Origin of the sequence: Acetobacter pasteurianus subsp. pasteurianus LMG 1262 = NBRC 106471, assembly GCF_000285275.1 — a bacterium.
Taxonomy (GTDB): domain Bacteria; phylum Pseudomonadota; class Alphaproteobacteria; order Acetobacterales; family Acetobacteraceae; genus Acetobacter; species Acetobacter pasteurianus.
Window position 1 is genome coordinate 1 of the sequence record NZ_CADO01000014.1, and the last position, 53,116, is coordinate 53,116.

General features: G+C 55.0%; 53 protein-coding genes and 1 pseudogene. 17 read left to right on the forward strand and 37 right to left on the reverse strand.

The genetic code is table 11. The features are described from left to right. The first annotated feature begins 114 nt into the window (after positions 1–114). The 8 genes and pseudogenes from APA10_RS04220 to murA all read left to right on the forward strand — a co-directional run bounded on the left by APA10_RS04220 (position 115) and on the right by murA (position 8,818). Positions 115–768 (forward strand): ABC transporter substrate-binding protein, encoded by a 654-nt coding sequence (locus tag APA10_RS04220; protein ID WP_003624952.1) that lies wholly within the window; start codon positions 115–117, stop codon positions 766–768. A gap of 80 nt (positions 769–848) precedes the next feature. Next, on the forward strand, positions 849–2,018 hold the full coding sequence (hpnI, locus tag APA10_RS04225) for a bacteriohopanetetrol glucosamine biosynthesis glycosyltransferase HpnI (protein WP_003630035.1): 1,170 nt from the start codon (positions 849–851) through the stop codon (positions 2,016–2,018). A 132-nt stretch (positions 2,019–2,150) separates the two neighbouring features. After that, positions 2,151–3,581 carry a hopanoid biosynthesis associated radical SAM protein HpnJ gene (gene hpnJ / locus APA10_RS04230; protein ID WP_012812448.1) on the forward strand — a complete coding sequence of 477 codons (1,431 nt, stop codon included), beginning with the start codon at positions 2,151–2,153 and terminating at the stop codon, positions 3,579–3,581. Positions 3,582–3,680: 99 nt separating this feature from the next. Next, on the forward strand, positions 3,681–4,568 hold the full coding sequence (gene hpnK, locus APA10_RS04235) for a hopanoid biosynthesis-associated protein HpnK (protein WP_003630033.1): 888 nt from the start codon (positions 3,681–3,683) through the stop codon (positions 4,566–4,568). Between the two features lie 288 nt (positions 4,569–4,856). After that, a pseudogene (locus APA10_RS04240) lies at positions 4,857–6,665 on the forward strand (carbohydrate porin). A gap of 106 nt (positions 6,666–6,771) precedes the next feature. Further along, positions 6,772–7,002 (forward strand): hypothetical protein, encoded by a 231-nt coding sequence (locus APA10_RS04245; RefSeq protein WP_003624963.1) that lies wholly within the window; start codon positions 6,772–6,774, stop codon positions 7,000–7,002. Further along, a complete protein-coding gene (gene dcd, locus APA10_RS04250) occupies positions 6,993–7,547 on the forward strand; it encodes a dCTP deaminase (RefSeq protein WP_012812446.1) in 555 nt (184 codons plus the stop codon). The genes APA10_RS04245 and dcd overlap by 10 nt, the downstream gene beginning before the upstream one ends. A gap of 8 nt (positions 7,548–7,555) precedes the next feature. Then, a complete protein-coding gene (murA, locus tag APA10_RS04255; RefSeq protein WP_003630030.1) occupies positions 7,556–8,818 on the forward strand; it encodes a UDP-N-acetylglucosamine 1-carboxyvinyltransferase in 1,263 nt (420 codons plus the stop codon). Between the two features lie 65 nt (positions 8,819–8,883). Here murA and APA10_RS04260 read toward each other — a convergent pair whose 3' ends face one another. The 7 genes from APA10_RS04260 to budA form a co-directional block, all read right to left on the reverse strand. Beyond that, entirely contained in the window at positions 8,884–9,888 is a 1,005-nt protein-coding gene (locus APA10_RS04260; protein ID WP_003624969.1) for a DMT family transporter, read from the reverse strand. Positions 9,889–10,078: 190 nt separating this feature from the next. Further along, a complete protein-coding gene (locus APA10_RS04265) occupies positions 10,079–10,669 on the reverse strand; it encodes a LutC/YkgG family protein (protein WP_003624971.1) in 591 nt (196 codons plus the stop codon). Continuing rightward, on the reverse strand, positions 10,666–12,069 hold the full coding sequence (locus APA10_RS04270; RefSeq protein ID WP_003624973.1) for a lactate utilization protein B: 1,404 nt from the start codon (positions 12,067–12,069) through the stop codon (positions 10,666–10,668). Before APA10_RS04270 ends, APA10_RS04265 begins: the two co-directional genes overlap by 4 nt. Next, positions 12,066–12,809, reverse strand: a complete 744-nt coding sequence (locus APA10_RS04275; protein WP_035365903.1) for a (Fe-S)-binding protein — start codon at positions 12,807–12,809, stop codon at positions 12,066–12,068. The genes APA10_RS04270 and APA10_RS04275 overlap by 4 nt, the downstream gene beginning before the upstream one ends. A gap of 31 nt (positions 12,810–12,840) precedes the next feature. Further along, positions 12,841–14,535, reverse strand: a complete 1,695-nt coding sequence (locus tag APA10_RS04280; protein ID WP_003624976.1) for a thiamine pyrophosphate-dependent enzyme — start codon at positions 14,533–14,535, stop codon at positions 12,841–12,843. Positions 14,536–14,865: 330 nt separating this feature from the next. Further along, positions 14,866–16,554: an acetolactate synthase AlsS gene (gene alsS / locus APA10_RS04290; RefSeq protein WP_035362371.1), complete on the reverse strand. Its 1,689-nt coding sequence runs from the start codon at positions 16,552–16,554 to the stop codon at positions 14,866–14,868. A gap of 81 nt (positions 16,555–16,635) precedes the next feature. Further along, a complete protein-coding gene (budA, locus tag APA10_RS04295; protein ID WP_003624984.1) occupies positions 16,636–17,442 on the reverse strand; it encodes an acetolactate decarboxylase in 807 nt (268 codons plus the stop codon). Between the two features lie 96 nt (positions 17,443–17,538). On the opposite strand from budA, the gene APA10_RS04300 reads away from it, so the two are divergent. Beyond that, positions 17,539–18,480 carry a LysR family transcriptional regulator gene (locus APA10_RS04300; RefSeq protein WP_035365910.1) on the forward strand — a complete coding sequence of 314 codons (942 nt, stop codon included), beginning with the start codon at positions 17,539–17,541 and terminating at the stop codon, positions 18,478–18,480. 5 nt (positions 18,481–18,485) lie between these two features. Here APA10_RS04300 and APA10_RS04305 read toward each other — a convergent pair whose 3' ends face one another. The 8 genes from APA10_RS04305 to APA10_RS04340 all read right to left on the reverse strand — a co-directional run bounded on the left by APA10_RS04305 (position 18,486) and on the right by APA10_RS04340 (position 25,071). Further along, a complete protein-coding gene (locus tag APA10_RS04305) occupies positions 18,486–19,364 on the reverse strand; it encodes a sulfurtransferase (RefSeq protein WP_003630021.1) in 879 nt (292 codons plus the stop codon). 111 nt (positions 19,365–19,475) lie between these two features. Then, entirely contained in the window at positions 19,476–19,931 is a 456-nt protein-coding gene (locus tag APA10_RS04310; RefSeq protein ID WP_003630020.1) for a 23S rRNA (pseudouridine(1915)-N(3))-methyltransferase RlmH, read from the reverse strand. A gap of 55 nt (positions 19,932–19,986) precedes the next feature. After that, on the reverse strand, positions 19,987–20,448 hold the full coding sequence (gene rsfS, locus APA10_RS04315) for a ribosome silencing factor (RefSeq protein WP_003624991.1): 462 nt from the start codon (positions 20,446–20,448) through the stop codon (positions 19,987–19,989). Between the two features lie 95 nt (positions 20,449–20,543). After that, complete coding sequence (locus APA10_RS04320; protein ID WP_003630018.1) at positions 20,544–21,236, reverse strand: nicotinate-nucleotide adenylyltransferase; 693 nt, start codon at positions 21,234–21,236, stop codon at positions 20,544–20,546. A 38-nt stretch (positions 21,237–21,274) separates the two neighbouring features. After that, on the reverse strand, positions 21,275–22,600 hold the full coding sequence (locus tag APA10_RS04325; RefSeq protein ID WP_003630016.1) for a glutamate-5-semialdehyde dehydrogenase: 1,326 nt from the start codon (positions 22,598–22,600) through the stop codon (positions 21,275–21,277). Between the two features lie 84 nt (positions 22,601–22,684). Beyond that, the gene (gene ychF, locus APA10_RS04330; RefSeq protein WP_003625000.1) at positions 22,685–23,779 is read right to left on the reverse strand and encodes a redox-regulated ATPase YchF; all 1,095 of its coding nucleotides are present in this window, start codon (positions 23,777–23,779) and stop codon (positions 22,685–22,687) included. Then, the gene (pth, locus tag APA10_RS04335) at positions 23,779–24,360 is read right to left on the reverse strand and encodes an aminoacyl-tRNA hydrolase (protein WP_003625001.1); all 582 of its coding nucleotides are present in this window, start codon (positions 24,358–24,360) and stop codon (positions 23,779–23,781) included. The genes ychF and pth overlap by 1 nt, the downstream gene beginning before the upstream one ends. A 96-nt stretch (positions 24,361–24,456) precedes the next feature. Continuing rightward, the gene (locus tag APA10_RS04340; protein ID WP_003625004.1) at positions 24,457–25,071 is read right to left on the reverse strand and encodes a 50S ribosomal protein L25/general stress protein Ctc; all 615 of its coding nucleotides are present in this window, start codon (positions 25,069–25,071) and stop codon (positions 24,457–24,459) included. A gap of 161 nt (positions 25,072–25,232) precedes the next feature. Here APA10_RS04340 and APA10_RS04345 point away from each other — a divergent pair, with 161 nt between their 5' ends. From APA10_RS04345 to APA10_RS04355, 3 genes are all read left to right on the forward strand, one after another. Further along, positions 25,233–26,300, forward strand: coding sequence for a threonine aldolase family protein (locus tag APA10_RS04345; protein WP_003630014.1), 1,068 nt, complete (start codon positions 25,233–25,235; stop codon positions 26,298–26,300). A 122-nt stretch (positions 26,301–26,422) separates the two neighbouring features. Next, entirely contained in the window at positions 26,423–28,210 is a 1,788-nt protein-coding gene (gene aspS, locus APA10_RS04350) for an aspartate--tRNA ligase (RefSeq protein WP_003630013.1), read from the forward strand. Positions 28,211–28,306: 96 nt separating this feature from the next. After that, positions 28,307–29,320 (forward strand): cell envelope integrity EipB family protein, encoded by a 1,014-nt coding sequence (locus APA10_RS04355; RefSeq protein WP_035365908.1) that lies wholly within the window; start codon positions 28,307–28,309, stop codon positions 29,318–29,320. 67 nt (positions 29,321–29,387) lie between these two features. Here APA10_RS04355 and APA10_RS04360 read toward each other — a convergent pair whose 3' ends face one another. The 9 genes from APA10_RS04360 to APA10_RS04400 all read right to left on the reverse strand — a co-directional run bounded on the left by APA10_RS04360 (position 29,388) and on the right by APA10_RS04400 (position 40,452). Further along, positions 29,388–29,936: a hypothetical protein gene (locus tag APA10_RS04360; protein ID WP_003630008.1), complete on the reverse strand. Its 549-nt coding sequence runs from the start codon at positions 29,934–29,936 to the stop codon at positions 29,388–29,390. Further along, on the reverse strand, positions 29,933–31,225 hold the full coding sequence (locus tag APA10_RS04365) for an aminopeptidase (protein WP_035365899.1): 1,293 nt from the start codon (positions 31,223–31,225) through the stop codon (positions 29,933–29,935). The genes APA10_RS04360 and APA10_RS04365 overlap by 4 nt, the downstream gene beginning before the upstream one ends. 150 nt (positions 31,226–31,375) lie before the next feature. Continuing rightward, entirely contained in the window at positions 31,376–31,942 is a 567-nt protein-coding gene (locus APA10_RS04370) for a DUF1643 domain-containing protein (RefSeq protein ID WP_003630005.1), read from the reverse strand. Positions 31,943–32,038: 96 nt separating this feature from the next. Next, on the reverse strand, positions 32,039–33,157 hold the full coding sequence (locus APA10_RS04375; RefSeq protein ID WP_035365906.1) for a hypothetical protein: 1,119 nt from the start codon (positions 33,155–33,157) through the stop codon (positions 32,039–32,041). Between the two features lie 72 nt (positions 33,158–33,229). Beyond that, positions 33,230–34,492 carry an MFS transporter gene (locus APA10_RS04380; RefSeq protein WP_003625024.1) on the reverse strand — a complete coding sequence of 421 codons (1,263 nt, stop codon included), beginning with the start codon at positions 34,490–34,492 and terminating at the stop codon, positions 33,230–33,232. Positions 34,493–34,717: 225 nt separating this feature from the next. Further along, entirely contained in the window at positions 34,718–36,706 is a 1,989-nt protein-coding gene (gene acs, locus APA10_RS04385) for an acetate--CoA ligase (protein WP_003630001.1), read from the reverse strand. Positions 36,707–36,761: 55 nt separating this feature from the next. Further along, positions 36,762–37,694, reverse strand: coding sequence for a methylisocitrate lyase (gene prpB, locus APA10_RS04390; RefSeq protein WP_003630000.1), 933 nt, complete (start codon positions 37,692–37,694; stop codon positions 36,762–36,764). Further along, positions 37,691–38,857 carry a bifunctional 2-methylcitrate synthase/citrate synthase gene (gene prpC / locus APA10_RS04395; RefSeq protein WP_003629998.1) on the reverse strand — a complete coding sequence of 389 codons (1,167 nt, stop codon included), beginning with the start codon at positions 38,855–38,857 and terminating at the stop codon, positions 37,691–37,693. Before prpC ends, prpB begins: the two co-directional genes overlap by 4 nt. Before the next feature lie 32 nt (positions 38,858–38,889). Then, a complete protein-coding gene (locus APA10_RS04400; protein ID WP_003629997.1) occupies positions 38,890–40,452 on the reverse strand; it encodes an MmgE/PrpD family protein in 1,563 nt (520 codons plus the stop codon). A gap of 131 nt (positions 40,453–40,583) precedes the next feature. On the opposite strand from APA10_RS04400, the gene APA10_RS04405 reads away from it, so the two are divergent. Next, positions 40,584–41,999, forward strand: coding sequence for a helix-turn-helix domain-containing protein (locus APA10_RS04405; RefSeq protein ID WP_003629996.1), 1,416 nt, complete (start codon positions 40,584–40,586; stop codon positions 41,997–41,999). Positions 42,000–42,287: 288 nt separating this feature from the next. Here APA10_RS04405 and APA10_RS04410 read toward each other — a convergent pair whose 3' ends face one another. Next, positions 42,288–42,968 (reverse strand): YfdX family protein, encoded by a 681-nt coding sequence (locus APA10_RS04410; RefSeq protein ID WP_003629995.1) that lies wholly within the window; start codon positions 42,966–42,968, stop codon positions 42,288–42,290. A gap of 149 nt (positions 42,969–43,117) precedes the next feature. Between APA10_RS04410 and APA10_RS04415 the strand changes: the two genes are divergently transcribed. Then, on the forward strand, positions 43,118–43,465 hold the full coding sequence (locus tag APA10_RS04415) for a DUF3147 family protein (RefSeq protein ID WP_003625037.1): 348 nt from the start codon (positions 43,118–43,120) through the stop codon (positions 43,463–43,465). Between the two features lie 115 nt (positions 43,466–43,580). Here APA10_RS04415 and APA10_RS04420 read toward each other — a convergent pair whose 3' ends face one another. Further along, positions 43,581–44,366 carry a DNA/RNA non-specific endonuclease gene (locus APA10_RS04420; RefSeq protein WP_003629994.1) on the reverse strand — a complete coding sequence of 262 codons (786 nt, stop codon included), beginning with the start codon at positions 44,364–44,366 and terminating at the stop codon, positions 43,581–43,583. 144 nt (positions 44,367–44,510) lie between these two features. Here APA10_RS04420 and APA10_RS04425 point away from each other — a divergent pair, with 144 nt between their 5' ends. Together APA10_RS04425 and APA10_RS04430 are read left to right on the forward strand one after the other, a co-directional pair. Further along, on the forward strand, positions 44,511–44,903 hold the full coding sequence (locus APA10_RS04425; protein ID WP_003629993.1) for a hypothetical protein: 393 nt from the start codon (positions 44,511–44,513) through the stop codon (positions 44,901–44,903). A gap of 291 nt (positions 44,904–45,194) precedes the next feature. Continuing rightward, positions 45,195–46,295, forward strand: a complete 1,101-nt coding sequence (locus APA10_RS04430; protein ID WP_003629991.1) for an acyltransferase family protein — start codon at positions 45,195–45,197, stop codon at positions 46,293–46,295. Positions 46,296–46,356: 61 nt separating this feature from the next. Here APA10_RS04430 and APA10_RS04435 read toward each other — a convergent pair whose 3' ends face one another. The 3 genes from APA10_RS04435 to APA10_RS15350 form a co-directional block, all read right to left on the reverse strand. After that, the gene (locus tag APA10_RS04435; protein WP_003623723.1) at positions 46,357–46,569 is read right to left on the reverse strand and encodes a hypothetical protein; all 213 of its coding nucleotides are present in this window, start codon (positions 46,567–46,569) and stop codon (positions 46,357–46,359) included. Positions 46,570–46,710: 141 nt separating this feature from the next. Next, positions 46,711–46,920, reverse strand: coding sequence for a hypothetical protein (locus tag APA10_RS15345; RefSeq protein ID WP_231111100.1), 210 nt, complete (start codon positions 46,918–46,920; stop codon positions 46,711–46,713). A 68-nt stretch (positions 46,921–46,988) separates the two neighbouring features. Continuing rightward, a complete protein-coding gene (locus APA10_RS15350; RefSeq protein ID WP_231111101.1) occupies positions 46,989–47,435 on the reverse strand; it encodes a glycosyltransferase family 32 protein in 447 nt (148 codons plus the stop codon). A gap of 126 nt (positions 47,436–47,561) precedes the next feature. Between APA10_RS15350 and APA10_RS04445 the strand changes: the two genes are divergently transcribed. Then, the gene (locus APA10_RS04445) at positions 47,562–48,287 is read left to right on the forward strand and encodes a DUF1796 family putative cysteine peptidase (protein ID WP_003629986.1); all 726 of its coding nucleotides are present in this window, start codon (positions 47,562–47,564) and stop codon (positions 48,285–48,287) included. Between the two features lie 207 nt (positions 48,288–48,494). On the opposite strand, the gene APA10_RS04450 is transcribed toward APA10_RS04445, so the two are convergent. The 8 genes from APA10_RS04450 to APA10_RS15355 all read right to left on the reverse strand — a co-directional run bounded on the left by APA10_RS04450 (position 48,495) and on the right by APA10_RS15355 (position 52,793). Beyond that, positions 48,495–48,695 carry a hypothetical protein gene (locus APA10_RS04450; RefSeq protein WP_003629984.1) on the reverse strand — a complete coding sequence of 67 codons (201 nt, stop codon included), beginning with the start codon at positions 48,693–48,695 and terminating at the stop codon, positions 48,495–48,497. 1 nt (position 48,696) lies between these two features. Beyond that, the gene (locus tag APA10_RS04455; protein WP_003629983.1) at positions 48,697–49,077 is read right to left on the reverse strand and encodes a putative periplasmic lipoprotein; all 381 of its coding nucleotides are present in this window, start codon (positions 49,075–49,077) and stop codon (positions 48,697–48,699) included. Next, positions 49,074–49,442 carry a hypothetical protein gene (locus APA10_RS04460; RefSeq protein WP_003629982.1) on the reverse strand — a complete coding sequence of 123 codons (369 nt, stop codon included), beginning with the start codon at positions 49,440–49,442 and terminating at the stop codon, positions 49,074–49,076. The genes APA10_RS04455 and APA10_RS04460 overlap by 4 nt, the downstream gene beginning before the upstream one ends. Positions 49,443–49,566: 124 nt before the next feature. Continuing rightward, positions 49,567–49,998 (reverse strand): cell wall hydrolase, encoded by a 432-nt coding sequence (locus tag APA10_RS04465; protein ID WP_003629980.1) that lies wholly within the window; start codon positions 49,996–49,998, stop codon positions 49,567–49,569. After that, positions 49,995–50,501: a hypothetical protein gene (locus APA10_RS04470; protein ID WP_035365896.1), complete on the reverse strand. Its 507-nt coding sequence runs from the start codon at positions 50,499–50,501 to the stop codon at positions 49,995–49,997. Before APA10_RS04470 ends, APA10_RS04465 begins: the two co-directional genes overlap by 4 nt. 48 nt (positions 50,502–50,549) lie before the next feature. Beyond that, the gene (locus APA10_RS04475; protein WP_250698523.1) at positions 50,550–51,938 is read right to left on the reverse strand and encodes a CotH kinase family protein; all 1,389 of its coding nucleotides are present in this window, start codon (positions 51,936–51,938) and stop codon (positions 50,550–50,552) included. After that, positions 51,931–52,341 (reverse strand): hypothetical protein, encoded by a 411-nt coding sequence (locus APA10_RS04480; protein WP_035367339.1) that lies wholly within the window; start codon positions 52,339–52,341, stop codon positions 51,931–51,933. Before APA10_RS04480 ends, APA10_RS04475 begins: the two co-directional genes overlap by 8 nt. Beyond that, on the reverse strand, positions 52,341–52,793 hold the full coding sequence (locus APA10_RS15355; protein WP_250698524.1) for a tail fiber domain-containing protein: 453 nt from the start codon (positions 52,791–52,793) through the stop codon (positions 52,341–52,343). Before APA10_RS15355 ends, APA10_RS04480 begins: the two co-directional genes overlap by 1 nt. Between the last annotated feature and the right edge of the window lie 323 nt (positions 52,794–53,116).

Here is a 53,116-nt window from a genome sequence, read left to right on the forward strand (position 1 = left end):
GAGGCCGGTCTCTCCGCTCCGCACATCGTCGGAACCGCTCTAAGCGCGTTGGGCATCGGTGACATGCTCGAAGCGACCTTGCCAAACCGCGCAACCGGGACAAAATCTTAAGCCATGAAACGCTTTTCTATTCGTGCAGGCCTTGTGTTTGGTATGACCATGGCCCTCCTTCCGGTTGCTGGCGCTGGCATTTCCGCTCCGGCAGCTTTTGCCCAGTCTGCTCCGGCAAGCGCCGTAAGCGCGCCTATCCAGACGCTGTATAAAGCGCTGGATCAGGTTCAGAACGCGCACAGCAGCTTTGCTGATCGCAGCCAGATGGTTGCGGGTGCAGTGGATCAGGCTTACGACCTTGAAGCCGTGCTGAAAGCCTCTGTTGGCCTGCGCTATGATAGCCTGAGCCCGAGCGACAAGCAGAACCTGCTGGCAGCGTTCCGCAACTTTACCATTGCGCGCTATGTCTCCAGCTTTAAGCCCGGTTCTGGCGCACGCTTCACCGTTTCTCCGTCTGTTACGGACGCGCCTGCTGGCGGCGGCAAGATTGTAGAAACCCATATCGGGTCTGATGACAGCATGCCTGGCACGGCTGTAAGCTACATCATGCACAACGAAGGTGGTGCATGGAAAATTACCGATGTGCTGCTCAGCGATTCCCGCATCAGTCAGGCGGCTGCCCAGCGGTCTGACTTCAGCTCCACGCTGAATTCTGGCGGCGTGCAGGGCCTGATTAACGTGCTGAACCGCAAGGTTCAGAGCTACTCCAAAGATTAAGCAGAAGCGAGAAGCAGTATCGTGCGCCGCAGCGGAAAGAAAACAGCGCCCCGACGGGGCCATAAAACGGTTGAGGTGTAATGTCCGCCTTTCCGTTTCTAGCTGCGGCCAGCGCGGTGCTGGCTGTTACCGGCTGCGTGCAATCTGCTTTGGGGGCGGGCCTTCTGGCCCGTTTCCGCCGCAAGGAGCACAAGCCGGTTGTTCTTGAAAACCACCCACCCATTACGGTTTTAAAGCCGCTTTATGGCTCTGAGCCCCTGCTGGAAGAAGCTCTGGAAAGCTTTTGCACGCAGGATTACCCAGAAGTGCAGATACTGTTTGGCGTGCGCGATGCAGATGATCCGGCCATAGCCATTGTGCGCCGCCTGCAAGAACGCCACCCCGAACTGGATATGGATCTGGTAGTTAACCCCGTGCTGCACGGGCTAAACCGCAAGATCAGCAACCTTATGAATATCCTGCCGCAGGCCAAGCACGATATTCTGGTTATTTCCGATTCTGATATTCATGTCAGCCCGGATTATCTTCAACATATCGTGGCTGGGCTGAACAAACCCAACACGGGGCTGGTTACCACCCTGTATGCGGGGCTGCCTGCCAAGCATACCGTGGTGCAGATGCTGGCGGCTTGCCAGATCAACCACAACTTCCTGCCCGGCGTGATTCTTTCCCGCTATCTGGGCCGGCAAGACTGCCTGGGCGCCACCATGGCCCTGCGGCGTGAAACGCTGGAACAGGTGGGTGGGCTGGAAGCCCTGCTGCCGCATGTGGCGGATGATGCCCTGCTGGGCCGTCTGGTGCGCCAGTTAGGCATGGATATTACCATTGCCGACTGCCTAACATGGACCACCATTGCCGAATCCAGTTTTACAGAATTGTTAAAACATGAGCTCAGATGGGGCCGCACAGTCTGCACGCTTGCACCGGCGGGCTATGCGGCCTCTTCAATCCAGCTTCCACTGTTCTGGGCTACGCTTGTGGTGTTGTTCCAACCCCATGCTGCGTGGACACTCCCTTTTTTCTGGGGGGTATGGGGCTTTCGCTGCCTTACCGCGTTAATGATAGACCGCACCGTGGGGTCTCGCCCGCTGTGGCCGCTTCTGCTTTTGCCTGTGCGGGACTGGCTTTCCGCCGCCATTATGGTGGGCAGCGCATCCGGCACGGAAGTGCACTGGCGGGGGCAAACCATGCATGTGGCCCCGCACCCGGTTGGGCCGCCTTCATCTGGTGGTCTTTCCGCCAGACAGTAAGCCCGGCGCACGCAACACTTGCCTTATGCTAACAGCCCAGAGTAAATCCCTCAGCTAAATGACCATGGAAGCCTTGCAGACCGCTTTTTTGCCGGCTCCAACCGCTTCACGCCCTTGTCAGGATAAAAACCGATGACGATGAGAACACTTTTCCTGCAGCCCCCGACTTTTGACGGTTTTGATGGTGGCGCAGGCTCGCGCTATCAGGCACGGCGCGAAATCAAATCCTTCTGGTATCCGACATGGCTGGCCCAGCCCGCTGCAATGGTTGAAGGCAGCCGCCTGATTGATGCACCGCCCGCCGGCATTGGCATGGAACCAATTCTGGAAGACGTTAAAAACCGCGATCTGGTTATTCTGCACACCTCCACCCCATCCTTCGCCAAGGATGTGGAAGTGGCGCAGATGCTTAAAGACGTGAACCCCAACCTGAAGATCGGGATGGTGGGCGCAAAGGTTGCTGTTCAGCCAGAAGAAAGCCTGCTGAAGGGTGCGCCGATTGATTTTGTGGCCCGCAATGAATTTGATTACACAATCAAGGAAATTGCCGAAGGCCGTGACTTCAAGGACGTAGACGGCATTACGTGGCGCAACAAGGATGGTGAAATCATCACCAACCGTGACCGCGCCATGATTGAAGACATGGACAGCCTACCCTTCGTGACCGAAGTGTACAAGCGGGACCTGCGCATTGAGGACTACTTTATTGGGTACCTCATGCACCCCTACATTTCCATTTACACGGGCCGTGGCTGTAAATCTCGCTGCACGTTCTGCCTGTGGCCGCAAACGGTGGGTGGCCATCGCTACCGCACACGCAGCCCGCAGCACGTTGCGGCTGAAATCCGTCTGGCCAAGCAGTACTTCCCGCAGGTGAAAGAGTTCTTCTTTGATGATGACACCTTCACCGATGACCTGCCGCGTGCAGAAGCCATTGCGCGTGAACTGGGCAAGCTGGGTGTAACGTGGTCCTGTAACGCAAAGGCCAATGTGCCGCGCGAAACACTGAAAGTACTGCGTGATAACGGCCTGCGCCTGCTTCTGGTTGGGTATGAAAGCGGCAACCAGCAGATCCTTCATAACATCAAGAAGGGTATGCGCGTTGAAGTGGCGCGTGAGTTCACCAAGAACTGCCACGAACTTGGTATTAAAATCCACGGCACCTTCATTCTGGGTCTGCCGGGGGAAACCAAGGAAACCATTCAGGAAACCATCCGCTTCGCGCAGGAAATCAACCCGCACACGTTGCAGGTTTCCTTGGCGGCTCCGTATCCGGGCACGGCCCTGCACAAGCAGGCCACGGAAAACGGCTGGCTGGATGAAACCAACGCAGAACTGCTGGATGATAACGGCGTGCAGATTGCACCGCTGCATTACCCGCACCTGTCCCACACGGAAATCTTCAACAGCGTGGAAGACTTCTACAAGAAGTTCTACTTCCGCGCGCCCAAGATTGCCTCCATCCTGGGTGAAATGGTGCGTTCTCCGCAGATGATGAAACGCCGCCTGCGTGAAGGCGTGGAATTCTTCCAGTTCCTTAAAAACCGTAAGGACGCTGCGTAACCTACGCATGCCACATGGGCGGGGGCAAAATGCCTCCGCCCATGACATTTCCCCCCTGCCGGTGCTAGATACTGCCGGAGCAAGATCAGGGGTTCTGTTATGAAACGCGCCATTATCTCTGCCGATGATTTCGGCATGTCTGTTGAAGTGAATGAGGCAATCGAACTTGCCCATCGCAATGGCCTGCTTTCAACAGCCAGCCTCATGGTTGCGGGTGAGGCTGTAGATGACGCCATAGAACGCGCCAAACGCCTGCCTACCCTTAATGTTGGCCTGCACCTTGTGGTGATAGAAGGCCCCGCTGTTCTGCCCCACACCAGCCTGCCACTTATTACCCAGCCTGATGGATGGTTTTCATCCTCGCAATTTGGCTTGGGGGTGGATTACTTCTTCCGCCCTGAAGGACGGAGAGAACTGGAAGCCGAAATTACCGCCCAGTTTGAAGCCTTCCGCCGCACCGGCCTGCGGCTGGACCACGCCAATGCCCACAAACACATGCACCTACACCCCACGGTGGGGCACCTGCTTGTCACCATTGGCAAACGCTATGGGCTCAATGCCGTGCGCGTGCCGCTGGAACCGCCCGAACCCCTTTACGCCGCTGGCACCTATACAGATACGCTGGGTGATGCCGCCCTCCGCCGCTGGACAAGCCTTTTGCGCCATCAGGCCCATGCCGCAGGCATGAAAACAAATGACTGGTGCTTTGGGCTGGCATGGAGCGGCCACATGACAACAGACCGCGTGGCCGCGCTGGCCGCGCATCTGCCCGAAGGTGTTTCTGAAATCTACTTCCACCCCGCCACACATAAAAACGCCCTGCTGAAAAGGCTGATGCCTACGTATGAGCAGGAAGCCGAGTTCAAAGCTTTGTGTTCTCCGGGCTTTCGGGCCGGGCTGGAACATGCCCATGCGCAGCTTTGCGGCTGGCAGGATTTAGAGATGCCGCAGGACAATGTACCACCTGTTGCAAAATTACCGTTATAACAAAAAATACATCTCGTTATTGGCTTTTATTTCATTATTAGCCTATTTTAGGAAATATTATTACAAATGCCAGCTTGACCACACACATCGCTTCTGTTTGTGATGAGGGGCCAACAACCAAAAACAACAATAATGGTTTGTCCCATGCCTTTCATCTTCAGCTCTCGTGCTTTGCGTTCATCCGCTGCCTTTGCGCTAAAAGGTGAATTGTCCACCTATCTGCGCTGGCTCACCATGCTGCCTTAAACAGACAGGCAAGCTCTGCGGAGCTTTTTCCTCACCAGCATTGTGGTCAACATTTCCGACACTCATGATTTTGCGGGAAGCGGAATGACTTTTTTAAAAACATGCCGCCATAAAGCGGAGCATGATATGCCCGGGCGTGCATTTCCTACCGCCCTTTCTGCGCTGCTTGCAGGTTGCGCGGCTGTTGTATTGCCCGTTGGCGCACACAATGCGGCACAGGCGCAAAGCACAACCACATCTCCGCTTACGGCCCAAACGGCCGTGGCACCTGTATCCGATGCGATTATAACACCCGGAGCCAACAAGGTACACGCAGGCCCCGCACAGGCGGGCCGCCCGCTGGATGCCGAATCCCTCGGCCCGGACCTTAACGCCATTCGGCGCCCACCCAACACGCCTATCCCGCCCAGCGGTGTGCCTGTTCTGCCGTTTCCCGGTATGGCCACCATGAGCGTGCAGCCTGTGGGCCCATCGGGCGCGATGCCTCGGCCTTTCATAAGGTGGAGCTGGATTCCATTCTGGCCACAGAAAGGCCCTTCACGCATATTGCCCCCCAATCTGGATGCACTGCGAGATACGGATTTGAATGATCCGTACTACGTGCCCACGGCGGGGTCTGGCGCGCTTATTCCGCAGCTCAGCCCATTCCGAAACCGACTGCGTGAAAAAGGCTTTACCTTTTCCTTTACCTATAAGGGCGAAGCCAACGGCCTGTTTGCCGGTGGCCGACCGGGGGAAAAAGGCACCAGCTACGTGCATGAACTCACCCTTCAGGCCATTTTCGATCTGGGCAAAATGGACCCCAGACTGGGCGGGTGGTCTGTGCATACGCTGGTGATGGAACGTGCCGGCAAGGCCATTCAGGGCCCGCGCGTGGGCGAATCCTACGTTGGCTTGCAGGAAGTGTATTCTCTTTCCGGCAACGTGGTGGCCCATCTGGTGGACCTGTATGCCGAAAAGAAATTCCGCAACAACACGCTGGATGTCATTTTCGGGCGTATGTCGCTCACCCATGTGTTTGCTACATCGCCTCTGCTCTGCTCGTTCATGGTGACGTGTTCTGCGCCTGTGGCCATCAAGCAGAATCCGGGCATGAGCGTGTATCCAAAAGCCACATGGGGGGCGCGCATCCGCTTCCGCCCCACATGGGATACGGCTATCCAGATAGGCGCGTATTCTGTGGGCGCGTTGAACGAAAACCCCTCCGGCTGGGCATGGGGCGCGGAACACGCCACCGGTATTTCCCTGCCCATCGAATTTACGTGGCAGCCCTTTTTAACGCGCAACCGCCTGCCGGGGCATTACGTGCTGGGCTATGCGCATGATACCACGCGCTATGCCGATAAAATTGGCTCGGCCCTGCCCAGTGCTGTTGCCGCACAGGTGCCCGGCGCACGTTCTGCCCCGTCTGACATGTTCTGGCTGGAAGCAGACCAGATGGTGTACCGCCTTGGTGGCCGTAACATGATGGCCGGTGGCTACCTGATGGGCGGCTACATCCATGTGACCCCGCGCGCCGTTAATGTGTCTGACCAGTTGTATGGCGGCATCTCCCTCGTGGGGGTGATTCCCTCACGCATGACAGACCGGTTGGGCATGATGTTCTCATGGTACAAGGTCAGCAACCGGCGGCGGCAGAGTGAGCAGCTTGCGCTGGATGGCGGATACGGCCTGCCAAGTGGTGTGTATGGCGTGCAGCATTCGTCTGACGTGATCGAGGCCTATTACGGTATTGATGCCCTGCCCGGCCTGCTGGTGCAGCCAGAGTTCCAGTATATGATTCACCCCGGTGAAACACATAAAATCCGCAATGCGGGCATGATGGGCCTTAAGGTTATTGCCAACCTCTAGCAGGTTTTGCCCATACGCATGCAGTCTGCCCTAGTCAGGGCAGGCTGCCTCTGCTAGTCAGCCTGTCGAACGTTTAACCTACGCGACTGGCCTGCTGCATACCGGCATGACTGATACGCCCGAAAACACATCTTCCGGCCCCCGCCTTTCCTCTAAAGCGGAAGCTGCCCGCGCCGAGCGTATGGCCCGGCAGGCTGCGGCGCTGCGTGCCAATTTGCGCCGCCGCAAGGAACAGGCACGCACCCGGCAGGACTCAACAGATTCTGCCACCCCCACCAGTTCTGAACCCGGCGCACAAAACCGCCACCCTACCGGAGAAGACAAGACATGCCCGTGATGCCAGATACATGGATCCGCCAGATGGCTCAGGACCACGGCATGATTGAACCGTTTGTGGAAAACCAGAAGCGCGAAGGCGTTATTTCCTACGGTCTTTCCTCCTACGGGTATGATGCCCGCGTGGCGGATGATTTCCGTATTTTTACGGATGTAAACAACGCCATTGTGGACCCCAAGAACTTCAGCCCAGATGGCTTTGTTTCCCGCCGGGCCGATGTGTGCATTATTCCGCCCAACAGCTTTGTGCTGGCACATACTATTGAATACTTCCGTATCCCGCGTGATGTACTGGTGGTGTGCTTGGGCAAATCCACCTATGCGCGCTGCGGCATTATCGTCAACGTCACCCCTTTAGAGCCAGAATGGGAAGGACAGGTGACGATCGAGATCAGCAACACAACGCCCCTGCCCGCACGCATTTATGCCAATGAAGGCATCTGCCAGTTCCTGTTCTTCAAGGGTGAAAGCCCGTGTGAAGTCAGCTACGCAGATCGTGCTGGCAAATATATGGGCCAGCGTGGCGTTGCCACCCCGCGGATGTAAGAAAGACCATGGATCGTTTCATCATCCGGGGCGGACGCCCCCTGCACGGCGAAATTACTATTGGCGGTGCCAAGAACGCAGGCCTGAAACTGCTGGTGGCCGGGCTGCTGACATCTGAACGGCTGGTGCTTTCCAACGTGCCGCGCATTGCCGATATTGGCACCATGCGCGCCCTGCTGCGCCAGCATGGGTTGGAAGTGGAAGACGTAAAAGGTGATGGTTCCACCATTTCCGTTGGCGGTGACATTACCAACACCGAAGCACCGTATGACATTGTTTCCAAAATGCGCGCTTCCATTCTGGTGCTTGGGCCCCTGCTGGCACGCTGCCATGAAGCACGCGTTTCCCTGCCCGGTGGGTGTGCCATTGGCACGCGCCCGGTGGATATGCATCTTCGGGGGCTGGAAACTCTGGGCGCGGAAATTACGCTGGAAAACGGCTACATCAACGCCAAGGCCCCCAAAGGGTTGAAGGGCGAGCGGGTTATTCTGCCGTTTGCCTCTGTTGGGGCCACGGAAAATATCATGATGGCCGCCACCCTTGCCAAAGGGCGCACGGAAATTGTGAATGCCGCGCGTGAGCCGGAAATGGTGGATCTGGCCAACTGCCTGAACGCCATGGGCGCACGTATTTCTGGCGCTGGCACCGGCACCATTACCATTGATGGTGTAGAAGCCCTGCACGGTGCCCACCACCGCATTATGCCAGACCGTATTGAATGCGGCACCTATGCCTGCGCCGCCGCCATTACGGGGGGTGACCTGCGCCTGATTGATGGGCATGTGGACCATCTGGGCGCTGTGGTGCGCGCGCTGGAAGAAACCGGCGTGGAAGTGACGCAGGAAGGCAACGCCATGCGTGTACGCCGCACCGGTGCGCTGCGTGGCATTGATATCATGACAGAACCCTACCCCGGTTTCCCCACAGATATGCAGGCCCAGTTCATGGCCCTGCTTTCCGTGGCCGAAGGGGCCTCCATGATTACGGAAACCATTTTTGAAAACCGTTTCATGCATGTGCCGGAGCTTAACCGCATGGGCGCACGCATTAACGTGCATGGATCTTCCGCCATTATCCGCGGCGTGCACAGCCTTTCTGGCGCACCTGTTATGGCGACTGATCTGCGGGCATCTTTCTCACTCATTCTGGCAGGGCTTGCCGCGCATGGGGAAACCATCCTCAGCCGCGTGTACCACCTGGACCGGGGGTATGAGGCTGTGGAACGCAAACTGGCCGCCTGTGGCGCACAGATTGAGCGCGTGCGGGACTAAAACCAGCTTACAGCATAGCGTTGTAAAAACGGGTGGTGGCAGCAATGCCCCACCCGTTTTTGTATTCAGGCCTCGGGGGCTGTTTCCTCGCTTACGGCAAAGCCAATCAGGCCGCCCATAACGGCAATAAGGCCCACGTAATCTGCCATTCCCAATGAAATACTGCCCAGCAGCAGGGCTTCTCCCGCCAATGTAAACCCAACCTCTCCCGCCTGTGTGGCATCGACTGCGGCAATCAGATACGGATCTGATGAAAGGTTGCGAGCATAGGTAAACAGTGGTGTGGCCAAGCAGCCTGCAAACAGCGCAATCAGGCCCGTGGATGTTATCTGCCCCATATCTGGCAATGGGGGGCGCACCACTACCAATAGCCCCGCAAAAAACGGCAGGGCGCCGAGTGTCATCAACAAAACAGCGGCCAGTGGATCTCGCAACAGTGCAGCATGCGGCCCGGCCTGATGCCGGAACCGATTAAGCAACTGGTTGCCTATAGGGTAACAGAACGCCGCCACCAGCAACGGCACCACGCCAGAGACAATTTGTGCCAATGGCACGCCAGATTCCAACCGCCCTGCATTGAGAATAACAATGCCGGCAAAAATCAGCACCAGAAACGCCACACCGCGTAAGGGCACCTTGCCACCAAAGGCCCATAGCACCACAGGCGTGGCCAGAATGGTGCTTTGCCACGTGGCTGCAACTATCCAGCCGGGCGCATGATTGGCCGCAAAGCAGCAGCACGCGTAAAAGGCACCATACCCAATGCCGCCCGCCACCAGCCAGAAACGCAGCTTTTGCCAGAACAGGTGCCAGATTGCCCCTACCCAGCGCGGGCCTTTGGCCACAAAGCCCCACACCAACAGCAGCAAAGCGGTTTCAATATACCGGAGTGCGGCACTCCACACCCAGTGCCCGCCATGCAGGCTGATGGACCTGTTGAGCACAAAGGTGACAGAAAACAACGCCGAGGCCACCAGCCCCAACCCGATAAGCCGAGGTGCCCCCGTGCCACCATGCTGTATATCTGCGCCTGCCAGAATGGGCGCTGCTGCTGTGTTTTTCTCCACCATATCCGCGCCCCTGTTTTATCCTCACACCACGCTTTTCAACCATGAACAGGCAAAGCCTGCCCTTTATTCTGTGCGATGTGTTAACGAATAATACAAGAGCACACCCCCTGCTGCGCGCATACAAAAAAGCCGGAGCAGGCTGATCCCCGCTCCGGCTTTTGAAGAAACGCTCTTTTCAGGCTGGTAGGGTTTAGTCTTCCCACCACACGGAAAGCGTGCGCACGCCCTGTGCACCACGCACCAGAACACCCTGAATATCCGCCGTAGCGGAAGGCCCGCTCATCAGCACGCCGTAATTGGCGGTGTGGAATTCGGGGCGGTCCATATAGGCGGTGTGCATGTTTGCGGTCAGATTCTTGGGGGAAAGAATGACCACAATATGCTGCGTGAGATGCGCTGCGGAGTTCAGGTTATTCAACTGCGCTTCGCTCAGATAGATGGAGCCCATTTCGGCAATACCGAAAGGTGAGCGCACCACCAGCACATCCACCGAGGCCGCCTGCTGTGGGGAATCCAGATCTTCAATCCGGATTGTGCCTTCAAAATCCGGCACGGCAGAGCAGATCACCTTGGAATCCGGAAAGGTGCGGGCAATAGCCGTTGCCAGCGTATCGTTTTCCTGCCGTTCCAGAACCTGGCCACCAATAATTTGCAGGCTGTTTTCAAAACGCGCCTTGCCTGCATCCATATCCCCCAATTTGGCAACGGGGGGCAGCGGATGGGCGTTGGGGTCTGGGCGATTATCCCGCAAACGGGCTAGAATGGCATCGCGCGAGCTCATGCTTTTTCCCCTTCCTTCTGCTTGTTCAGGCGGTTTTTCTTGTACCAACTGTTGAAGGTGGTTTTGACGGGGTGCGGCAGTTCACGGTGCTTGCCCCACGGGTTCAGCCAGTTATACAGCACAAAACGTGGCATGGTGCTCAGCGCCACTTCCGTGCCGTTAATGGCTGCGCGGTACAGCTTGGGCTGGCCCATAAGCTTGCCCGCCATATGCATGATCTCACGTTTTACAAACGGCAGTTCATGATGTTCGGCCAGCACGCGCCGCCATTTGTAAAGCTGCTCGTGAATGTTGATCTTGACCGGGCACACATTGGTGCAGCTTCCGTTCATGGTGGAAGCAAACGGCAGCGTGCTGTATTTGCGCTCGTTAAAGGTGGGGTCAATAATTGCGCCAATCGGGCCGGAATATACGGCACCGTAGGACAGACCACCGGAACGACGATACACCGGGCAGGTGTTCATACACGCACCGCAGCGAATACACTTCAGCGATGTCCAGAAATCCTGCATGCCAAGGCGGTGTGAGCGGCCATTATCCACCAGCACAACATGCATTTCACTACCCTTCTGCGGGCCACGGAAATGCGTGGTGTACTGCGTAATGGGGGAGCCCAGCGCACTGCGGGAAAGCAGGCGGATAAACACACCCATATCCGCCATACGCGGCACAAGGCGTTCGATCCCGATAGTGGCAATATGCAGCCCCGGCACCGTAGCGCTTAGGTCCGCATTGCCTTCATTGGTGCAGACAACGAAGGAGCCTGTTTCTGCCACAACAAAGTTGCCACCTGTCATGCCTGCATCGGCAGACAGAATAACCGGGCGCGCGGCCAGACGCTGCTGCCATGCCAAAGACTGCGCGCTGTTGTCGTTCGGGTCTGTGTGATAGTGCTCGGCAAAAATCTTGGCCACGTCTGGTATCAGCTTATGCACGGCTGGCACCACAATGTGGCTGGGCATCTGGTTATCAAGCTGCTGAATACGTTCACCAAGGTCTGTCTCGGTAACCGTAACGCCGCGCGGTTCCAGATATTCGCGCATCTGGCATTCTTCGGTCACCATCGACTTACTTTTGATAAGCGATTTGGCGCCGTGTTTTTCCAGAATTTCGCCAACTATGCGGTTATGTTCCGCACCATCGGCTGCCCAGTGAACGTGAATACCGTTCTTTTTGGCGTTGGCTTCAAACTGCTCCAGATATTCGGGCAGGTTGGCCAGCGTGTGTTCCTTGATCTGCGAGGCACGGGTGCGCAGTTCCTGCCATTCCGGCAGAATGTGCATCTGCTCATCACGCTTCTGGCGCAAGTCCCACAGGCGTTCATCATGAAAGCTTTCATGCGCAACGTCTTCAATGAACTCTTCCGCCGCCTTGGCGTGGTTGACTGGTTTGACCTTCATTCCCGTGCTCCATTCAGAATTTCAGCAATGTGAATGAAGCGGATGGGAACCCCGGCCCGTTCCGCACACCCTTGCTGATGCATCATGCAGGACGTATCGGCAGAAACAATGTATTCCGCCCCGGCTTTGTGGTGATCGGTGACCTTATCCACGCCCATTTTGGCGGAAACGGCTTCTTCCGTAACCGAGAAGGTGCCACCAAAACCGCAGCATTCATCAGGCCGTTTGGGGTGGGCGAAGGAAATGCCCTTCACCTTGGAAAGCAGATCCATCGGTTTGGAGAAGAAAGGTTCACCCAGTTCAGACATGCTGGCCGTACGCAGGGCGCGCAAAGTGCCGCAGCTGTTGTGCAGGCCCACCTTGTGCGGGAATTCCGCCCAAGGGAAATTATCCACCTTCAGCACATCGTGCAGGAATTCTACCAGCTCAAAGGTGTTTTCACGCACATGCCGCACTTCATCCGTTTGCGGAATGGCATCAAAGTTGTCCCGCACATGGTGGGTACAACTGCCAGATGGCATGACAATGGCATCGTATTTGGCAAAGAGTTTGACAAACAGCGCCTCAGCAGAGGCAGCATCCCGGTTACAGCCTGAATTGGCCATTGGCTGGCCGCAGCAGGTTTGTTCCATAGGGTATTCTACAGCCTGGCCCAGCTTTTCCAGCAGCTCCAGCGTGGCAACCCCTGCGTTTGGATAAAACGCATCTATGTAACAGGGAATAAACAACCCGATTTTCATACGCACCCCCGGTTTTTGCAGCCAGACACTCTCAGCCCGCTGCAATCATAATTTCAACAAGCGTGGGGCCATCGGTCGCTAATGCTGCTTCCAGCGTGGGCGCAATATCCGCCGCCCGCGTTACTCTGCTGGAAGGCACCCCCATGGACCGGGCCAGAGCCTGATAGTCTATTTGTGGATCAACAATATCCATTGCAGGATATTTCCCCTCCTGCGCAGAGATATAGTTGTTTTGCTGCCGCATGAAGTTCTTGAGCACGTTGTACTCGCGATTGTTCATCACAACAAAAGTAACGGGCAGCTTTTCGTGTGCGGCTGTCCACAAAGCCTGTGGGGAATACAGGGCTGCCCCATCCCCCACCAGTGAGACAACTCTATCCCGCCCAAGGCCAAGTGAGGCCCCAACAGCCGCAGGCATGCCCCAGCCCAGTGCGCCCCCCCGCAGGAAGGAATACTGTGCAGACCATGCACTTTCTAAAAACAACCGAACATCGGATGAAGTGGCAATGGCCTCATCCACAATGGCAATATCCGGGCCAATGGCACGCACCGTTTCCCATGCCGCAACGCGGGGGGAGATAACGGCATCTGCCGGATGAGCCAGCACCTCGGCCACAGCCTGCGCACGCTGCGCGCGGCGAGCTTCCGCCACCTTCTGGCCCGATGCCGCATAGGCAGCACGCTGCGGGGCCGCCGCCTTTTGCAGCATGGGCAACAACGCCTGCAAGGATGCGCGAATATCCCCCACTACGGAAAGCGGCGTCCAGAACGTGCGGCCCAGATCCCGCACATCGGAAGACATCTGATACACCGCGCAAGATGGCGGCAGGGCCGGGCCTTCTGTGTACAGAATGGTGATGAGGGATTTGCCACCCAATGCGAAAATGGCATCGTATCCGCTTAGCTTTTCCGCAATGCCGGTGGCCTGTGTGGGCAGGTTGCCGCACCACAGCGGATGCGCCGTGGCAAACGGAATGCGCGATGGCCATGATGAGCCATAAACCGGCGCACCCAAGCACTCTGCCACAGCCGCAACTTCATCTGCGGCATCTGAGGCATACACCTCATCCCCCGCAATAATGGCCACCTTGCCGGGGCGCAGGGCTGTAAGAGCTTGCGCCAGTTCTGGCAGCCCACCCGCCACAGCCTGACGGTTGATATTGGAGGGCTCTCCAATATCAACGCTGCTCATTTCTTCCATCACATCCATGGGGAGTGACAGAAACACCGGCCCTGTGGGGGCTGCGGTGGAATCATGAAAAGCGCGGCGCAATAAAACAGGAAGCTGATCTGCATGGGCCACTTCCTGCGCCCATTTTACGGCGGGGCGGGCAATCTGCACCAGATCACCAAACAGAAGTGGATCAGAAATAGTGTGGCGGGAATCCTGCTGCCCGGCCGTAACCACCAATGGGGTTTGGGAAACACTGGCATTGAGCAGATTGCCCATGCCGTGGCCCAAACCACCTGCCGTATGCAGGTTTAAAAAAGCCGGTTTGCGGGCAGCCTGTGCGTAGCCATCTGCCATGGCCACCACGCTGGCTTCCTGAAGGCCCAGCACGTAATGCACGTTGGGCACTTCCAGCAGAGCATCTATCAGCGGCAGTTCCGTAGTACCGGGGTTGCCGAATATGTATTCAACCCCTTCGCTGCGCAGCACTTCCAGCAAAACCGCTGCACCGCGCCGGGTTTTGCCGCCTGCTGTTTCTACAGATGTTACTGCCATTACGCCTGCCCCCTATTCTGCCGTTTTGGCAAGTGTGCCACAGCCTGCGCATTGGCACACTGCGCCATTGCCCAACTGTATATACACTTTGCACGACTGAAAGGATTTGTTCATTCCCCTACCCTGATAGACTGGCAGAAATATGCAGGGGAATTCACAATAAGGCAGAGTATGAACATCTGCTTTGCTGGCCCGGATTTCTGTCATGCTGTGCTGCCCTTTCTGGCAGCCTGAACTGCTACGCCGCTTGTTATAACAAAATGGAGCATTTTGCAAAACAGGCGGCGCGCACATCAGCAAAAAAATCTGGCCTGCGTTTTTTGCGCAGCTTTACGCTGCGGCACTCGTTTCACCCAATTGAGCCAGCGGCTGCATGAGCAGATGGTTGTGGGAGTAATCAACCGGCACGGCAATAACCACCGGGCCTTCTACATCCATGGCCGTACGCAGGGCCTGACGCACTTCGTCTTCCGTAGTGGCGTTAATGCCCGTTGCGCCGCAGGCTTCTGCATATTTTGCAAAATCAATGGGGCCAAAGTTCACGCCGGAACCACGGCCATATTTCTTCTGCTCCTGCATTTCCACCATGTTGTAGGCTTCATCAATCCAGACCATGTGGATCAGGTTGCACTTCAGGCGCACAGCCGTTTCCAGTTCCATGCTGGACATCATGAACCCACCATCACCAGAGATGGACAGCACTTTCTGCGCCGGGTTCAGCAGGCTTGCGGCAATACCCCACGGCAGGCCTACGCCCATTGTCTGCTGACCATTGCTGATAAGCACCTGACGCGCCCGGAAGGACAGCAGATAACGTGCCAGCCAGATATGGAAGGTGCCCATATCCAGGCACAGTGTCATATCCGGGGTTACAAACTGTTCCAGTTCACGCACGATCTGGAGCGGATGCACGGCGTTGTTGCTGGTGCTGCGGGCTTCCAGCAGCGCGGTGGTGCGGGCCTTTTTGTAGCCTTCCAGAACAGCTTCCAGTTCTGAAGCACGGGCCAGCTTGCCTGCATCTTTTGCCAGCACTGTCAGCGTTGGTGCAATTTCACCAATCAGTTCAATAGCCGGAACGTAGGCGTTATCCAGTTCTGCAGGAACGATATCCACGTTGATGATCTTGCGGTCATCATTCACGTTCCACAGCCACGGATCATATTCCACCGGGTTGTAGCCGATAGCCACAACAACATCGGCTTCGTGCAGAAGCTGATCACCATGCTGGTTACGGAACAGGCCAACGCGGCCACCAAAACGGTCCACCAGATCTTCAGAAACCGCACCAGCAGCCTGATAGGTGCCCACAACCGGCACGCCGGTTTCTTTTACAAAAGCGCGCACGCCATCTGCCACATCCGGGCGGCTGGCCAGCATGCCCAGCAGAACCACGGGGCGCTTGGCATTTTTCAGCATGGTTGCGGCTTCTGCAATCACATCAGCCGGGGCACCGCCAACGCGCGGCAGCGGACGGCCAGCCAGAACCGGTGCATGTGCTGGCATGGAAAGCACATCCATAGGCGTGCTTACAAAAGCAGCACCGGGGCGGCCACCTTCTGCAAAGCGGAAAGCGTTGGCCATGACTTCAGAAATCGCAACCGGAGTTGTCAGCTCAACACTGTATTTGGTGATGGGCTTGAACAGGTTGACCGTATCCATGGTCTGGTGCGTCAGCTTCAGGCGGTCTGCCAGCTTTACGGCGCCACCAATGGCCAGCACCGGGTCGCCTTCGGAATTGGCGGTGGCAAGGCCGGTTACAAAGTTGGAGGCACCGGGGCCGGATGTAGCAATGCACACGCCTGCCTTACCTGTAAGACGGCCAAGGCCACCTGCAATAAAGGCTGCGTTCTGTTCATGCCGCGTAACAACGGTGGTGATGGAGGAATCCACCAGCGCATCAAACAGACGGTCTACCTTAGCACCCGGAATACCGAACACGTGCTTGACGCCGTGGGCTTCCAGATTTTTGACAATAAGCTCCGCACCGCACTGAGCGGCGTTGTCTGCCGGATTGGTCATTTCAGTTCTGTCCTGCAAAAACTGGGCTGCCAGAAAGCTGTTTTTCAGCAACCCCGTTAAAAATGTTCAGCGAATGGAGGCTCAGCCGCCTTCAGCAATACGGATGGCTTCGCTCAGGCTTTCGGGGTTCAGATCAGCCTTGGCGAACTGTTCCGTACGGGGCAGCTGAATTTCCAGATCGGAAATGGAAGCCACTTCCAGCTTACCGCGCACAAGGCGATATTCCGTAACATGCCCGCCACGTTTGCTATCTTCAGAAAGGAAGTGCAGGTGGTAGCCCGCAACATTCACGCCCTGCATGTAAACCGGGGTGCGGAAGCCGATCATGGTGCCCATAACGTTTTCCATGGTGCAGGTGGGCTGCTTTTTCACCACTTCCAGCATGTGCGGATACGGCTTGCACTGGCAGAACACCGTGCGGGTATCAACGCGCTGGAATTCACCCGTAAAGCGTACGGCACCAAACAGGTTGGGGTTACCAAGCAGGCTGTCCACCAGCTCTTCAAACGTTTCCTTGGTTTTGGGGGAATCGATGGTAACCGTTTTTTCCGGTTCAAAATAAGTTACGCAGGCAAAAGGCGTTTTAAGAGAACCGGGCACTTCTGCGGCCAGACCTTCTGCACGGAACTGGCGCACAACGCCGTCCGTCACAATCATTTCGCCATCAAGGGCGTTGAATGTGCCAAGGCCGAAGTTACCGTGCTGGAGCAGTTCATCCAGCGTGGTTTCACCATCGTACACCGCATCCAGCAGGGCAGCCATGGTGGAGGTCTGGTACAAACGGTTTGCAACAGGCTTTTTCAGCACGCCGTTGCCAAGGGCAGAAGAGCGGACATCCATGTCCATCACCGACTGTTTTTTCATGCTGCAATACTCCCACAAACGCATGGTGGTTTAAGTTCGTTTCGCACGCACGTTATAACAGTGGAAACCAGTCTTCCAATATATATTGAACACGTTATCCATATGTATTACATATACCATATGGATATCAGGCACCTGCGCTACTTCGTAACCGTTGCCGAGCATGGCAGCATTACCCATGCCGCAGAGGCACTGGGTATTGAGCAACCTCCACTCAGCCAGCAAATCCGCCAGCTTGAGCGTAATTTGGGCGTGACGCTGTTTGAGCGGCAGACTCGGGGCATGAAGCTGACAGAAATTGGCGAAGTGCTTTTGCCCCGCGCCCGCACCATTCTGGATTTGCAGGCCCAGTTTCTTTCCACGGCAGAAGGTCTGGCGCGGGGGGAAAGAGGGCATATTCGCGTAGGGCTAGCCGGGGCTGTGCCGCTGTTACCGGTTATTCCGCTCACCATCCGCCGGTTTCGGGAAATGGCGCCCGATGTCACGCTTTCTCTGGAAGAAAGCAACACCCCTGCCCTTTGTGCGGCGCTGCACGAACCCAGCGTGGATATTGCCATTATCCGCCCGCCGTTTACCGATCCCTCACGCCTCTCGGTTTTTCACTTGCTGGATGAACCCACGGTTATCGCTCTGCCTCGTGGCCACAGGCTGGCCAAGGAACCGGTGATCAGTCTGGATATGGTGGCGGATGACCCGCTGATTATCTTCCCGCGTGAACTAGGCCCAGGCTTTCATGATGCCATTCTCTCGGCTTATCAGCTTGCGGGCGTTACCCCCACAATGGGCCAGCAGGCTCCGCAAATTGCGGGCACCGTGCCTTTGGTGGCGGCGGGGCTTGGGGTTTCTGTTGTGCCGCGCTCACTCAGCCAGATTCATGCTGGCGGGGTGACGTTTCATGCCATTAGTGAACCCGCACCCCGCGCCACATTGGCTGTTGCCATCCGCACCGGGCAGAACATGCCGCTGGTTACGCGGTTTGTAACGGTGTTGCGCACGGCCTGCCGCAAGTGGGAGCAGCGCCAGCATGACACCGCCCCCTTTGCAGATTCGGAAAACCTCTAACCGCCTCAGCCCTGCTGCGGGCGATACGGCACAGAAGCCCGCGGCACACCATCTTCTATGGGCATATCTGCATGGCGAGACCACTCGTTCCATGATCCCATATAGATGCGCAGCTTGGTAAACCCGGCAGAAGCCAGCGCCACATAGGTGTTGGCAGCGCGTGCGCCTTTGAAGCAGTAGATAATGATATCATCATCCGGGTACAGGTTGCGTGTGGCTGCCAGAGCCCGAATTTCTTCTGGCGTTTTAAAGCGTGCTTCCTGATCCTGCGTGTGCATGAAGCTATACCACTCAATCCACACAGCACCGGGAATACGCCCTTTGCGCGGCGCAAAATCCACCCCGTAAGGTGATGAGCTTTCACCCAACCATTCCACCTTGTCGCGGTTATCCAGCAGCTTGATGGACGGGTTGGTAAGGGCCGCAAACACATCTTCCCGCGTGGCCATCAGCGCGTGGTTGATAGAGAGCGGAAACTGCGTGGGTGCTGGGTGCGTGACATCCTGCGTCAACGTGCCGCCAGAGGCCTGCCACGCCCGCAACCCGCCATCCAGAATACCCACCTTGGGGTAACCCAGATACTGCAAGATCCAGTATCCACGGCAGGACGCGCCATAACGTGTATGCAGGGCATCTTCATACACAACCGCTGTTTTGCTGCCATCCAGACCGTATTGCGCAAACAGCGATGAAAACTTCTGTTGCAGGCTGGCCAGCCCGCTTTCTGATGTTTCTGCCAGATAGGTAAAAATATCCGGCATGTTCACGGCACCGGGAATATGCCCTTTGGCAAAATCTTCTTCCGAACGCACATCTATCAGAACGGCGTTGCCAGTGTGCTGCAACTGCCGCAGGGCATCCGGAGTGTAGAGAACGTCTGTCATGTATCTTCAGTCCGGTCTGTTCAGGAAAGGCCGGACGCTATCAGGTCTGCACCCATGCAGGCAGACCCTGTGGTTCACTGCCGCCATGCCATAAAAGCAGTCAGCAGCCCCTTATGGCCGCCCGGAACGATGATACGGATGCCCCGCCGCAATGGCCTGCACGCGGTAGATTTGCTCCACCAACATAATCCGCACCAACATATGCGGCCATGTGAGTGTGCCAAAGGACATGGAGGCATCGGCCCGCTGGATAACCGAGGCATCCAGCCCCTCCGCCCCGCCAATAACAAAGCAGGGGGTGCGGCCAGCCGTGAGCCAGCCTTGCACGGCATTGGAAAACTCCGGGCTGCTGAAATTGCGCCCGGCTTCATCCAGCACCACAACATGGCTTTGCGCGGGGCAGGCTGCCAGAATGGCTTGTGCCTCGCGCCGTTTGATTTCATCCGGGCTGCCGCGCCCATCTGGCAGCTCTATAATCTCCAACTTGGGGCGCAGGCGCTTGAGGTACCGTTCCACCAGCGCCCGCTCGGATTTATCCTTCATACGCCCAATGGCCACCAACCTCATGCCGGTGTGCCCATACGCACTGAAAAATCAGGGAACAACATCATGAACAAGTGGATTACAGGCGGGTCACGTTGCCTTCTGCGCCTTCATCCAGTTCCTTGCCCCACATTTTTTCCAGACCATACAGCGTGCGTGCTTCCGGCTTGAACAGATGCACCACAATATCGCCCGTATCCAGCAACACCCAGTCGGACCCGTTGGCGCCTTCCACCATTACGCGCTTAATGCCGATATCACGCAGCTTGCGTTCAATATGCTGCGCCATGGCGGAAATCTGACGGTCTGCCAGACCTGTGGCAATCACCATCCTATCTGCAAATGAGGCACGGCCAGCAAGGTCGATCACCACAATGTCTTCGGCCTTGTCATCTTCAAGGCTGGCAGTGATGAGCGCCAGAGATTGCTCCAGCATATCCGGGGCCACGGCTTCGCGCTTGGTGGTGGCCTTGGGGCCAGCCGCAGCGGCTTTTTTACGCACGGAACCGGGGGCAGCAGCGCCGGCTGTGGTGGCACGCACAGGTGCGGCCCGCCCTTTGGTGGACGTGGTGGCCGTGCGGGAACGTGCTGATGTTTCGGCGGGGGGCTTGGTAGGAATGACCGTTCTCCTGATCTCTAAAGCGTATCGGGGGTATGGGGTTGGCCTGCAGCGGCATTGAATCCGCCCTGCTGACGAATAGCTGTTGCAGATATACTGTTTTGTGCCCCCGGAAGAAAAGCCCACACGGGGGGAGAAAGTTCCGCAAGGGCATGTGCGCGCCATGCAGGCACCCGCCAGCGGGCCAGATACCGCCCGGCAAGCCCATGCAAGGCCCGCGCATTTTGCCCCGGACGGGGGAAAACCGCCACTGGTACGCTGTGCACAAGCTGCCGCCAGTTTTTCCAGCGCGGCAGGGTGGCCAGACCATCTGCACCCATCAGCCACACAAACCGCGCGCGCGGAAAGCGCGTTTGCAGCACCCGCACTGTATCCACCGTATAACGTGTGCCGATTCGGCTTTCGATATCCGTGGCAATAATGCGCCGCCCATCTGCCAGTTGGCGGGCCGTGGCCAAGCGTGCAGGCAAGGCCGCCATATCTGAGCGCCCGGCTTTAAGCGGGTTACCGGGTGAAACCATAAGCCACACCTGATCCAACCCCAGCACCGCCAGCGCACGCCGCGCAATGGCCTGATGCCCTTTATGGCCGGGATTAAAAGACCCACCCAAAAGCCCGATACGCAGGCACCTGTTATCCCCCCAGGTGGGAATAACAGTGCCACGCGCACTGGGCTTTGCAGCCGAATGTGGTTGGAAAGTTACCGGCACCTACGCGCCCCGTGCAATCGGCTGCATGGCCGCAAAAATCAGGGACGCACCTGCCCGGTGCCAATCACTTCGTAACGGAAGGTGGTCAACTGCTCTACGCCCACCGGGCCGCGCGCATGGAAGCGGCCCGTGGCGATGCCAATTTCCGCACCAAAGCCGAACTCACCACCATCACAGAACTGGGTGGAGGCATTCCACATCACCACAGCGCTGGAAACACCGTTCATGAACCGTATGGCCATGTTTTCATCAGCCGTCACAATGGCTTCTGTGTGGGAAGAACCATACTGTGCGATATGGTCCAACGCTTCATCCACACCATCCACCACGGCAATGTTCAGAACCGCATCCAGCCATTCTGTGGCAAAGTCTTTTGCCGTTGCAGCGGGCAGATCGGGCACAATGGCGCGTGCGGCGGCATCGGCCTTAAAGGTGCAGCCTTTTTCTGCCAGATCCGCCACAATTTGCGGCAGCAGCGCAGAGGCAATGGCGGCATCCATCAGCAGCGTTTCGGTAGAACCGCAAATACCGGTGCGGCGCATTTTGGCGTTGAGCACAATGCGGCGCGCCATGGCAAAATCTGCCGCAGAATGAATATAGGTGTGGCACAGCCCTTCAGCATGGGCCAGCACAGGCACGCGGGCCTCGCGCTGCACACGTTCGACCAATGAACGCCCACCACGCGGAATGATCAGATCAATCAGGCCAGACGCCGTGAGCATTTCCGCCACATGGGCGCGGTTGGCATCTGGGGCAATCAGCACGGCATCTTCCGGCAAACCGGCAGAGCGTAATCCGGCCTGCATGGCGGCGTGAATGGCACGTGCGCTGTTCAGGCTTTCAGATCCCCCACGCAGCAGCACGGCATTACCGGATTTAATGCACAACCCGGCAGCATCCGCCCCCACATTGGGCCGGCTTTCATAAATCATGCCGATAACACCCACAGGGGTGGCAACGCGGCGGATGCGCAGGCCGTTAGGGCGTGTCCATTCCTCCAGCACACGGCCTACGGGGTCTGGCAGATCTGCTATTTCCTCCAGACCACGGGCCATGGCTTCCACCCGTTCGGGCGTGAGGGTAAGCCGATCACGGAACGCATCGTTAGCGGTGGAAGCGGCAAGATCCTGCGCATTAGCTTCCAGAATGGCTGGAGTAGCCTCACGCAAAGCCGCAGCGGCGGCCCACAGGGCTTTATCCCGCGTGGCGGAAGAACTTTGCGCCAGTGTGCGGGCCGCCAGCCGGGCACGATGGGCCAAGGCGGCCATTGCCCCCTGCCCCTGTGCCTGCGCTGGAACATCCTGCACGGGATTGGCCGAAGCCGTTGTAACCCCTTGCAGCTTACTCTCACCCTCCGCGTTCATAACGGCGTTCCTATCTCCATCTTTCTATCTGGCCTGCCGGTGGTGGCAGGCCATCAAGCTGTCATTTGTGGTTGTGCGTGGCTGTTAGACGTTAAAGCGGAACAGCAGCACATCACCATCCTGCACCACGTAATCTCGCCCTTCAATACGCAGGCGGCCTGCTTCCTTGGCGCCGGCTTCCCCACCATACTGAACGTAATCATCATACGCGACAGTTTCACATGCAATGAAGCCGCGTTCAAAATCATTGTGAATAACGGCAGCAGCCTGCGGGGCCTTGGTGCCTGCGGTAATTGTCCAGGCGCGGGCTTCCTTGGGGCCTACGGTAAAGTAGGTGCACAGGCCCAAAAGTTTGTAGCCAGCGGCAATAACCCTATCCAGCCCGCTATCATTCAGGCCCAGACCTTCCAGAAATTCGCGCCGTTCTTCATTTTCAAGCTGGCTGACTTCGGCTTCAATCGCGGCAGACACAATAACGGCAGCAGCACCTTCTGCCGCAGCCTTGGCCTGCACCTGTTCCGAGAACTTGTTGCCAGTTGCAGCCGAGTCTTCATCCACGTTGCACACATACAGCACCGGCTTGGTGGTGAGCAGTTGTAGGCGGCGCACGGCTTCTTCTTCCCCTGCCGGAATGGCGGTGCGGGCCGGGCGGCCTTCACGCAGTGCTTCCATCAGCGGTGCCATAACGGCAAGCTGGGCTGTGGCTTCGGCATCCCGGTTGCGGGCGCGCTTTTCCAGATTGGGCAGACGTTTTTCCAGCGAATCCAGATCCGCCAGCATCAGCTCCGTTTCAATAATGTCGGCATCACGCACGGGGTCCACGCCGCCTTCAACGTGGGTGATGTCATCATCTTCAAAGCAGCGCAGCACATGGATAATGGCGTCCACTTCACGGATGTTGGCCAAAAACTGGTTGCCCAGCCCTTCACCCTTGGAGGCACCGCGCACAAGGCCAGCAATATCTACAAACTCAAGGCTGGTGGGCACTTCGCGCTGCGATTTGCCAATTTCCACCAGCTTGTCCAGCCGGGGGTCTGGCACAGCCACGCGGCCTGTATTGGGCTCGATCGTGCAGAACGGATAGTTGGCTGCCTGCGCCGTGGCCGTGGCCGTAAGCGCGTTGAACAGCGTGGATTTACCCACATTGGGTAGCCCGACAATACCGCAGTTAAAACCCATCAGCCCTTGCTCCCTTCCGGCAGTGCAACCTTTGTCATGAACTGGTCTGCCCGCCCATCTGCCAACAGGGGGGCGGCATCGGCCATGCGATCAAGCAGCCGTTCCAGCCATTCCTGCCGGTCTGTTTCCGTAAAATTGCCCAGCACCCAGCCGTGCACCCGTTCCTTGGCGCCGGGGTGGCCAATGCCTATGCGCACACGCCAATATTCTGGCGTGCCCAACATTTTATCTGTAGAGCGCAAACCGTTATGCCCCGCGGCCCCTCCCCCACGCTTTATGCGCAGGCGGCCCGGTGCCAGATCCAGCTCATCATGAAAAACGGTAATATTTTCGGGTGCAATTTTATAAAAAGCGGCGGCTTCCTGCACGCTTTCACCCGATTTGTTCATATAGGTCATGGGCAACAGCAGCAGAACTTTCTGCCCACCTATGCGGCCTTCTGCAACCTCGCCCTTAAAGCGGTTGCGCCATGGCGTGAACCCGTACTTACGGGCAATGGCTTCCACCGCCATAAAGCCAACATTATGCCGGTGCCGACGCATGGAGGATTCGGGATTGCCCAACCCGACCCAGAGCAGCATTGCTGATTCCACCTAACGTTATGAACAGCACAGGGGGCACGCGCATCTGCACGCACCCCCATGCCTAATAAACAACCCGAATAAACCGGCTTCCGATCAGGAAGCGGCTTCTTCCGTAGCTTCTGCTGCGCCTTCGGTGGTGTCCACGCTAGGTGCTGCAATGGAAGCCACAACAAAGTTTTCTTCGTGGGTCAGCGGGGTTACGCCTTCGGTGCCCTGCACATCTTCCCAACGCACGTTGTCCGCAATGTCCAGCTTGGACAGGTCAACCGTGAAGAATTCAGGAATGTTGTCTGCCGGCACGTCCACTTCAATGGTGTGGCGCACAACGTTCAGCACACCGCCACGCTTGATGCCGGGGCATGTTTCTTCGTTTTCGAAGTGAACAGACACTTCAACATGCACGCGAGAACCAGCGGCCAGACGCAGGAAGTCAACGTGAACAGGGGAATCCTTCACCGGGTGCAGCTGCACGTCACGCACCAGAGCGCGTTCTGCCTTGCCGTCAACCTTGATTTCATACACGCGAGAGCGCCAGCCAGATGTCTGAATGCCCTTAACGATAATGCGGGGGTCGATAGCAATAAGGGTGGGTTCCTGCTTGCCGCCGTAGATAACGCCGGGAACAAGCCCTGCACGCCTCGTTGCCCGCGCTGCCCCCTTACCAGCCTTCGCGCGCGCCGAAGCTTCGATAGATGTAATCTTGGACACGTTGACTTCTCCATAAAAAACTTAATCACGCAGGCCTCCAGGGGTGCCCACGCAGTGGCAGCGCCTTACAGCAAAAGCTGTGCAGGAGCAAGGTATAGCTTGCGCTACAAGGCGGCCTTTGGCACCTGTTGCCCCACAAGCCCCTGCCGGAGAAGCCGCTTATGCCCCTGCCGCAAACCACCACGCCCCCGCAACAGTTTGGCAGTGATAACTATGCCGGCCTGTGCCCGCAGGCGCTGGAAGCCATAAGCCGCGCGGCCAAGGGGTCCACCCCCGCATATGGGGATGATGCCTGGACACGCCTTGCCGCCAAGGCCGTGGCAGATGTGTTTGAAGCGCCTGATGCCGCAGTGTTTTTTGTGCTCACCGGCACCGCAGCCAATGCGCTGGCGCTGGCAACATTGTGCCCACCCTATTGCAGCATTATTGCCTCGGAAGTGGCACATGCCGAAACATCCGAACGCGGCGCACCAGAATTTTTTACCGGCGGCGCCAAATTGATAACGCCCCCCACCCCAGATGGTAAGCTTACGCCAGAAGCCATAAAACTGGCCGCCCGCCGCGCCAGCAGCCCGCGGGCTTCCACCCCCGCAGTGGTAACCATTACGCAACCCACAGAAAACGGGCTTGTGTATTCGGTGGATGAGATTCGGGCCATTGCCAATGCCTGCCATGATCACGGCTTGCGGCTGCATATGGATGGCGCACGCTTTGCCAACGCCGTTGCCACATTGGGCTGCACACCTGCGGCCATGACATGGCAATCCGGCGTGGATGTCCTGAGCTTTGGTGGCACCAAAAACGGCATGGCCATGGGGGAAGCCGTGGTGTTTTTTAAACGCAGCATGGCCCAGGGTTTTGCCGAACGTGCCAGACAGAGCGGGCAAACAGCCTCTAAAATGCGTTTTCTCTCCGCCCCGTGGCTGGCCATGATCCACAGTGGCGCATGGCTGGATAACGCGCGCCACGCCAATGCCAGCGCACGCCAATTTGCACAGGCGGTAGAGGATATTCCCTCCATCAAACTGGCATGGCCCGTGCAATCCAACGCCGTGTTTTTGCTGATGCCTGAACCTGTGATGAACGAATTGCGGGCCCGTGGCTGGCGCTTTTACACGTTTTTTGGGGGTATCTGCCGCTTTATGTTTGCATGGGATGCACGGCCAGAAGCCATTGCCGCTCTGGCAGCGGATTTACGCAGCTGCGTGCGCGGGCAAGGTGCCTTATAAGACGTAAGATATACAGTGCGGCCTTGACATAAGCGCTGCTCCCCTGCTTCCTCCGGGCACAACGGAATCATTGCCAAAAACCGCCCCTGCTGCAACGCCGGGCCAGATTTCAGGACAAGACCATGCATCCTTACCGTTCCCACAGCTGTTCGGCCCTTCGCGCCAGCGATGCCGGCACCACCGCGCGCCTGTCCGGCTGGGTGCATAGCAAGCGGGACCACGGCGGGCTGCTGTTTATTGACCTGCGCGATGAAACAGGCCTGACGCAGATTGTTATTCCCGCCGGTTCCCCCGTTATGGAAACCGCCGAGCACCTGCGCGTGGAAAGCGTGATAACCGTAACCGGTGACGTGGTGCTGCGTGATGAAACCACCCGCAACCCGGACCTTGCCACGGGTGATATTGAACTGCGCGCGCGTGAACTGATTGTGCAGTCCTCCGCCGCTGTGCTGCCGCTACAGGTTGCCGGGCAGGAACATTATTCGGACGAACTGCGCCTGCGGTACCGCTATATCGATCTGCGGCGCGAACAGGTGCACGCCAACATCCGCCTGCGCTCCGCCATTATTGCCAGCATGCGCCGCCGCATGACGGATCTGGGCTTTACCGAGTTCCAAACCCCTATCCTAACAGCCTCCTCCCCCGAAGGTGCGCGTGACTTCCTGGTGCCTTCTCGCACCCATGCTGGTAAGTTTTACGCCCTGCCGCAGGCTCCGCAGCAGTTCAAGCAGCTTGCCATGGTGGCCGGGTTTGACCGCTATTTCCAGATTGCTCCGTGCTTCCGTGATGAAGCCTCCCGCGCGGATCGCTCCCCCGGTGAGTTCTACCAGCTCGACTTTGAAATGGCCTTTGCCACGCAGGACGAAATTTTTGCCGTTCTGGAAGAAGTGATGTCTGGCCTGTTTACGGAATTCGGCAAGGGCCGTGCCGTAAGCACCGCGCCGTTTGAGCGTATTCCCTATGCCCGCGCCATGAAGGTATATGGTTCTGATAAGCCAGACCTGCGCAACCCGCTGCTGATTACCGATGTAACGGAAGATTTTGCCGGTTCCGGCTTTGGCCTGTTTGCCCGCATTGCGGCTGATGGTGGTGAAGTGCGCGCCATTCCGGCCCCCGGTGCTGGTGGCCGCCCCCGCTCCTTCTATGACAAGCTGAACGCCTGGGCGCGTGAAAACGGGGCTGGCGGTCTGGGTTACATCACCTTTGCAGAAGAAGGTGGCCAAGGCCCGATTGCCAAGAACCTTGAAGCCGACCGTGTGGAAGCCATTCGCACCAAGCTGGGGCTGAACCCCGGTGATGCCGTGTTCTTTGCCGCTGGCAAGGGGCATGATGTGGCCAAGTTCTCTGGCCTTGTGCGCACACGCATTGCTGAAGAGCTGGATCTGATTGAAAAGGATGCCTTCCGTTTCTGCTGGATCACGGACTTCCCGATGTATGAGCTGAATGAAGAAACGGGGCTGATTGACTTCTCGCACAACCCGTTCTCCATGCCACAGGGTGGCCTGGAAGCGCTGAACACCAAGAACCCGCTGGATATTCTGGCTTACCAGTATGACATTGTGTGTAACGGCATTGAGCTTTCTTCCGGCGCTATCCGTAACCACCTGCCGGATGTGATGATCCGCGCCTTTGAAATTGCTGGTTACCCGGAAAGCGAAGTGGAAGCCCGCTTTGGCGGTATGCTCAACGCCTTCCGCTACGGTGCGCCGCCGCATGGTGGCTCCGCCCCGGGTGTGGACCGTATTGTGATGCTGCTGGCTGATGAACCGAACATCCGTGAAGTGATTCTGTTCCCGCTGAACCAGCAGGGCGAAGACCTGATGATGGGCGCCCCGGCCCCTGTTCCGCCGGAACGTCTGAAGGAACTCTCCCTGGCGCTGAACCTGAAACCCGCTGTCAAGAAAGACTGATCAGGCTTTCACATATGCATGTAAAAGGGCCACACCATGGCCCTTTTGGCATCCGGGTGGTTGCAAGACCGCGCCGGATGTTTTTTTGTACCGAGTATGAGACGTTCACGCCGCCTGCCACTGCCCCTACCCCTTGCCCGAGGTTTTTGCTTTACGCCGGGGCATAGCGCCCATGCGGTACGCAAGGCCATTGCATCTGTGCTGCTGGGTAGCGTGGCCGCCCTGCCCTTACACATGGCGCATGCACAAACAGCCGGCGCTGTGGTGCCTTCCGGCACTGTGACGCAAAGCGCAACACCGGCCGAGACACGCCCCAGTGTGACACCCGACACCGCGCATTCTTTTTCCGAAACAGATATCAACCAGATTGCCTCGCAACGCGCGGAGTATGATCTCACCCTCACCGAAGCTTCTGGCGGCAAAACGTTATCGGCCACGGGCACCATGCTTTACAGCGTGCGGCACGGGTGCAGCGGATGGTCCACCCAACAGCGGCTGGATATTCAAAGTGTAACCCGCCAGAACGGCGTGGAACATCTGGTATCTGACTATTCCACGTTTGAAAGTGCAGATGGGCGCAACCTGATCTTTCGGACCATGGAAACATCCAACGGCAAATTGCTACAGAACCTGCGGGGGGAAGCCACACTGCGCCCGGATGGTTCTGGCACAGCGCATTATGAAAAACCTTTAGCCAAAACACTTACGCTTCCGGCTGGCACGCTATTTCCCATCCAGCATACCGTTTCCATTCTGGATGCCGCCCGAAGCGGAAAAACCGAGATTTCATCTCCTATCTTTGATGGCACATCACCAGATGGCGCAGCAGATACGTACATAACCCTTTTAGGCTGGGGCAATACATCACCCACCACGGATTTTTCCGCCCTGAACACTTTGCAATCTGGCCGGGTGCATGTGGCCTTTTTTGCACGCACACCACCGAACATGATGCCGGAATATGAAATTGGCATGCGGTATTTTGCCAATGGCGTTTCTGATAATCTGACGCTGGATTTTGGAGATTTCCGCATGAAAGGTACATTGCATGCGCTGGATCTGCCCAAGCCAGAAACATGCCACGCCAAACCACATAAGAAGAAAAATTAAACCGTACAAACAAAAAATGGCAGGAAAAACCTGCCATTTTCTTACACCCCAATATGTATGTGTGAAATTAGTGCGAAAGCGCACCACCAGACTGATGGGCTGAACGCAAAACCGTAACCAGATTTTGCAAATCCTGCGGGTTGGATTTGAGAATAGCCACATTGGCAGGTTCGGGTTGCGGCATTTTGGTATTGCCGGGGTTGGCAGGCACGTTCATCAGGCTGCCTGTTAAGCCCACGCAGGTCAGGCTCATCACAAAATCATGCGCTGAAAAGCCATTCTTTTGCAAAATTGGGTCCAAACCCGGCACCTGCTGCACAAGGGCAATCTGCTGGTCCAGAGACATGCCAAAGCGTGAAGGCGGCTGAATGCCTGCGGCCTGAATTTCCTTCAGGGCCGTGGTCAAGCGCGGCAACACATTTGGGGCCAGATGATAATGCAGCGCGGTTTCCATATCATGCTGCAAAGTGGCTACCTGCTCTGGCGTTAAATTGGGTGCGCCATTGCCACCGGTAGAAACCGTTTGCGCCTGTGCCACTGTACCAGCCACAACCGCCGCAGCCCCCACAACGCCCAGCAGAGCAGAGCGGAAGGAAAGTTTTAGAGTATGTCTCATGCTTCTATCACCCATTCACCTTTGCGCATCAATGCCACGCGTTCACCTTTGGCATCCACGCCGTCCACATCAATGTCCCCAGAACCAATCATCCAGTCTATATGGATCATGCTGCTATTGGCCCCGCGTGCGGCCAATGCGGCCTCATCCAACCCAGCCGTATCACGCATGCATTTGGTGTAAGATTGCCCCAATGCGATATGGCTGGCGGCGTTTTCATCAAACAATGTGTTCTGGAACAAAATACCGCTGCGCGAAATGGGGGAAGAGTTAGGCACAAGGGCCACTTCCCCCAAACGGCGCGCACCTTCATCCGTATCCAGCACGCGGGCCAGCACATCCTCGCCTTTGCTGGCGTGCATTTCCACAATGCGTCCGGCTTCAAACCTGACGCGAATATCCTCAATCAATGTGCCCTGATGAGAAAGCGGCTTGGTGGCTGCCACCGTGCAATCCACCTTGAGGCGATGCGGTGTTGTAAACACTTCCTCGGTGGGAATATTGGGGTTGCACACAATGCCGTTTCCAGCTTTTTCCGCACCGGCTGCCCATTCATGTCCATCTGCCAGTCCCACCATCAGGTCTGTGCCGGGGCCTTTAAAATGCAGCGCGCTGTAACGGGCATCATTCAAAAATGCAGCGCGGCGATGCAGCACGGCATTATGGGCCTCCCAATCCGCTACCGGGTTTTCACCCGTAATGCGCGAGACAGAAAAAATGGCCTGCCACAGTTTTTCTACCGCCTGATCAACCGGCAGATCAGGAAACACCTGTGCCGCCCACGCCGGAGAAGCCGCAGCCACAATGCACCAGTTCACATCAAAATTGGTGATAATTTCCATGGCAGGCCGGTTCACGCGGGAATTGGCCCTGCTGGCGCGGGAAATATGTTCCGGGTTCTGCCCTGCCAGCAATGCCGGGTTAGACCCCGTAATGGCCATACGCGCGGCACCGTTGCGGAAAGCCTCTGTCATCCCGCCAGCCAGCCAACCTGCTGCGGTATCAAACGTATCTTCCGCCGCGTATTTGTAACGGGCCAGCGTGGTTTCCTCATCCGAATAAAACGTGCTGACGAGTGAGGCCCCGGCCTTGTACGCATGTTCCGTAATGCGGCGCACCAACGGCACGGCATGGAGGGGTGCCGTAATAATGACCTGCTGGCCGTGGGCCACGTTCAGGCCCGTACGTGCTGCCACTTCACCCAGCCTGTCCAGCATGGTAGCAAATTCGGCAGATGCCAGATAACCGCCTGCGGCACCCTGCGTGTTCTGTAAGGCCATAATATGCATGTTTCCCTTAACTTTGCTGCACAGCACGCCCAATTTTTCAATGTGACAGGCATAATGTGCAGAACTCAAACACCCTTATGTGTATCGGATACCGAACGGGGCTTGGCGTCAATACACATGGGCAGAAAGCTGCTTTCCGTTATGTGCCGGTTAGCTTTGCACCAGGTTGGTTGGCAAAGGCTCGGGCAGCAAGCTTGCAGGCAAATAGAGCGGATGGCACGGGCGGCCTGTTTTGCTTAACCGCAATGCATCCACCGTAATGCCGTGTTGCTGGAGCATGTGCACCACCTCCGGCCCACGAGCCAGCAGGGCCTTGTGGTGCGGCGTGCCATAGGCTGCAATCACCTTGTTGGCTTCCTGCGCCATTTCCAGCAGGGCTTTATCATTTTCCGGCCCTACCGGGTCTGGCGTTTCCAGCAGCCGAAGCTGATCCGTGCACCGATACGCAAAGGTATTGCCCACCAGAATACCGCCATACCCCCATGCACGGGCATAGCGCTGGCATTTGGCCACGGTGCGGTCATCCCCATATTCGGTGGCAACAGATGGGTTCATCATCAGCCACATCACCAGCGGGCGTGATGGGTCCCACACCCGTTTGAGCTTATAACGGTAGCATTTGTCCGGCCCGCCATAGGTGGCGGTGCTCACAACATCTTCTGAAAGTTTCAGGGGGCGGGCCGTGCCCACATTGTGCCCTTCAAACAGATCTTCCATTACACTCCCGCTGGCAGAACATGGCAAAACAGACCCAAGTTTTAGGCTGTGTTTTGCTCTGGCACAAATCTGCCTGCCAGCGGGGGTATAATCTGCCTAGTGAGCAGCACGCCACGCCTTGGTGGTGGTGGCAATAACCTGCTGCTGGTTCTGCTTTATTTTGTCTATATCATAGCCAAGAGCAGCACTCTGCTGGGGTGTCATGTACCCCCACTGCACCAGAGATTGCGCCAGAGTTTGCGGAAACGGCACGGTTTTTACAAACTGCTTGGGGCAGGATGCGCCATCCTTGTTCTGGGGCCATGCGGCTTTATCCAGCGCGCACCATGTTTCTGCAAAGTCAGAGTGCGTATCATAGCGCGCCATCATGTAGCGCCAGCCTGCGTTCAGTTCCCCAATATTCGCACTGGTGGCTACATAGGCGGCCAGATAGCCGTTTACTTCCGTTACCCCCGTTTTGCGCCACTGTGCGGAATCCTGCGCAAGCTGGTTACGCAAATAGGCTGCAAACCGCGGCTGCGCCGTAACATTCTGCAACTGGCCATCCTGATACTGATACAGCACCACCGGCATGGCCGACCCTGCGTGAGAGGCAAAGGCGTAATCAAACCGCTCATCCGTATATACAAGCTGGCGGGTGCCATCTCGCGCAATATCCTGCACAATGGGCTCGCCTCCGCCATTTTGTGCAGGTAGGGAGAGCACACGCCATTGGCCTTGCGGGGCGGCCTCTACAATAGCGGCGGCCTGGCAACAATGCGCCCCACCTGTGTAGCCCGAAACCACAACCTGCGGCAGAGCATTCTTCTGCCCGTTTGGCGCAAGCTGGTACAGGGAAAGATGCAAATCCATTAACCCGCCGCTATCTTCCGCCATCAGGCTGCCGAGGGTTTGGATAAATACGGGGTGTTCTGGTGCGTGCACTTCCAGAGTGGCCACACGGCATGTTTGCCCGGCTGTTGGGTTTTCATCTTTCCCCAAAAGCAGGCTGTTGGCGGGGCATGGCTGGTTGTCCGCCACCTTTACAGCCGCTTGCAGGCCCAAAGCAGAGAGATTGACCGGTTGGGCTTTTGCGTGCAGGTCATCCCCCTGCACCTGCGCGGTGGCCAGCGGCGGCACCGGGCGCGGGGGCACATTGCGCGTGATAACCCGCTGTTCTGCCGGTGTTGCTGCGTGTGCCTGCGCATATGTTAGCCCAGCGCTTGCCAACACCATACATGCGCCCAGATACCGTATAAAAGCCAAACCGTTTTTTCCTTCCTGCGCGTTGCCACCTGCCTGCTGTATTTATATCCGTTGTGGATACAGCCGGGCATTCAGGAGTGTAAGCACCAGCACAACCACTGCGCCACCCCCAACAGCCAACATAAGCGCAGGTGCCAGCCCCATACCCAACTGGGTAGCAAACCATGTTTGAAGCAAAGCGTTACTGGCGGCAATAAGGTTCCCGCACTGATAGGCAAGGCCGGGGAACGTGGCCCGCACAGAAGGCGGAGAAAGCTCGCTTAAATAGGCAGGCACCACACCCCACGCGCCCTGAATACAGAACTGGATACACACAGCGCCCAACCCCAGCCAAAGCAGAGAATGTGGAAGTGTCCATAATGGCAGCAAAGGCAGTGTTAAGGCCGCGGCAAGAATAATGGCATATTGCCGCCCGATTTTTTGCGACAGAAACCCAAAGAACAACCCGCCCGCAATGGCAGCCAGATTATACAGCACCACAACAGTTGTAATGGACGTTGGCGGCACATGCCGTTCCAGCGCCAAAAACACTTTGGGGTAGAGATCCTGAGAACCGTGGCTCATGAAATTGAAAGCAGCCATCAGCACCACGGCAAAAACACATAATGCCGCATTGCCTTTTATAATGGCCAACAAGCCAAGATGTGCTTCTGCACTTCCGTGTTGTGTATCGGCCTTCTGCCGGGCCAGCCAATCCGGGCTTTCTGGCACACGCAGCCAGATATACAGGGCAGAAAAAATAGCCCCGCTGCCCAGCACAAACAACCCACGCCACCCCAAAACCGGTAAGAGCAAAAATACCAGAGATGCCAGCAAATACCCCGCAGGATACCCTGCCTGCAAAATACCTGAGGCCGTACCTCGCCAGCTTTTGGGCACGCTTTCCATAATCAGGGATGTACCCACCCCCCATTCGCCCCCAAGGGCAATGCCGAATAGGGTGCGCAGCGCCAAAAATATAACAAGCGTTGGCGCAAAGGCCGATGCCAATTCTATAAGGGAATAAATAATAATTGTTAAAATCAGCACAGGTTTGCGGCCATATTTATCGGCCGCGCGCCCGCACAGAAAAGCCCCTAATGGCCGTGTCATCAACGTAAGTGTGGGCGCAAGCAGCACACTTTGCAGGGAAACGTTAAAACTGCGCGCCACATCATCAAGTGTGAACAACACAATAAAGAAATCACATGCATCCAACATCCACGCCAGAAAGGATGCCAGCACAACATGGCGAGCTGTTGCTTTATCTACCGACTGATCAGGCAGAGTAGACGGTGTTACAGACGAAAAAGAAGGCTCGGTCATTCACAGCTCCGGTTCTACAACCTGTTTTTACCGTGATGGTGCCACGCAAGCCCTTGCAGCAGCCAGTGAATCTCAGATCACGACCCCGCCAGTGCGCCCATTTTTGCGTGATAAGCCAACATCAGCCCGTTTGTTAGGAACAGAACACACAACAGGGCCGAGGGGTTCCCCCGGCCCTGAAGCATCTTGCCGCGCGAAGCAAACTTGTAAAACCTCGCTTTAAGGTCAGGCCCTTGCCTGTGTGCGAGGTGCAGATTCCTCATCAAAAGCCATGTGGCTCCATACTCTGTCACACAGCATACGCACGATGGAAGGATCATTCAGCGATGAAAGATCTCCCAGATTATCCATTTCCCCACTGGCAATTTTGCGCAGCAGGCGGCGTACAATCTTGCCAGAACGGGTGCGAGGCAGATCTGGCACCAGATAAACGGCCTCTGGCGTGGCATAACGCCCCAACATACCGGAGATAAGGCGGCTTATGCCTTTTTCTGTCAGTTCCGTAGCCACGTTCTGGCGCTGGATAACAAATACCGCCAGCGCCTGCCCCTTTACCGGGTGCGGGATGCCCACTGCAGCAGATTCCACAATACGATGATCTGCTGCCAACGCATCTTCCACTTCTGCTGTACCCAAACGGTGCCCTGCAATATTGATAACATCGTCCATGCGCCCCGTAATCCAGTAATAGCCATCGGCATCTCGCCGTGCGCCATCACCCGTGAAATAATGCCCCGGAACCATACCAAAATATGTCTGGCAGAAGCGAGCATGATCTTTCCAGATTGTGCGGGCCTGCCCCGGCCATGAACGCGCAATGCACAGGCTACCTTCTGCAGGCCCCTGCACCGGCCTGCCCTGTGTATCGGCTATGACCATTTCCAACCCCGGCAGCGGCGTGCTGGCAGAGCCGGGTTTAAGCGGTTGCACACCCGGCACTGGCCCCAGCACAATGCCGGCGGTTTCTGTCTGCCACCATGTATCCACCACGGGGCAACGCTTTTTACCCACAACATCGTGATACCACAGCCACGCATCCGGGCTTATGGGCTCCCCCGCCACACCCAGCAAACGCAGAGACTCCAGATTGCGGGCGTTCACCACATCATCACCATCGGCCATCATGGCGCGCACGGCTGTGGGGGCAGTAAACAGCATGGTCACCTTGTGCTCATCCACCAGATCCAACCATCTGCCCGGAGCGGGGTATGAAGGCAGGCTATCGGAAATCATGGTGGTGCCGCCATTAGCCAGCGGGCCATACACAACGGATGTATGCCCGGTTATCCATGCTACATCTGCCGTGCACCACAGAACATCACCGGGTTGATGATGGTACACCATGCCCATGGTGTACGCCGCCCACACCATATAGCCACCAGTGGCATGCACAACCGCTTTGGGCTTGCCTGTGCTGCCAGATGTGTAGAGCATAAATAATGGCGCTTCTGCCCGCATAACAACGGGCACAAAATCTGCCTCAAACGAATCTACAAAATCATGAAAATCGTAATCTCTTCCAGGCAGCATGGGAACTGGGGCATCAGACGTGCGCACAACCAGAACAGCCCGCACGCCACTTTCTGCACCTGCCTTGCACAGGGCTTCATCCATAATGGCTTTAAACGGCACAATCTTGTTGCCGCGCATGCTTTCGCTGGCGGTAACTACCGCAACTGCACCGCTATCTATAATACGTTCTGCAATACCTTCTGCCGAAAAACCACCAAACAGCACCACATGCACCGCGCCAATACGCGCACAGGCCAGCATGGCCACCACGGCTTCTGAAATCATGGGCAGGCAAATGGCAACGCGCTGCCCTTCCTCCACCCCCAAATGCACCAGCGCGTTAGACAGGCGGCAAACCCGTTCATGCAGCATGGCATATGTAATTTTTTCTGCCTCGGCCCGGCCTTCACGGTGGCTGATAAGGGCAACCTGATCGGCCTTGTCTGTCAGATGCTTATCAATACAGCATACGGATGCGTTGATAAGGCCATCTTCAAACCAGCTTATGGACACATCACCCGTAAAGCTGCCCGTAAAGCCGCGCCTGGGCTTGCGGTGCCAGTGCACACGCCGGGCCTGTTGCAGCCAGAAACCATCCGGGTCTCGGCGTGCATAGCGCTGCATGGCGGCCAGTTCCGCAGGTGGCATCAGAGCCGGGTAATCTGCATACTGTGTAGGCAGGATAGTGATGTTTTCCGACATTGTTCCGTCTCCCTTACTTTTTTGTTGTTTGTTGTTCGGGATAGAAAGAGAATGTTCAGGCGGCGTTGCGATCGGCCTGACCGATGTGCGGCAGAACCGTGGCCACAATGCCTGCGTCCAATGATTCATAATCATAATACCGGATTGTTTTGTACAGTTCCTCTCGCGTTTGCATACGGGGCAGCATGTCCTGCGTACCGCCTGTGCGTGCAATGGTTTTGTACAAATCCTCCTGCGCCTTATTGGCCGCCCGTAGGGAACTGACAGGCCAGATGACCATACGGTACCCCATATCTTCAAACTGAGATGCCGTGAAATAAGGAGAACGGCCAAATTCCGTCATGTTGGCAAGCAGGGGTACATCGGGCATACGGCGTACAAACTCCCTGAACATATCTTCAGAAATCAGTGCTTCGGGGAAAATAGCATCTGCTCCGGCCTCGTAATACAAACGGGCGCGAGCTACTGCACCATCTAGTCCTTCTGAGCTGGCGGCATCTGTGCGGGCAATAATTACCATATCACGCCGGGCCTTGGCTGCTGCGGCCACCTTTTGTGCCATCTCCTGCGGGGTGGCGAGCTTTTTGTTATTCAGATGCCCGCATTTTTTGGGCAGGATCTGGTCCTCAATATGCACGGCAGCGGCACCGGCATCTTCAAAAGCCCTGACCATGTGCATAACATTCAGCACTTCACCATATCCGGTATCACCATCTACCAAAAGCGGCAGGCCGGAGGCCCGTGCAATCTGGCGGATAAAGAAACACGCATCCTCAATAGTGATAATACCCAGATCAGGCAGCCCCATGCTGGCAGACATGGCCGCGCCTGAAAGATAAAGAGCCTGAAAGCCGTTATCCTTGGCCTGCAATGCCGCCTGCCCGTTATGTGCACCGGGAATTTGCATAATGCCCGGTTTGTTCAGCAAAGCGCGAAACCGCTGCCCGGCTGGTGTTTGCGGCAGATCCTTGCCTACCAGATATGTCATGCTGCATGCTCCAGACCATCGCGTTCACGCAGGGGCACAAAAGGCCGATTATCCGGCCCCACATAATTGGCAGACGGGCGAATGATTTTTCCATCCTGCCGCTGTTCCATAATGTGGGCGCACCACCCTGTTACGCGGGCAATTACAAAGATAGGTGTAAACATGGCCGTGGGAATACCCATGGCGTTGTAAGAAACCGCGCTGAACCAATCCAGATTAGGGAACATCTTTTTCTGTTCATCCATAATCCGTTCAATCCGCTCGGCAACATGATACAGCCGCATGTTGCCATTACGGCGTGAAAGGTTACGTGCGGTTTCCTTGATAATCTCGTTGCGCGGATCTGCTATGGTATAAACCGGGTGCCCAAAACCGATGATGACTTCACGATTTTCCAGACGCCTGAGAATATCCTCCTCGGCCTCATCCGCTGTGCGATAGCGTTGCTGAATATCCAGCGCCACCTCATTGGCACCACCATGCTTGGGGCCACGCAGGGCACCTATGGCGGCTGTTACGGCGGAATACATATCCGAACCCGTGCCAGCCACCACTCTGGCGGTAAATGTGGAGGCGTTGAATTCATGCTCGGCATACAGAATAAGGGATGTGTGCATGGCCTGCACCCAATCCTCCGATGGTGCTTTGCCATGCAGAAGATGTAAAAAGTGCCCGCCCACGCTTTCATCATCCGTATTGGTATCTATCCGCCGACCGTGGTTGGAGAAATGATACCAATACAGCAACATGGAGCCTAACGAGGCCACAAGCCTATCCGCAATATCCCGCGCACCGGCGGTGGGGCAATCGCTCCGTTCTGGCAGTGCACAGCCCAGAACGGAAACCGCCGTGCGCAAAACATCCATAGGGTGTGTAGCGGCTGGCAGACGTTCCAGAGCGGCACGCACAATGGCAGGAATATCCCGCATGCTGGCCAGATGCCGCCTGTAGGCTTCCAGCTCTGCACTATTGGGCAGATAACCGTGAATAAGAAGGTGTGCGACCTCCTCAAACGTGCTGGCGCGTGCAAGATCTTTGATATCGTACCCACGATAATGCAGATCATTCCCGCTCTGCCCCACAGTGCTGAGCGCCGTGTTGCCCGCAACCGTGCCTGACAGCGCAACAGATTTTTTTGGTTTTCTGTGCAGATGCGTTGTCATTGTTCTATTCCTTCCTGTGCGTTATCGCCTGTTTAGGAAGCCAGAGCCGTAGAGGTAGCAGCCGTAACCGTAGCGGGCTTGGCCTGCCCGAAATTGAAAATGCCTTCCGCAGTGTTCTGGCGGATATCCCGCTCCGGAATGGCGATTTCCAGCATGTGCAGTTCTCCGGCTTTCAGGTTGGGCAGGTTTTGCACAATATCCAAAAACCTCTCGGCTTCCTGATGCGGCACAATACCTTCTGAAAGTGTCTGGAACTTACGGATATAATCAGCCCGCTGCCACGGCGTGGCCCCCAGAGTATGAGCGTTGGCAACAGCCAGTTCATCCGCAATAACCGAGCCATCCTTCATGCGGATAACAATGCGGCCACCAAAGGCTTTTTTGTCTGGATCTGTTTCGTGATACCTTTGTGTCCACTCAGGTTTTTCTATTGTGTGGATCTTGCGCCAGAGCCGCACGGTATCTGGCCTGCGGGCACGTTCTGGCGCGTAGGAATGCACGTGGTGCCAGCTACCATCCTGCAAGGCCACGGCCACAATATACATGATGGAATGATCCAGCGTTTCCCGCGAGGCTTGCGGATCAAACTTTTGCGGATCGTTCGAGCCCGTGCCAATAACGTAATGTGTGTGATGGCTGGTTTCTATCAGCACATCATCAACATCATCCCAGTTTTTGATTTTCTGGCCCATACGAAAGGCAAGATCAATAAGCGCCTGGCTTTGATATTCTGCCGAATGTTCCTTGGTGAAGGATGACAGAATAGCGCGTTTGGGTTCACCCATTTCTGGCAATGGCACACGATAATGCGCATTTTTACCATCCAGCATCCAGGCAATAACACCATCTTCCCCTTCATAAATCGGGGTTGGAGATGTTTCGCCCATCATGGCGCGGTCAACGGCTTCTACCGCCATTTTGCTGGCATGGGCCGGGGCATAGGCTTTCCATGATGAAATTTCACCCTTGCGGCTTTGGCGCGTAGCGGTGGTAACGTGCAAAGCCTGCCCAATGGCCTGATAGATAACCGCTGGCGGCAGGCGCATGAGCGTGCCAATACCCGCAGCCACAGATGGGCCAAGATGCGCCACATGATCTATCTTGTGTTTGTGCAAACAAATGGCACGGGCAAGATCTATCTGAATTTCATACCCCGTGGCGGCACCACGGATTAAATCTGCACCGCTGCGGCGGCACTGCTGGGCAACCGCCAGAATGCCGGGAATATTATCGCCCGGATGAGAATATTCTTCCGCTAAAAACGTATCATGAAAATCCAGCTCACGCACGGCAGTGCCATTGGCCCATGCGGCCCATTCTGCATGCACACGCACATTTGGCCCCATGCCAAACACCGTGGCGCCACCTTCCCGCCGATGTGCCAGAGCCTCGGCCCGCGCGCTCATTACGGAATGACGGTTTACAGAGGCCATGGCAACAGATGCGTTATCTATCAGCCGGTTGATAATCATATCCGTAACTGCGGCCTCCACCGGCACCGGATCTGCCGCCACCTGCGCAATTTTCCACGCAAGCTGTTCGGACCGTGGCAGACGGTCGCTTTCTGGATGAACACGCACATCATGATACTGCATTGTTTTTACCTCATGATCGGAATTTGATCGTGAGGGGAGTGTTGCAGAGTGTTGTTTTGAGCGGCAGAGAGATAAGAGTAAAAAGAGGCGAAGGGAATGTTCCCGTTTGCGAAGTTTGCGAAGTTCGTACCATGCCACAAACCAGAACCAAGCTTTTTGCTGGCCCGCGCTTGCGGCAGTTGCGCCAACGCGAAACCCTGACCCAAGCCAACTTGGCAGACATGCTTGACATATCACCAAGTTACCTTAACCAGTTAGAACGTAACCACCGGCCTGTTCCGCACCCCCTGTTGCAAAAGCTGTGTGAACGCTTTGACCTGACCCCGGCATGGTTCAGCAACACCAAAGAAGCCCATACCGTGCAGGCCATGCGCGAAACCATGGCAGACCCTGTATTTAAAAATGCATCCTTACCTTTGGCCAAAATGGCAGATGCCGTACATGCCAACCCGGATTTATGCGCAGCATTTTTAACCCTTTACCGCGCCTATAAATTTGAGCAGGAGCGTGAAAGCGACACCCTTTCTCCCTCCCCTCCGCTGGAGCCATATGAAACGGTAGGAGACTGGGTACAGCAACATCGCAACTATTTTCATGAACTCGATTGTGCTGCCGAAAAATTTTACGAAAATCTTGATCTCGAAAACGGCTTGGCCGAAGCCTTAAAAACCTATCTGCTTGATCAGCACGGCTTGCACACGCAGCAAGACCCGGCGCTGGAAGAAGGCGGGCTGGTGTGGCGGATAGACCGGCACCGCCGCACCATTCTTTTACCCCCAGACCAACCGCCGGAAAGCACGCTGTTCTATCTGGCGCAGATTATTGGCCAACGAGACCATACCCGCCTGATAAGCAGCATTTTACGGCGTGAAGGCCCCAAAGAGAAAAACGCGCTGGAACTGGGCCGTGTTTATCTGGGCAACTACTTTGCCGGGGCCTTGCTGTTGCCCTATACGCGCTTCCTGCACGCAGCACAGACCATGCGTTATGATATTGAGCGCCTGCGCCGCCATTTTGGCACCAGTTTTGAACAGATAAGTCACAGGTTAAGCACATTGCAGCGCCCGGGCATGGAGGGTATTCCCTTTTATTTTCTCAAACTGGATATTGCGGGAAATATTCTTAAAAGTTTTTCTGCCAACCGTTTTTCTCAGGCACGGTTTGGTGGCCCCTGCCCGTTGTGGAACATCTTTCGGGCTTTTGCCACACCGGGGCAGGTACAGGTACAGCTTTCTCAAACCACGGATGATTCCATTTACCTCAACGTTGCCCGCACAGTGGGGCATGAGGGCGTAACCTATACAGACCGCCCACGGCAGATTGCCATTGTGCTGGGCTGCACCATAAGCGATGCCGCAAAAACGGTTTATGCAGATGGTTTAAACCTGAATGACCACAGATTGGTTGTGCCCATTGGCCCCGGCTGCCGCGCCTGTGTGCGGGATAATTGCAGCCACAGATCTTTGCCTGTTTCGGGCCGGATGCTGGATACAGGAAGTGATGCCAGAGGCGTTGTGCCCTACCGGGCCCTACCTGAAAAACCCTGATATTTTATAAGGAAGAAGATAGTCTGGTGGGGCAAGGGGAACTTAAAAGACCTATCTGGAATGACCGGGGATGCAAAAACATTCCAGATAGGAACCGGGGATTGAACGGGATAAATCAAGACGAACCAAGAGTTGTCGCGACGATGCCCCTTGCCCCACCAGCAGAAACGCCTTCATCGCCGCGACAATTTTGATAATAAGAACCATTCTCAATAAACGCAACATAAAAAAGCAGGGGGGGAGAACTTTTTTGCTCTCCACCCCTGCCTTGCAACACAGTATGTTGTTTTAGTTGGATTTTTTAGACGGTGTGGAAGGAGCCACTTTTTCCACCACATCGTCAGAAACAAAAACAATGCCATCCAGAAGCTGGTTAAGCGCTTCTACAGCCTGCTGAGGCTGGCGGCCTTCTGTAAACACTTTTGCGCGGTACAGAGCGCCTTCGCTCTGTTCCAGTGGTGCAAGGGCCAAAATGAAGTCTGCATCTTCACCCACAACCTGCAGGCTCTGCTGTGCCTGCTGGGTCTGCCCTGCCTGGAACTGCTTGTTGGCGTTAGCCAGTGCTGCCTGTTTTTCTGGAGCCAGTGTTTCGCTTACAATAAATTCACCGCCAACTGGCACCCATGTTGTGGGGTTGGCAACTGGCGTATGGTTTGCAGAAACCGGATGCTGCGGGGCTGGCTGAAGCTGGCTTTCTGTCGCAAAGAACTTCTTGTTATCTGCACTGGCGGCCTTGAAGCGCTTTTGCGCATCATACAGCGGCGGAATGGCGGCATCTGTTTTGCCCTGAGCCAGCAGATCACGCGCCTGAAACACATCCATCATGGCTTTCTGGCCATCAACGGAAAGGCGATGCATGGCATGGCCAGCCTTGAACTTTTCCCACGTGGTGTGCACGGTGCCTGCCTGTGCCACAGAAAAACTGGTGAGCAATACAGCAGATGCTGCAAAAAGAGCTTTTAAACGCATAAAAACTAATCCAAACTGATTTAAATTTTCAAAAGATAACGGATGATATCCTGAAAATTAATTTAATGCGCCGGGTGGGGTGATACAATTCATCTATATTAAAAAATATATTATAGTCAGGCGTTTTTTATTTATTGTCTGATACCTGAATGTTCTTTCTTCTCAAAACTCTGCTTTCAGCTCTCATTATTGCTCTGGTTTCCACTTTGGCGCGCCGTTACCCCGGATTTGGCGCGCTGGTTGCTGCCCTACCCCTTGTTTCCGTATTTGGCATGATCTGGCTTTGGCTGGAAACGCATGATCCCGCACGGATGGAAGCCCATGTGAGTGCCACGTTCTGGTATGTGCTGCCTTCCCTGCCCATGTTTTTGTTCATGCCGTGGCTGATGCGGTGTGGCGTGCATTTCTGGCCCGCGCTGGCCAGTGGCTGCGGCTTAACCATTGTTTTGTACCTGCTGATGATCTGGGCTGGCCCTTGGCTTGGCATCAGCCAATAAAACCTCTTGCCAGCAGAGTCGCCCACAGATTCTGCGGATGCTCCGGTGGGTAAGCCTGTGGATAACGTGTACAACCTACGTGAAAATTGTGGCTTGTACCGCTTTCTCCCAACACTTACCGCCGTATTTTGCGCGGTGACGGCAAGCGCCAGAAACTCTGCTTAATGGTGTCCGCCACCGCCGGAAACGGATCTACCCCTGTATTGCGAATAAGGGTTGCCACAGTCACCTGATCGCAATGTGGAGAACGTTGCACGTTCTTGCAGACATACACGCCCGCAGCCTGACGATGTGCGGAATACACAGCCTTCCATGTAGAAGACGGTACAAACACGTGGTCTGGCCCAATGGTTGAAATAGGATGCCCATGAAAAGCAGGGCCGGTGACCACATACACATCACCCTCCTGCACAGCCAATTCCCGCACCGTGTATTCAATACGTGCCCAAATACCCTGATTAAGCACAATGGATTGCGGTACCATGTTGGAATACGCAAAAGTTTCAAATTGTGCTGTAGGCGTTGGCTGGTCCGCACTGAGGGCCATGTGCCCTCTGCTATAGCCGGATTTTTTGTAATCCTGATCTCGGCTGCCATCTGGCCAGCGGGAATCTGCATAAAAAGTGCCTGCACGCATCAAGCGTTCTGCAAGGCGCACATTATTGGCCTGCAAATGCTCCGCCGCCCACAAAGGTGTGTGCGTGACAGATGAAACCAAAACAGCATAGCCTGTGTTACAAAGCAGTTCTGTCTGCTTTAGCATGAAAGGCCGCGTTAGGGCGGGCAATCTGTTTTCTGGCCCAAAAGCCTGACATGCTGCGTTTTCCTGCGCCCAAGCAGCAGAAACTGGCAGGCTGGCCAAAACCACGCCCAAGCATATTTTCGCAACACGCACACTCATTGCACGGATACCAGCGTGAAGCCCTGTTTTGAATACACAATGCTGCCTTTGTTGAATGCCATAAAATACGAAATACCTTTATAGAAAAGATAACGCCCAAACAAAGGCACATAAAACCCAATCAGCCACAGTTATGGAGCAGAAATGGAGCAGCCCTCACCTTCCAGCACCGATACACCAGAGGCCCTGCGTGAACGCCGCACGCAAATGATAACGGCAAAACTACCCACCAAAATGCGCCGTGGCATACAGTGGTTACGCAAACCCGAGCAAAAATGGGTGCGTCTGCCATCTGGGCTGCTGTTAATTCTGGGTGGGCTGCTTTCTTTTTTACCTGTGTTGGGTGTGTGGATGCTGCCCTTGGGGATTTTACTGCTGGCGGAAGATATTCCGCTCTTTCAAAGCCTGAGCGGTAAGATGTTGGGATGGATTGCCCGGCGCAAGCCCTCGTGGTTGGGCATTGCTGAAAACGAAACAGAAGAAGAAGCCTTCCTGCGCGTTCAGACCTTTCTGGAGCAGGATTTATACCATCCCTGAAGTTTTTATCCGCAGCCATCTTGACTGCCAAGCTTAGTGGCCTTGTCCACAGATTCTGCGGATGCTCCGGTGGGTAAGCCTGTGGATAACGGGCACAACCCATGTGAGTCACGCTGATGATTTGCCCATACCCTGTATAAATCTGGGCACTCTGCTGAATGCGTTTTTCATGGTTCTACTAACCATCCCGCATCATGCATGGCTGTAATTTTCATGATATCAGCCCAAGAATATAGTCAACCGCCCCCCTGCCCGATATGAACCCTAAAAATATTTTCATATTAGGGCCATATGATGGGTAAATATAACAAAAATATAGAAATACAGCTGATGCGCATTATCTCCATTGCCTTGGTTGTTATGGCGCATCAGGCATCACTTCGTACCAATATCCACCCACATTTTGGAGAAAGCCTGGGAACAGTATTACGCCCTTGGTTGGGTGTAGATATTTTCTTTGTTATATCCGGTTATTTCATGGGCTATATGGTTTTGGGTAAATCCAAACCCAATATGGCATTGGCAGAAAAAGTTTCCTTCTCCCTCGATTTCTTCAAGAAAAGATTTCTCAGGCTTTTTCCTGCTGCCTTTTTCTGGATCACCGTAACACTCACAGCGGGCCTTATTTCATCCAATCGCGGCTTGTGGGGGGATCAAACCAGCCTGTTCTATAAATGGCTGACTTCTATTTTATATATCAGAAACTTTGAAAATGCAGCCTCTCCCAGCCCCTTAGGCTGGTATTGGTCTTTATCGCTTGAAAACCAGTTTTATATTGTTCTGCCGCTTTTATTCTTCACCATAGGCAGAAAGTTTTTTATCCCCTTCGTTTATGCTTTGGCTGTTCTGCTGCTTTTCTGGCTACCCGGTGGCGTTGATTGGGGATGGTACCGCCCCACAGGGTTTATATGGGGGCTTATTGCTTATCATCTTGTGAATACACAGGGGATAGGTGATGTTATACGTGCAAAAGCACCACAAATTCCTGCAACACTTTCTGTCTTTCTGCTTATTTTTGGCCTTGTTGCGTCTACAGCCGTCCCTGCTGCATTTCAGAACCAGATGATGCCTTTTGCCATCAGCATTGTCTCTATTCTGGCGTGTGTGTGCGTGGTGTATGCGGCCTTAAAATGCGGCACGTTGACTGTGCCAAAACCACTGGCCTTTCTAAGCTACTGGGGTGGTGAAATTACTTACTCCTTTTATCTGTGCCACATTGTTGTGTGGGATATTATGCAGGATATCCGCCAGTCTTACGGTTTAAGAATATCATCCGAACTTTTTGCTGCTTCCGGCATCAGCATGGCCATTCTTTTTGCCACGCTCTCTTATTCCTTTATTGAATTACCATTTTATAAAAAGAAATCTGATCTGGAACCAACACTCAAGTAACCACAAAAAAACCGCCGAAAGGCGGTTTTTTCTTACCCAATCTTAAAATGCATCTGCTGTTTTAAACAGCTTCCGACATCTCATACGGAATGTTGGCTTTTGTCAGCTCTGCCAGAAAATCTCTATCCACGACAGCGTCCTTGTAGTTCTCATCTTCCACACATTCCCGCCAGGAAAGTTCTGAGGCGGAAGGCTTGCTGGCTTTCCATGTCTGGTGCAGGGCTGAGGCCTTGGAAACAAACTCTTTTAGAACAGAAATGGTCACTGTGCTCATAGGGCAAACTTTCTCTTTAATCTTGGCAATTGCCTATATGTGGCCTTCGCAGATGTGCGGTGCAAGGTAGCAATCCACACTTTCCACAAGGTTGTACACAGGCAAGCTCCCCTACACACTCAGCATGGAAAGAGGCATAATTTATGCCCGACGATGCGGCGGTCTGGCTTTACGCCAGTTTCCTTCAGAAAAGGCTTTATAGGCCAGTTCATCATGCCCATAACTGGCGACTGCACGGCTATGATGCCCAAGCAAAACCCCATCACCACAGGCATGGTCCGCCCACTCTGGCGTGACATCATAAAGATACTTTATCGCCCCAATAGTCGTTGTACCCGGTCCGGTATTCACCCAGATATTCTCAAAACTGTTTGGGTTGTTTTTATAACGGGTGAGAGACTCACAAAGTGCATGACCAGTTATGTGCGTAAGTGGCGCATGCATGAAAATATCAACATAAATGCCACCATATCTTGCCCAAAATGGGTACGCAGAAATGCACGAGCTGATTCATCATGCGTAAGAACCAGCTCAAAACTAGGATTGTTATTTTTTACTTTTTCAATAGAGCGGGCCACATCATCTGGCAGTGTTTCACTATGCCAGTATTGAGAAATTCTTTTGGGAATGTTTGGCGGCAGAATGCTTTGGCTTGGAGGATCAAGATCCGCCTGAGCCAGTGTTGGAAGCCAATCGCTTTCTACCCCTTCATGCAAACAACGGAAAAAATCCATTTTAACATGTGGCGGATTAGGACGCTTGGATTGCGTGCTCATACCTTTCATCATAAATATTATTTTGCTTTCTATAGAATAACAAAATACCGTTCTTAAAGTAAAGATATGAACACAAAAGCAGCTTTTCATGGCAAATGTTCATGTGCCATATAGGATATTCCAAGAACGATGTTGGAGGAAATACCAAAATCTTCCAATGCAGGCATATTGATAAATTCATATTATTGTCAGTCATATCCAACCCCAAGGGATCTTATGGACAGTCTGAAAAAATTTAAACGATCTTTAAAAGATCAGCTCTCTTTACTCGGATATTACCGGCAACTAAAATATATTGTGCGGAATACCCAAGGGCTTGAAGTGGTTTCTATGGGAGATCATTGCCTAACAGCTTCAGTCATTAAAAATCTTGGCCTTAAACAAAAATCCTACCCGTTTGATTGGATATTTAGTGATATCCGCATGGTAAATCATTGTATTCAGGACGAATTTTCAACATTTCTGGATAAATCACAGCATATAAAAATTGCTGATAGCGATAAGCTCTCACCAGATGCAAATTTTTGTGATCACAGATATTATAAAGAACACTACGGTGTTCTGTTCACATTTAATCACTATGATATATCTGTTGATGACGTTTACAAATATTATAAACGCTGTGTTGAGAGATTTGTAGATCTACTCAATTCAGATAAAAAAGTTATCTTTGTATGTATTTCCCAAAAGATTTGTCAGAATGACTTTTATGAACTTTCAAAAACCTTATCACTTTACAACAATAAATATCTCCTCGCCCTGAACTTTATCCAGCGTGAGGATGGTCTTTACACATGCAATATCAGCGCAGAAACAGAAAATGCTCTTTTATATTCCATTTCACGCAAAGAAAGTATTGATGGCACGGATTTTCAAACAACACAGGATTTTATCAGCTTCATGACAGTTTTTTGTTCATTCCTTGCCACCCAAAAAGGATAACAAAAACAAAGCCATCAAATTTTTGCCGTATATCCGTGGCATACAACCAGAAGCCAAGAGCCTGTCCGCTACCTATGGCGGCTCTTGGTCAATATCCACGCCAAAACCCAGACCGCATTACCAGCAGCCGCCAGCCCATAACCAAGATAATGGTGGCAAGGAAAACTCCCACGCCACCAACAATCATGCCGCACTCAAAATCGGGTATCATGCAGACTGAATAGCCATGTTGTCAGCCTTACATTTGGCAAAGATGGCTTCAATATCCGCCACGCTCGGCCCGGTTTTGCTCTTGGACTGCTCAATGGCCTGCTTCACCGTTTCATAAACTTCCGGCCCATATTTCTCGGCCAGACCTGCAACGGTGGTTACAACGCCAAGGATGGCGCTGATTTCTGCTGCATTCATGTTACTTGCTTCCGCCAATAGTTGCACAGGCATCTGGCGTGGTGTCGGTTTTCAGGCCTGCCCAGCAGGTTTCAAAAGATGCGAAGTCTGCTTGCAATGCGCTCACGGCTGTTTGCGTAATGCTTATTCCGGCCTCAATGGAGGTTTCCAGAGACGAGATTTCGTTAAACAAGGTCTGGCTGGCACGTTTGGCAATATCTTTTTGCATATCAGTCAGAGCCACACCCGGTACCTTGCCTGCCATCACATCCGGCATCGGGTTGGCCAGCACATGATAAGCACTGTCCACATCGTAAACAGCCTGGTGTAGTTTCCCCTGCGCCGTATTGGCACAAGCTGCCAAAAGCGGTAAAAACCCCAGCGCAAAAATACTTTTCTTCATTTCGTATTGTCTTTCGAAATGGTCACAATAGATCCGCTCCCTCCCTTGGGAAGATCAGATTTAGAAGAAACTGCACCGTGCAAAATAAGCGCAGCATTGGCAGCCTGCTTCCAGTTGAGGGCCAAAAAATTGATAATCCGGTAAAGCAGCCAAAGCTTGCCGGACTGATTGGCCGGAAGCGGGATCTGGGTTGCGGCCGCACCTGCTGCTGCAAACACAACACAGACATAAAGCACCCATGTTGCTTCTGGCTGCGGCAGGGCTGCCGCCATAGCGGGCAAAGACAGGCCAGCCGTAATGGCCTTGGCTGTCTGAGCCAGAGCAGTGGCGCGTTTAGGTTCTACTGGAGCAGGTGCGTCAGTCATGCGCCATATCCCTGCGCAGGCTGACAGGCAGAATGTTCACATCTACTCGGGCTACTATGAAAGAGATGCGAGTCCGATTCATCTTTTATATTACGTGCAATTTCTTTAATTTTTTCTTTTACCATCAGCCATCTCCAAAAGGCCCCACGCGGTAAAACGCATGATGACCAATCGTGCAGCAATAGAATTCTGGATCAGCCCAATCAGGGCGTAAGGAGCGCGTGTCATAGTAATGATCCGCCCCTTTCGTCATGTCAGTGAGATGGCCGCCTACAAGTGCCTGCGCCAAGGCGAGTGCTTCACGAAACTGCACGTCCATGTCAGTGACGGTCAGAAGCTTGGGAAGGTTCACATCGGCTGCATTCCAGCAGGAAAACTGCCACGGATGCAGGAACACACTGCACAGATCATGCCCCCACCATGCAGGGCGGCTAGCACGGTTACGGCCAACACACAGCACTGCGGCCATGCTGTTATTGCCTTCGCCCCTTGCCTCACCCCATGCCGTACGCGCACCTACCTGAACGGGATCGGACATCCACGATGCGGGAATCATACTGCCTCCATTTCACGCGGGGGCAGAATGAACTGTGTTTCCTGTGGCTGAGGTACGGGCTGCATCTGCGCGTCCCACGGTTCGCGCAGATGCAACCATTTCACCCAGATCGTGCTGGCCACTTCCTGATCAGACAGAAGTGTAGAGCCGATCGCCGCGCCAAGCGTGCAGAAAATACCCACAATAACCGCCAGTTTTTTCCAACGCCGCAAACTGTCCTCGGCTAGCCTGTTTCGCTCTTCCTGCGCACCGGTATGCGCGGCCAACTGGCGCGTGAAATCGGAAAGCTGAATACCAATCCGGTCCATGCCAGCATTGGTGGCCTGCTGCCGTGCGTTCCCTTCTGCCCGTACCGCAGCAATATCCCGGCTGATGCTGTCCAGTTTGCCGTCTGTTACGTCCTGCCGCCTTTCTACAGCAGCAAGACGCTCTTCGTGATCGTCCAGACGTGCGTGGACGCCATCAGCCACGCAGGGGGTGCCCGCGCTCTGTTCATCTGTCATTCTTTTGCCTGAAAAAACGGGTTGCCCGGTTAAAGGCAACCCAAGCGGTTACGCGCCGCTATAGCCCCACTGCGCATCAATCCACGCAATACGGGTTTCTGCATAGTTCATGATGTAGCTTACAGACTCTTTTTCAAGATTTTGGGCCACGTTAATGGAACCTGTGGGGCCTGTTAGCAGCCAATTCGCCAAGTCCTGCGCCATCATTGTGGGGTCAATAAACCCGACATATTCAGCAATCCACCGTTTAATGCTGGCTGCATCAATGATCCCGGCATCCCGCAGTTCGGCCCATCGTGCCCGCAGTTCAGGACGGAAAACGGAGTGCATCAGTTTGAAAAAGCCGGGGTTCTGGAAGCCGTAATTATTAGGGTTTTCCATAACCCAACCGATTTGATCGGCGTCTGATTGGGCACCCCCCACATTGATAATGAGGCCCCACGTTTCATCGCAATCGTAAAGCCACATATGCCAAATACCCGATGTGGCACTAGCGTTCCAACTGCCTAGTTCAAAATTGTTCTGCATGCTGTCAAATGAACCAGCCAGTTCACAGATCAGCACGTAATCAAGAAACGATTTGAGATCAATGTATTGCCAATACGTTGCACGGGCATCAACGGTACCAGCAACACAATCGCCAAACCACTTCACAATCCGCGTGCATGCGGCGTTGATATCTGGGGCTGTTGTGGAAATATCGTCCTGATCGTCATAACCAGAAATAGCGGGAGACTGGACTGTCCATTCGGTAGAGTTAAATGTGCCTTTCCAAATATTCCCGGCATGTTGGGGCTGGATCAATACGTGCTGGTTATTGTCCTCATCCATCAGGTAATCGGGCAAATCAGCCGGGGAGCGCAGGACATACAGGCCAAGGAATACGCCATTCTGCCAGAGTTCCGCAGGGAAGCCAGCCGTTGTAAACAGTGCTGATGTATGTGTCCCCAGATCAGTGCTATCGAAATATTGATAGGCAGATAAAGGAGCCATAACCCCATCGGGGTTTTTACGCATATCGCGCCAGATCGCTGTTGTGAGACTGTCCAGAACAAGCGTGCGGTCCGTGCCATACCCTTTTAATGTCACGCTGGTCATGGGGAACCAGTCACCGATACGCAGAGCCAGTTTATTCCCTGTGTCTGCGTTTTTTAGTTTCAGCTTCCAGTTCTGTTTAAGCGCAGCCTGAGAGGACTGGCCTTGTGTCTGCCACGTTCCGGACGCGGAAAAGAGCGGGGTTTTCCCCTCAAAAAACGTCACCGACATACTTGGGGTCGTGCTGGTTGTGGGTAGATCCCCCTCAATCAGAATACGCCACGGGGCAGCCGGGTTGGGAACGGAGATATAGTCCCACTGTGCAGAGGTATTATTTGCACCAATCTGGACAAGGGTTCCATTATTTACAAACCCTGTTGTGGGTTGTGCTACTTTAGCCAAAGATCAGCCTCCCGTAGTAACGGGATGCGCCATCCCACATGATTTCCACACAGCAAACGGCCCCGATGCGGCTGTCCACAAAAGGAGCGCCTGAGGGCCAGATTACGTTATCAGGCCATGTTATTTCACAATTCCCGCCAAACGGCTGCTGGATGAGAATACGCATGGTCTGCAATTCGCCGACATTGCCGCCAGATACAGAAAGAGCGCAGTCCTGATCGGGAAGAATGCGGTATCCAATGTTGCCACGTTTTGCGAATGGCAGATCACAAGAAGCGCCGGGGTTCAGCTTGGTCAAGATGGATGTGCCGCTTGTTACAGCGTCCACAATCTGACCGCCGGAGAGAGTGTTTCCACCCGCTCCGGTTGCCACCCCTGCTGAAAAATCAAGCAGGGTTGTCATTAGGCGGCGCTCCCCGCGCTCTTGGCTTCAAGAGCTGCCACCCGATCTGTTAGCGCAGACAGACTGCTGGAGACGCCTGCCAATACAGCAGGGAAGATTTCTTCATACCGCAGCATCTGGATATACTGCTGATTGCCAGAGGTATCGACCGTTGCCGTCTGCTTGAGCGTGCCGTCTTTGTTTTCTGTTACGGTGAACAGGGCAGTCTTTGTCCACATGCCAAAGCGTGCAGGGTCAAGGCCAGCCTTGGTGATAGCTGCTTCAATATCCTGCGCGAGATACCCCACATGGAAGCGCGCTTTGTCAGCACCTTTTTCAGCAATGCTGTCATTAAGCTGGTAAACTACTGGCTTCACCGTAGCTAATGCGGCGACCAACTTCTGCCCATCTGCATAGGAAGCATCGCCAAGATAACCTGCTACGGTTTTAAGATTGGCATCAGACGTTACCACGGCTGCGTTCTTGGAATACACAGTGTTTACAGGCTGTGCCGAAACGCCGATGTTCAAAGAACCAGATGAGCGACCTGTTAGAACGGTGCCATCAAGATACCGCCCGAAGGTTGCGCTACCATCGGGATTGCTCCAGTTCAGATAATCCTGAACAATCCCAACCGTCCCATTATAAACAACGCGAACTGAGCCACCTGTAACAATAGTATTGGTGCCATAACCAAAATTCAGAACAGGGTTCTCGTTATTGGCCGCCGTGCAGGGAATAACGACGCGGAAATCTCACAGAAGGGTTGTACATCGGGTTAGATTATGAAAAAGTC

Coding starts and splice junctions, on each gene's coding strand:
- APA10_RS04245 (WP_003624963.1), top strand. CDS start 6,772: ATGACTGATACGCCCGAAAACACATCTTCCGGCCCCCGCCTTTCCTCT.
- APA10_RS04460 (WP_003629982.1), bottom strand. CDS start 49,442: ATGACTGACGCACCTGCTCCAGTAGAACCTAAACGCGCCACTGCTCTG.
- acs (WP_003630001.1), bottom strand. CDS start 36,706: ATGTCGGAAAACATCACTATCCTGCCTACACAGTATGCAGATTACCCG.
- APA10_RS04380 (WP_003625024.1), bottom strand. CDS start 34,492: ATGACCGAGCCTTCTTTTTCGTCTGTAACACCGTCTACTCTGCCTGAT.
- ychF (WP_003625000.1), bottom strand. CDS start 23,779: ATGGGTTTTAACTGCGGTATTGTCGGGCTACCCAATGTGGGTAAATCC.
- APA10_RS04415 (WP_003625037.1), top strand. CDS start 43,118: ATGTTCTTTCTTCTCAAAACTCTGCTTTCAGCTCTCATTATTGCTCTG.
- APA10_RS04305 (WP_003630021.1), bottom strand. CDS start 19,364: ATGACAGACGTTCTCTACACTCCGGATGCCCTGCGGCAGTTGCAGCAC.
- hpnJ (WP_012812448.1), top strand. CDS start 2,151: ATGACGATGAGAACACTTTTCCTGCAGCCCCCGACTTTTGACGGTTTT.
- APA10_RS04275 (WP_035365903.1), bottom strand. CDS start 12,809: ATGAAAATCGGGTTGTTTATTCCCTGTTACATAGATGCGTTTTATCCA.
- APA10_RS04300 (WP_035365910.1), top strand. CDS start 17,539: ATGGATATCAGGCACCTGCGCTACTTCGTAACCGTTGCCGAGCATGGC.
- pth (WP_003625001.1), bottom strand. CDS start 24,360: ATGCTGCTCTGGGTCGGGTTGGGCAATCCCGAATCCTCCATGCGTCGG.
- aspS (WP_003630013.1), top strand. CDS start 26,423: ATGCATCCTTACCGTTCCCACAGCTGTTCGGCCCTTCGCGCCAGCGAT.
- APA10_RS04345 (WP_003630014.1), top strand. CDS start 25,233: ATGCCCCTGCCGCAAACCACCACGCCCCCGCAACAGTTTGGCAGTGAT.
- dcd (WP_012812446.1), top strand. CDS start 6,993: ATGCCCGTGATGCCAGATACATGGATCCGCCAGATGGCTCAGGACCAC.
- APA10_RS04270 (WP_003624973.1), bottom strand. CDS start 12,069: ATGAAGGTCAAACCAGTCAACCACGCCAAGGCGGCGGAAGAGTTCATT.
- prpC (WP_003629998.1), bottom strand. CDS start 38,857: ATGACAACGCATCTGCACAGAAAACCAAAAAAATCTGTTGCGCTGTCA.
- APA10_RS04470 (WP_035365896.1), bottom strand. CDS start 50,501: ATGACAGATGAACAGAGCGCGGGCACCCCCTGCGTGGCTGATGGCGTC.
- prpB (WP_003630000.1), bottom strand. CDS start 37,694: ATGACATATCTGGTAGGCAAGGATCTGCCGCAAACACCAGCCGGGCAG.
- APA10_RS04400 (WP_003629997.1), bottom strand. CDS start 40,452: ATGCAGTATCATGATGTGCGTGTTCATCCAGAAAGCGACCGTCTGCCA.
- budA (WP_003624984.1), bottom strand. CDS start 17,442: ATGCGTTTGTGGGAGTATTGCAGCATGAAAAAACAGTCGGTGATGGAC.
- APA10_RS04265 (WP_003624971.1), bottom strand. CDS start 10,669: ATGAGCTCGCGCGATGCCATTCTAGCCCGTTTGCGGGATAATCGCCCA.
- APA10_RS04260 (WP_003624969.1), bottom strand. CDS start 9,888: ATGGTGGAGAAAAACACAGCAGCAGCGCCCATTCTGGCAGGCGCAGAT.
- hpnI (WP_003630035.1), top strand. CDS start 849: ATGTCCGCCTTTCCGTTTCTAGCTGCGGCCAGCGCGGTGCTGGCTGTT.
- APA10_RS04405 (WP_003629996.1), top strand. CDS start 40,584: ATGCCACAAACCAGAACCAAGCTTTTTGCTGGCCCGCGCTTGCGGCAG.
- APA10_RS04435 (WP_003623723.1), bottom strand. CDS start 46,569: ATGAGCACAGTGACCATTTCTGTTCTAAAAGAGTTTGTTTCCAAGGCC.
- APA10_RS04430 (WP_003629991.1), top strand. CDS start 45,195: ATGATGGGTAAATATAACAAAAATATAGAAATACAGCTGATGCGCATT.
- APA10_RS04310 (WP_003630020.1), bottom strand. CDS start 19,931: ATGAGGTTGGTGGCCATTGGGCGTATGAAGGATAAATCCGAGCGGGCG.
- APA10_RS04425 (WP_003629993.1), top strand. CDS start 44,511: ATGGAGCAGCCCTCACCTTCCAGCACCGATACACCAGAGGCCCTGCGT.
- APA10_RS04455 (WP_003629983.1), bottom strand. CDS start 49,077: ATGAAGAAAAGTATTTTTGCGCTGGGGTTTTTACCGCTTTTGGCAGCT.
- APA10_RS04410 (WP_003629995.1), bottom strand. CDS start 42,968: ATGCGTTTAAAAGCTCTTTTTGCAGCATCTGCTGTATTGCTCACCAGT.
- APA10_RS04375 (WP_035365906.1), bottom strand. CDS start 33,157: ATGGTGTTGGCAAGCGCTGGGCTAACATATGCGCAGGCACACGCAGCA.
- APA10_RS04445 (WP_003629986.1), top strand. CDS start 47,562: ATGGACAGTCTGAAAAAATTTAAACGATCTTTAAAAGATCAGCTCTCT.
- APA10_RS04420 (WP_003629994.1), bottom strand. CDS start 44,366: ATGAGTGTGCGTGTTGCGAAAATATGCTTGGGCGTGGTTTTGGCCAGC.
- APA10_RS04220 (WP_003624952.1), top strand. CDS start 115: ATGAAACGCTTTTCTATTCGTGCAGGCCTTGTGTTTGGTATGACCATG.
- alsS (WP_035362371.1), bottom strand. CDS start 16,554: ATGACCAATCCGGCAGACAACGCCGCTCAGTGCGGTGCGGAGCTTATT.
- APA10_RS04360 (WP_003630008.1), bottom strand. CDS start 29,936: ATGAGACATACTCTAAAACTTTCCTTCCGCTCTGCTCTGCTGGGCGTT.
- APA10_RS15350 (WP_231111101.1), bottom strand. CDS start 47,435: ATGAAAAGCTGCTTTTGTGTTCATATCTTTACTTTAAGAACGGTATTT.
- APA10_RS04355 (WP_035365908.1), top strand. CDS start 28,307: ATGAGACGTTCACGCCGCCTGCCACTGCCCCTACCCCTTGCCCGAGGT.
- APA10_RS04450 (WP_003629984.1), bottom strand. CDS start 48,695: ATGAATGCAGCAGAAATCAGCGCCATCCTTGGCGTTGTAACCACCGTT.
- murA (WP_003630030.1), top strand. CDS start 7,556: ATGGATCGTTTCATCATCCGGGGCGGACGCCCCCTGCACGGCGAAATT.
- APA10_RS04465 (WP_003629980.1), bottom strand. CDS start 49,998: ATGATTCCCGCATCGTGGATGTCCGATCCCGTTCAGGTAGGTGCGCGT.
- APA10_RS04370 (WP_003630005.1), bottom strand. CDS start 31,942: ATGGAAGATCTGTTTGAAGGGCACAATGTGGGCACGGCCCGCCCCCTG.
- APA10_RS04325 (WP_003630016.1), bottom strand. CDS start 22,600: ATGAACGCGGAGGGTGAGAGTAAGCTGCAAGGGGTTACAACGGCTTCG.
- hpnK (WP_003630033.1), top strand. CDS start 3,681: ATGAAACGCGCCATTATCTCTGCCGATGATTTCGGCATGTCTGTTGAA.
- APA10_RS04365 (WP_035365899.1), bottom strand. CDS start 31,225: ATGCATATTATGGCCTTACAGAACACGCAGGGTGCCGCAGGCGGTTAT.
- APA10_RS04280 (WP_003624976.1), bottom strand. CDS start 14,535: ATGGCAGTAACATCTGTAGAAACAGCAGGCGGCAAAACCCGGCGCGGT.
- APA10_RS04480 (WP_035367339.1), bottom strand. CDS start 52,341: ATGACAACCCTGCTTGATTTTTCAGCAGGGGTGGCAACCGGAGCGGGT.